The 41,723-nt window shown below is 64.0% G+C and carries 34 protein-coding genes; 18 read left to right on the top strand and 16 right to left on the bottom strand.

Annotation, left to right across the window (positions count from 1 at the left end; all coding sequences use genetic code 11):
• Positions 1 to 472: hypothetical protein (locus tag INT40_RS18505; protein WP_226831643.1), on the top strand; the 472-nt coding region annotated here is incomplete at its 5' end.
• A 114-nt stretch (positions 473 to 586) separates the two neighbouring features.
• On the opposite strand, the gene INT40_RS18500 is transcribed toward INT40_RS18505, so the two are convergent.
• Positions 587 to 2,332 carry a DEAD/DEAH box helicase gene (locus tag INT40_RS18500; RefSeq protein ID WP_193096703.1) on the bottom strand — a complete coding sequence of 582 codons (1,746 nt, stop codon included), beginning with the start codon at positions 2,330 to 2,332 and terminating at the stop codon, positions 587 to 589.
• A 373-nt stretch (positions 2,333 to 2,705) separates the two neighbouring features.
• Here INT40_RS18500 and madL point away from each other — a divergent pair, with 373 nt between their 5' ends.
• Both madL and madM read left to right on the top strand, forming a co-directional pair.
• Positions 2,706 to 3,101, top strand: a complete 396-nt coding sequence (gene madL / locus INT40_RS18495) for a malonate transporter subunit MadL (protein ID WP_193072976.1) — start codon at positions 2,706 to 2,708, stop codon at positions 3,099 to 3,101.
• Complete coding sequence (gene madM, locus INT40_RS18490) at positions 3,101 to 3,862, top strand: malonate transporter subunit MadM (protein ID WP_193096697.1); 762 nt, start codon at positions 3,101 to 3,103, stop codon at positions 3,860 to 3,862. The genes madL and madM overlap by 1 nt, the downstream gene beginning before the upstream one ends.
• Here the strand turns inward: madM and INT40_RS18485 are convergent.
• Positions 3,843 to 4,886 carry an alpha/beta hydrolase fold domain-containing protein gene (locus tag INT40_RS18485; RefSeq protein ID WP_226831641.1) on the bottom strand — a complete coding sequence of 348 codons (1,044 nt, stop codon included), beginning with the start codon at positions 4,884 to 4,886 and terminating at the stop codon, positions 3,843 to 3,845. The two genes, madM and INT40_RS18485, sit on opposite strands and share 20 nt — an antisense overlap.
• Before the next feature lie 149 nt (positions 4,887 to 5,035).
• Here INT40_RS18485 and INT40_RS18480 point away from each other — a divergent pair, with 149 nt between their 5' ends.
• Complete coding sequence (locus tag INT40_RS18480; RefSeq protein WP_193096696.1) at positions 5,036 to 5,725, top strand: peptidyl-tRNA hydrolase; 690 nt, start codon at positions 5,036 to 5,038, stop codon at positions 5,723 to 5,725.
• A gap of 7 nt (positions 5,726 to 5,732) precedes the next feature.
• Here INT40_RS18480 and INT40_RS18475 read toward each other — a convergent pair whose 3' ends face one another.
• Positions 5,733 to 5,909: a hypothetical protein gene (locus INT40_RS18475; RefSeq protein ID WP_193096695.1), complete on the bottom strand. Its 177-nt coding sequence runs from the start codon at positions 5,907 to 5,909 to the stop codon at positions 5,733 to 5,735.
• Positions 5,910 to 6,075: 166 nt separating this feature from the next.
• Between INT40_RS18475 and INT40_RS18470 the strand changes: the two genes are divergently transcribed.
• Positions 6,076 to 6,714 (top strand): hypothetical protein, encoded by a 639-nt coding sequence (locus INT40_RS18470; protein WP_193096694.1) that lies wholly within the window; start codon positions 6,076 to 6,078, stop codon positions 6,712 to 6,714.
• A gap of 3 nt (positions 6,715 to 6,717) precedes the next feature.
• Here the strand turns inward: INT40_RS18470 and INT40_RS18465 are convergent, their stop codons facing one another.
• On the bottom strand, positions 6,718 to 6,966 hold the full coding sequence (locus INT40_RS18465) for a hypothetical protein (protein ID WP_193072960.1): 249 nt from the start codon (positions 6,964 to 6,966) through the stop codon (positions 6,718 to 6,720).
• On the opposite strand from INT40_RS18465, the gene INT40_RS18460 reads away from it, so the two are divergent.
• Complete coding sequence (locus INT40_RS18460; protein ID WP_193096693.1) at positions 6,965 to 8,497, top strand: deoxyguanosinetriphosphate triphosphohydrolase family protein; 1,533 nt, start codon at positions 6,965 to 6,967, stop codon at positions 8,495 to 8,497. The genes INT40_RS18465 and INT40_RS18460 overlap by 2 nt on opposite strands.
• Before the next feature lie 145 nt (positions 8,498 to 8,642).
• On the opposite strand, the gene INT40_RS18455 is transcribed toward INT40_RS18460, so the two are convergent.
• Positions 8,643 to 10,844 carry a choice-of-anchor G family protein gene (locus INT40_RS18455; protein ID WP_193096692.1) on the bottom strand — a complete coding sequence of 734 codons (2,202 nt, stop codon included), beginning with the start codon at positions 10,842 to 10,844 and terminating at the stop codon, positions 8,643 to 8,645.
• A gap of 575 nt (positions 10,845 to 11,419) precedes the next feature.
• On the bottom strand, positions 11,420 to 14,695 hold the full coding sequence (locus INT40_RS18450) for a choice-of-anchor G family protein (RefSeq protein ID WP_193096691.1): 3,276 nt from the start codon (positions 14,693 to 14,695) through the stop codon (positions 11,420 to 11,422).
• A 732-nt stretch (positions 14,696 to 15,427) separates the two neighbouring features.
• Here INT40_RS18450 and INT40_RS18445 point away from each other — a divergent pair.
• A complete protein-coding gene (locus INT40_RS18445; protein WP_068426086.1) occupies positions 15,428 to 17,023 on the top strand; it encodes a recombinase family protein in 1,596 nt (531 codons plus the stop codon).
• A 902-nt stretch (positions 17,024 to 17,925) separates the two neighbouring features.
• On the opposite strand, the gene INT40_RS21265 is transcribed toward INT40_RS18445, so the two are convergent.
• Genes INT40_RS21265 through INT40_RS18425 form a run of 4 tightly spaced genes read right to left on the bottom strand, consistent with a single transcriptional unit; the run spans position 17,926 to position 22,122 of the window.
• Positions 17,926 to 18,858 (bottom strand): AraC family transcriptional regulator, encoded by a 933-nt coding sequence (locus INT40_RS21265; protein WP_319022023.1) that lies wholly within the window; start codon positions 18,856 to 18,858, stop codon positions 17,926 to 17,928.
• Positions 18,859 to 18,883: 25 nt separating this feature from the next.
• Entirely contained in the window at positions 18,884 to 19,642 is a 759-nt protein-coding gene (gene istB / locus INT40_RS18435) for an IS21-like element helper ATPase IstB (protein WP_209895657.1), read from the bottom strand.
• 17 nt (positions 19,643 to 19,659) lie between these two features.
• A complete protein-coding gene (gene istA, locus INT40_RS18430) occupies positions 19,660 to 21,321 on the bottom strand; it encodes an IS21 family transposase (RefSeq protein ID WP_193096700.1) in 1,662 nt (553 codons plus the stop codon).
• A gap of 30 nt (positions 21,322 to 21,351) precedes the next feature.
• Positions 21,352 to 22,122 carry a TetR/AcrR family transcriptional regulator gene (locus INT40_RS18425; protein ID WP_193096689.1) on the bottom strand — a complete coding sequence of 257 codons (771 nt, stop codon included), beginning with the start codon at positions 22,120 to 22,122 and terminating at the stop codon, positions 21,352 to 21,354.
• Positions 22,123 to 22,183: 61 nt separating this feature from the next.
• On the opposite strand from INT40_RS18425, the gene INT40_RS18420 reads away from it, so the two are divergent.
• The 3 genes from INT40_RS18420 to INT40_RS18410 are packed head-to-tail and all read left to right on the top strand — an operon-like array spanning position 22,184 to position 26,042.
• On the top strand, positions 22,184 to 22,966 hold the full coding sequence (locus INT40_RS18420; RefSeq protein WP_193096688.1) for an ABC transporter ATP-binding protein: 783 nt from the start codon (positions 22,184 to 22,186) through the stop codon (positions 22,964 to 22,966).
• On the top strand, positions 22,963 to 23,775 hold the full coding sequence (locus INT40_RS18415) for an ABC transporter permease (protein WP_084453057.1): 813 nt from the start codon (positions 22,963 to 22,965) through the stop codon (positions 23,773 to 23,775). Before INT40_RS18420 ends, INT40_RS18415 begins: the two co-directional genes overlap by 4 nt.
• Positions 23,772 to 26,042, top strand: a complete 2,271-nt coding sequence (locus tag INT40_RS18410; RefSeq protein WP_193096687.1) for an ATP-binding cassette domain-containing protein — start codon at positions 23,772 to 23,774, stop codon at positions 26,040 to 26,042. Before INT40_RS18415 ends, INT40_RS18410 begins: the two co-directional genes overlap by 4 nt.
• Before the next feature lie 321 nt (positions 26,043 to 26,363).
• Here the strand turns inward: INT40_RS18410 and INT40_RS18405 are convergent, their stop codons facing one another.
• The 3 genes from INT40_RS18405 to INT40_RS18395 are packed head-to-tail and all read right to left on the bottom strand — an operon-like array spanning position 26,364 to position 27,848.
• Positions 26,364 to 26,810, bottom strand: a complete 447-nt coding sequence (locus tag INT40_RS18405) for a protein-tyrosine phosphatase family protein (protein ID WP_193096686.1) — start codon at positions 26,808 to 26,810, stop codon at positions 26,364 to 26,366.
• A 10-nt stretch (positions 26,811 to 26,820) separates the two neighbouring features.
• Entirely contained in the window at positions 26,821 to 27,456 is a 636-nt protein-coding gene (locus INT40_RS18400; RefSeq protein WP_068426080.1) for a transcriptional regulator, read from the bottom strand.
• On the bottom strand, positions 27,453 to 27,848 hold the full coding sequence (locus tag INT40_RS18395) for a DNA-binding protein (protein ID WP_068426077.1): 396 nt from the start codon (positions 27,846 to 27,848) through the stop codon (positions 27,453 to 27,455). The genes INT40_RS18400 and INT40_RS18395 overlap by 4 nt, the downstream gene beginning before the upstream one ends.
• Before the next feature lie 59 nt (positions 27,849 to 27,907).
• Between INT40_RS18395 and INT40_RS18390 the strand changes: the two genes are divergently transcribed.
• The 5 genes from INT40_RS18390 to mobF all read left to right on the top strand — a co-directional run bounded on the left by INT40_RS18390 (position 27,908) and on the right by mobF (position 35,178).
• Complete coding sequence (locus INT40_RS18390; protein WP_068426148.1) at positions 27,908 to 29,068, top strand: PEP/pyruvate-binding domain-containing protein; 1,161 nt, start codon at positions 27,908 to 27,910, stop codon at positions 29,066 to 29,068.
• Between the two features lie 64 nt (positions 29,069 to 29,132).
• Positions 29,133 to 29,735, top strand: coding sequence for a histidine phosphatase family protein (locus tag INT40_RS18385; RefSeq protein WP_068426074.1), 603 nt, complete (start codon positions 29,133 to 29,135; stop codon positions 29,733 to 29,735).
• A 29-nt stretch (positions 29,736 to 29,764) separates the two neighbouring features.
• Entirely contained in the window at positions 29,765 to 30,739 is a 975-nt protein-coding gene (locus tag INT40_RS18380; protein WP_068426071.1) for an ATP-binding cassette domain-containing protein, read from the top strand.
• Entirely contained in the window at positions 30,736 to 31,539 is an 804-nt protein-coding gene (locus INT40_RS18375) for an ABC transporter permease (RefSeq protein WP_193096685.1), read from the top strand. The genes INT40_RS18380 and INT40_RS18375 overlap by 4 nt, the downstream gene beginning before the upstream one ends.
• 165 nt (positions 31,540 to 31,704) lie before the next feature.
• Positions 31,705 to 35,178: a MobF family relaxase gene (mobF, locus tag INT40_RS18370; protein ID WP_193096684.1), complete on the top strand. Its 3,474-nt coding sequence runs from the start codon at positions 31,705 to 31,707 to the stop codon at positions 35,176 to 35,178.
• A gap of 7 nt (positions 35,179 to 35,185) precedes the next feature.
• Here the strand turns inward: mobF and INT40_RS18365 are convergent, their stop codons facing one another.
• Positions 35,186 to 35,782, bottom strand: coding sequence for a class I SAM-dependent methyltransferase (locus tag INT40_RS18365; protein WP_193096683.1), 597 nt, complete (start codon positions 35,780 to 35,782; stop codon positions 35,186 to 35,188).
• 154 nt (positions 35,783 to 35,936) lie between these two features.
• Between INT40_RS18365 and lhgO the strand changes: the two genes are divergently transcribed.
• On the top strand, positions 35,937 to 37,049 hold the full coding sequence (gene lhgO, locus INT40_RS18360) for an L-2-hydroxyglutarate oxidase (protein ID WP_193096699.1): 1,113 nt from the start codon (positions 35,937 to 35,939) through the stop codon (positions 37,047 to 37,049).
• Between the two features lie 97 nt (positions 37,050 to 37,146).
• On the opposite strand, the gene INT40_RS18355 is transcribed toward lhgO, so the two are convergent.
• Positions 37,147 to 37,671, bottom strand: a complete 525-nt coding sequence (locus INT40_RS18355) for a Dps family protein (RefSeq protein WP_101575021.1) — start codon at positions 37,669 to 37,671, stop codon at positions 37,147 to 37,149.
• 1,030 nt (positions 37,672 to 38,701) lie between these two features.
• Here INT40_RS18355 and INT40_RS18350 point away from each other — a divergent pair.
• Positions 38,702 to 40,375: a nucleobase:cation symporter-2 family protein gene (locus INT40_RS18350; protein ID WP_193096682.1), complete on the top strand. Its 1,674-nt coding sequence runs from the start codon at positions 38,702 to 38,704 to the stop codon at positions 40,373 to 40,375.
• Positions 40,376 to 40,835: 460 nt separating this feature from the next.
• Here INT40_RS18350 and INT40_RS18345 read toward each other — a convergent pair whose 3' ends face one another.
• A complete protein-coding gene (locus INT40_RS18345) occupies positions 40,836 to 41,342 on the bottom strand; it encodes a hypothetical protein (RefSeq protein ID WP_193073063.1) in 507 nt (168 codons plus the stop codon).
• Positions 41,343 to 41,414: 72 nt separating this feature from the next.
• Here INT40_RS18345 and INT40_RS18340 point away from each other — a divergent pair, with 72 nt between their 5' ends.
• Entirely contained in the window at positions 41,415 to 41,582 is a 168-nt protein-coding gene (locus INT40_RS18340; RefSeq protein WP_101575019.1) for a glutamate-cysteine ligase family protein, read from the top strand.
• The last annotated feature ends 141 nt before the right edge of the window (positions 41,583 to 41,723 follow it).

Genomic DNA, 41,723 nt, shown 5'->3' with positions numbered 1-41,723 from the left:
CAGAGAACCAATTAGCTATCGCATAGCCGCTGGACTGCTAACAGGGGCCCAATCACAGGAGCTCATCGAGAATTCGCATCTGAAGTCCATTGACTACTACGAGGTTTCGGCGCGACGATTCGAAGCGGAGTCACCCGCAGAGGAAAGTGGAAACGTGTCAATCGATCTCGCGGTGAGATCAGACGAAAGCGAATTCGGAGTTCGCTTGACTGGTACCGCGGATTTCCCGCTCGGTCAGGCCACGGTCAGCGTGGCCGGTGAATACGAGGCAGAGGACGGATTCGTTGTGGACGAACGGACTGTTCGACACTTCGCCAACGAGGTTGGGGCGATGACAGTGCTGCCCTATCTGCGTGAAGGCGTGGCCACCATTACGGCGAAGGTGTTTGGCTCGCCCGTGCACCTTCCGATCATCCCTCGGGGCGAAGTCACCATCGACCTCGAGGACCCCGATAGTCGCGAATCTGACTGAACCCCGCCTGATTCACCCGAACTTCGAGTACTGCGCGCTGTCGTTACAGACGACGAACGGCCTTGCCCTATCTACTAGGGCAAGGCCGTCATCTGTTGTTCTAGAGCGAGTTACTCAGGAGTTGGATGAGTAGACCGCGCGTGAGCCCCCGGATGCCGCTTGGCCACGGTTGCGATTGCGGGTCTCAGGGCTCGTGCCCCGATTCTCTGCCGCGCGACGGTTCCCGCCGCCGGTGCGAGTGCTTTCATTGCGGCGGCTGCCACGAGTGCTCTCGGAAGAACGGCCGCCACGAGTGCTCTCGCTGCGACGTCCGCCCTGGGCGTTTTCGGAAGAGCGACCACCACGGGGGCTCTGGCCGTTGCGTGTGCTCTGACCGCCCTGGCTGCGCTGTCCGCTGCGAGTGCTCTGTCCGCCACGGGTGCCTTCTCCGCCGCGACTGCTACTCTGACCATTCGATCGTGAGCGGCCTTCCTGGCTGCGTCCGCCGCTGCCGCTGCCCGACTGGTTCGCACGACTCGACTCGCCGCTGCGGCCGCTTCTGCCACTGCGACCTCCGCGACGACGCCCGGATGAGCGCTGACCGCCCTGCGGCTGCTCCGCCTTCTGCTTCTCTGCTGCGGCCTGGATTGCGATCTGTGGATCGACGAAGTCAGCTGCTTCACCCACCAGATCGGTCACAGCGGGGGAGTCAGAGGTGACCTTCTGCGGGCTGACCTTGATGTCGGCCTTGCGCAGAAGCGTCTGAGTGTCTCGGCGCTGTTCTGGCAACATGATGGTCACGACCTCGCCCGAGCTGCCGGCACGTGCCGTACGACCGGAACGGTGCAGGTAGGCCTTGTGCTCGGTCGGAGGATCCACGTGGACGACGAGTTCAACGGAATCGACGTGCACGCCGCGGGCAGCGACGTCCGTGGCCACGAGGACCTTGACGTCACCTTCGCTGAAGGCCGCGAGGTTGCGGTCTCGTGCGCCCTGGGACAGGTTGCCGTGCAGGTCGACGGCGGGAATTCCCTGGGCGGTGAGCTGACGGGCGAAGCGCTTGGCCCGGTGCTTGGTGCGCGTGAACATGATGCGACGTCCGGTGCCGGAAGCGAGCCGGTGAACCAGCTCGTTCTTGTTGTCATCGGGGACCTCGAACACGTGGTGCGTCATGTCGGAGACATGCGAGTTGGGGTCATCGACGGAGTGGAGCACCTCATTGTGAAGGAAGCGGCGCACCAACTTGTTCACATCGTTGTCCAGGGTGGCGGAGAAGAACATGCGCTGCCCGTTGGCCGGTGTCTTCTCAAGGATGCGGGTGACGGCGGGCAGGAAGCCCAGGTCCGCCATGTGATCGGCCTCGTCGAGGACGGTGACTTCGATCTGGTCCAAGGAGACCAGGCCCTGCTGGAGCAGGTCTTCGAGTCGGCCCGGGCAGGCGACGACGATATCGACTCCTGCATTCAGGGCGACTTCCTGACGCTTCTGCTTCACGCCGCCGAAGATGGTCGTGGTAGTCATGCCGTAGACGCGAGCCAGCGGATCGACCACGTTCGTGATCTGGGTGGCGAGCTCACGTGTGGGAGCCAAGATCAGGCCTCGAGGAGAGCGACCGCGTCGCGAGGCAGATGCTTCAGGGTCGGCCAGGCGCGTGACCATGGGGATTGCGAAGGCGAGAGTCTTGCCGGAGCCGGTCTTTCCGCGGCCCAGCACGTCGCGACCAGCGAGTGTGTCCGGAAGAGTGTCTTGCTGAATGGGGAAGGCGTTGGCCTTGCCCTCTGCACGCAGGCTTTCGGCCAGAACATCGGGAACGCCGAGTTCGGTGAAAGTCACTGGTGCGGTGTCTGTATGGGTGGAGCTGGAGTTCTGTGAGGGAGCTATGGGATTGGCCCTTCGACGTGCCGGAGGACGCACTGGCACCACAGAGTGGAGACAGGAGCCGCTTCCGGTCAAGGTGGGGGAACGCCGTTTGGCGTTCTCGTTCGCCGAGAGAAAACGGCTTCAGAATCATGCGACCGGAATTCTTCACGGCTGCAGAGACGAGGCGTCCTGACGACGCAGGGAACCCAGGATTCGGGTTCGCAGGTATTACCAGGATACATGTTGTCGAGCCTACGGCCGCATCGGCGGGTTTCAAGAGCACCTGCGCACCGGTGGTTCAGCAGGTGATGTGACCCTGCTGGCCTCGTCGTATAGGCTTTGCGAGGTTTGCGGCCGGAACGGCGCGGCACCTAGTCGAAGAGTGGGGTTGAAAGTGATTATTCTGGGCGTAGCCCTGTTGTCGGGCAGCCTGCTGATCGGGACATGGATCGGCACCCTTCTGGGTGATCTGCTCGGAGTCGATGCGAATGTCGGCGGCGTCGGCATCGCCATGCTTCTGCTCATCCTGTCTACGAACCTCCTTGTTCGCAAAGGCCGGCTCAAGCCCGAGACATCCTCGGGGATCTCGTTCTGGTCGGGGATGTACATCCCCATCGTCGTGGCGATGGCTGCCACGCAGAACGTCGTCGGTGCAGTCACGGCAGGACCCGTCGCCCTCGTGGCCGGCATCGCCGCCGTGATCGCCAGCTTCGCCCTGGTGCCGGTGCTCGCCCGTGTGAAGACGCCGGGCATCGACGAGCCCGTCGAAGAGTTCGCCGAGGTGAAGTGATGGATTCCCTGCTCGCCACGCTGAAGGACAATGACCTCGTCGTTGCCTTCGCCCTTGTCGGACTTGTCATGGTCGTGGCCATCCTCATCTCCAAGGTGCTCACCCGCGGGAAGTTCCAGGCTTCTGCGATCGCCATCATCCTCGGCCTCGTCCTCGCCTACATCGGAGGTGTCGCCACCGGCGGTGAGAACGGTCTGGCCGACCTCAGTCTCTTCTCCGGGGTCGGACTCATGGGTGGCGGAATGCTCATCAACCTAGCGATTGTGGCCACCGGCTTCGGTGCCAGCTTCGATGAGATGAAGAAGTCGGGGCTGGGCGGAATCATCGCGCTTGTGCTCGGCGTTGTCCTGTCCTTCGTCATCGGTGCCGTGATCGCCTGGTTCTTCGGCTACCGCGACCCCGTTGACCTGACGACCATCGGCGCAGGCACGGCCACCTACATCGTGGGACCCGTCACCGGTGCAGCGCTTGGAGCCGGCAGCGGAGTGAGTGCCCTCAGCGTCGGTGCGGGACTGGTGAAATCGGTTCTGACCATGGTCGCCACGCCCTTCGTAGCCAAGTTCATCGGTCTGAACAATCCTCGTTCGGCCATCGTCTTCGGTGGCCTGCTCGGCACCACCAGCGGAGTCACCGCTGGTTTGGCCGCGACCGACAAGCGCCTGGTTCCTTACGGTGCCATGACCTCGACGTTCTACACCGGACTCGGCCTGCTCATGGCACCCTCGGTGCTGTTCTTCGCCGTCAAGGCTCTCGTAGGCTGAGCCGGTCGGCGGCGAATCGTGCGGCCTTAGTCAGCACGTCCGAGGTGTCGTCGAGGGTGCGGCCGAAATGCAGAAATGAATGCAGCACCTGCGAGTACTCCTCGTAGGCGACGTCATTGCCCGCTCGACGCAGTCGCGTTGCCAGGGCGCGACTGTCATCACGCAGCGGATCCAGTCCGGCCGCGACGACGAAGACCGGCGGCAGTCCTGAAAGTTCAGCGTCGAGGTGGTGGTACAGGGGTGACTTCGCGTCCTTGGCAGAAGCGAAGTACTCGGACATTATGCTGCCGAGGTCGTCGGTGCCCATGCCGTCCCAGCTGCCGCCGAAATTCCGACGGCTGGCCGAATCGGTGAGTCCGTGGCCCCCATAGAACGACATCAGTGCCTTCACAGAGGAGAAGCTTTCAGGCTCTGCCCCAATGTCCTCGGGAACATCGCGCAGCAATAGCGCTGAACCTATCGTGAGCATGGCACCTGCCGAGTCCCCGGCAATCGCGAGCCGAGTGCCATCCAACCCAAAGTCCTTGCCGTTGCGAACAAGGTGATCGATGACACCGGCACTCTCATGAATCGCCTGTGGGAACTTCACTTCGGGGGAGAGCGAATAGTCGACGCCGACAACGGCTGCCCCGCTGGAGTCGGCGAGGACGCGCAAGATTCGATCGTGGGTGTCGAGGTCACCAACGGTGAACCCGCCACCGTGGAGAAACACGATTACCGGCAGGACCGCCTCGGCGCTGGGATAGTGGATCCGAACAGGCACGTCGACTCCGGCCGCGAGAATCGTGCTGTCGACGGTGCGGGCCATCGTCGGACCACCCACGTTCCAGTGGGAACGCTCGGCTCGGTACTCCGCCCGGGACTCAATGAAGCGGGTAGGTGTTGCCGATGTGTGCGTGATCGCACGCAGGGCATCCTCCCCGGCTCGGCGGCAAGCGTCGGCGCGCGTGGCTTGGACTGCGAGCACGGCCTTCATCTGGGCAGACATCGCATCGACGATGTCCGAGGGGATCGTGGCCAGCATGGCCGCTGTAAGGTCGACGGCAGGGGTTGTACGTGAAATGGTCAGTGCCTTTCGTCGACAGAATCTCGCAGGTCCAGGCTACTCGGCGACGGCCCGGGCCGGATGGCCGTCTTGCCGGGAGGTGAGCAGACCTCGTTAGGATTGGCACCATGACCGAGCACATGCGCCGACACGATTCCGACCACGAGATTCCGTGGTCCCTGCCGATCGTGGTCCGGCGCTCGAAGACGAACATCGCCCGCCACATCGATGTCCTCGAAACCGCTGCCCGAGCCGTCGTGACCTTCCTCGACGATCCGCGTTCACAGCCTGAAGGGCAGTGGCATGAAGCAGTCGAATACTGGCGTGACGGGGCGATCCGCAAGGTCGTCCGCCGAGGTGATGGGCAGAAGCTCGAGGACGCACGAGCCATGGGGTGCGTGGACGTGACCTTTGGAGGCACGGACGATTTCGGGCCAGCCGAAGCCCTCGTTTTCCCACCCGGGCCGGTCGAACCGTTGCCGAAAGAGCTGAAGAAGCTTCAGGTGGGTGGCACCGAGTTCCCCGACGAAGGTCACACCTCGATCCCCGCCGCCGAGGCGGTCGTGACGGTCGAGCTCTCACCACTGGTGACGCTGACGACGGGGAAGGCTGCAGCTCAGTGCGGACATGGGGCACAGCTAGCCTACGAGCAGATGCCCGCTGAGGTTCGCGATCGGTGGCGAGCATCCGGTTTCAGCCTGCGCGTGGTGACTCCGACGAAGGCCGAGTGGGCAACAGCTCATCGGCCTGTGAGCGTCGTCGACGCGGGCTTCACCGAGGTGGACGGTCCCACCGAGACTGTTCGCGCCTGGTGGTGAGGGGCGGCTACTCCGCTGCTTCCTCTTTCTCGTCGTCGCAGAGGGGACGGGTCTTTGTGCCGTTTCCGAATTCGTCGAGGATGATCATGTGCTTGACCATCTCACCGGCCTCTTCATCCCAGACGTCGATGATGTCGCCCGGGTGCGTGCCGGGCTGATAGAAATCTTCGTTGACTCCAGTCACTGAACTCACCTCCTACTATGCTCATGACGCTACGCCACTGTGATGCAAGTCTCAAGGCTTTTCGGGGCGAACATCGGCCCCGGTCAGCCGCTATTATTGTCCAGGGTCGGTCGGCTGGGGGTCACTCAGCCGAGGCCCGCGGGGATGAGAGGATCGTGGTGCCCGGGTGACGTTCAAAGGCCAGATCGTCTGCATGTTCTACCCCGGGGCAATTCTCTTCATCCTCTGCGGAATGTTGCTCGACAATCTGCCCGGTCTCGCGATGGGCGTGGGCATGCTCGGAGCGTTCCTGTTCATCGCGTGGCCGATCTTCACGATCGTCGTCCACGTTCGACACGAACGCAGGCTCAAAAGGTATCTGAAGGCGCTTGAGTCCGAGGCCGTGAGCATCACCGAGGCCCGCGACCCCTTGCACACCTTCGTCGCCAGCGTCGAGAGTTTCATCCTCACCATTGGCCTGCCGGTGCTCTTCCTCGGCGGGCTCGGAATCTTCTGCCTGGTCACTGCCGATGACGACCCTGGCAAAGAGAGCTTCAAAGCCTTCGCCTGCGTCGGGTCGTTGGGCCTCCTCGGCGCCTATCTGCTCTTCCTTCTGTTCGGACGCAGCCAACGGACGCTGAGAATTGCCGGTGTGGCGCTCGCCGTCTTCGGTCTCGCCGGAGTATTCGCCGTCGCCTCGGTGCTGGGCAGCGAGGGCATCACCAATGTGGGCGACGTTGTCATGGCCGTCGCCAGCGTGGTCATGACCGTGCTGGGAATCTGGCTGGCGATCACCGGGCGAAACACCTTCAAGCGCGAGGACTGAAATTCACACGGTGGTGCGTGTTTTGTGCTCCTGTTCGAGCCAGTAGCAGAGTTCAGGCTTGGCCACGGCCAGACCGTTCGGTGCCCAGAGCACCTTCTCCTCGGTGCCGTCGTCCAGGGTGCGCTTGCCCACTCCCAGGCCCGCAGCTGCCTGACGGTCAGCTTCCTGGGTGGTGATGACCATTTCGATGAACACGTTCGTGTTCTGCTTCACCGCGTCGGGTTCGCGATTCTGTAGGCTGGGGGCCATCATGACGGAGAGATTGAAACTTCACAACGACGGTGGACGGACCCGTGACGTCGCCGAGGCGGGTCAACCTGGCGAGGACGAGTTCCGTGTCGATATCGAACGGATCCGATTCTCTCCCTTCTTCTCACGGCTGGCCGCCGTCACCCAGGTCATCCCGCAGGCCGGTTCGGGCACGGTCATCCACAACCGGCTGACCCATTCGCTCAAGGTCTCGGCCGTGGCCAGGTCGATCGCCATCAACTTGAACAACTCCGATGAGCGCACCCGTTCGCTGCTGTCCGAGTTGGGTGGGTGCGATCCGGTGGTGGTCCAGGCTGCCGCCGCAGCCCACGATCTGGGCCACCCTCCGTTCGGCCACCTCGGCGAGAAGGAACTCGACCGGGTGGCACGCACCGTGCTGCACCTGCCCGATGGGTTCGAGGGCAATGCCCAGACCTTCCGCATCCTCACCGCGCTCGACAGCTGTGATGCCACGGCACGTGGGCTCAACCTCACCCGGGCGGTCAAGGCCGCGGTGCTGAAATACCCGTGGGCGCGCAGCGACTGGACGACGCAGCAGAGACTGAGTTCAGCCGAGATGCCCCGAGGTGTCGGTGATGAAACCTCGCAGGGAGCGATGAAGTTCTCCGCGTACATGCCCGAGATCGCGGAGATGCACGATGCGCTGTCTGCGTTCCCGCGGATCGTGGCGCATCAGCAGACGCTTGAGTGTGCGGTGATGGATGTCGCCGATGACGTGGCCTACGCGGTGCATGATCTTGACGATTTCTACCGCTCCAACGTTCTTCAGTACACGAGTGTGTCGGCGGAGTTGAGCCGGTGGCTCAGCGACTGTCGCGAGCTCGGCGCACTTCACGACACGGAGTTGGATCGGCGCCGGCCAGGCCACGCTCTGGAGTCGATGTGGCGCCACATTCAGGCCAAGGACCCGTGGATTGCCGACGAGGACGCGTTCCGGCAGTCCGTCCAGCGCATCAACCGGGATCTGGTCGAGGGCTTGTTGGCTGTTCCCTATGACGGGGGACTTGAAGCTGATCGGGCTGTCACCGCCTTCACGCGCAGGTGGATCGACCGGCTCAAGGCCTCCATCGTCGTCGATTCCCAACCGCATGTGCGCAGTGGGCATGTGCGCCTGTCCGATGCCACCTGGCATGACGTGGTGGTGCTGAAGTTTGTTCATTCGAGGTTCGTTCTTGAACGCTCCGACTTGGCCGTCTACCAGCGTGGGCAGACCCGGATCATCGCATCCCTGGTCGAAGGGTTCCACGAATGGCTGCGCGATCCCGACGAGGCGACCCGGATTCCGCGGCGCCTGCTCGATTCCGTGGAGGCGGCCACACAGGAATACCAGGAGCTCTACGACAGGGACCCGGACAGCCTCGGTGAGGAAGGTGCCACCGCGATCATCCGGCTGGGACGGGCGCGTGCGGTCGTGGACTACATTGCCTCCTTCACCGATGCGCAGGCCATGTCCGTCAATGCCTTGATCACCGGTTCCTCGGACGAGCCGTGGGAGGCTGGACGCGGGCTGTAAGCACGTAAGGCTGTGTCTGCGTGAGGGCAGATGCTCTGAGGGCCGATCCCAGCTTTCAGACAGACGAAAGGCGGGGTCGGAGTTGAGGACTCCGGCCCCGCCTTTCGAGCGGTTACAACCGTTCAGACGGTCACGAGACTAGGTCTCAGAGGCCTGCACGGTGACGGCGCGTCAGGTAGATCGCGACTCCACCACCGGCGATGAGCAGAGCGGCGAGCCCACCCATTGCCATGGTGCCGTTGGCACCGGTGCGGGGCAGATCGCTGCCGTCAGCAGCAGCCGATGAGTTTGCATCGTTGCTGGCGTTGGCATCATTGTTGGCATTCGCATTGTTGGCAGCATTCGCCGAGGCGTTGGCCTCGTCGTTGTTGTCAGCAGCAGCATTGGCGTCATCCGTGGCAGCAGCGGAGTCATCCGCGTCTGCTGTGGCAGCAGCCGAGTTGTCTGCATCCGCCGTCGCCGAGGCGTTGGCATCGTTTGTTGCCGAAGCCGAATCATCTGCGTCCGCCGAAGCGTTCACATCAGTGTTGGCAGCAGCCGAGTCATCAGCATCTGCGGTGGCAGCTGCCGAGTCATCTGCGTCGGCCGTGGTCGAAGCGGAGTCGTCTGCGTCAGCCGAATCCGAATCATCGGCATCGGCGGAAGCGGAGTCATCAGCGTCTGCATCATCGGCTGGTGCCTCATCGGCATCTGTCGCGCGGACCGAGGAGGAAGCCAGGTTGATGTCAGCAAGTGCTCCTGCAGCCTGGGGAGCTGGTGCACCTGCGGCGGGTGCAGCTACTCCTGGCAGCAGTTCGAGGCTGACGGCGTTGACGGTGAAGCCGTCCTCTTCAGCGCCCTTGACGTTGCTGTCTTCGGCTGGATCGCGCTTCGTGGGCTGCTCATTGATCGTCAGGTCGACGATCTTGTTGAGGCCCTCGAAGACAGGGTCGAGACCGGAGAGGATCGGGTCGACGATGTCGGTGAGTCCGCCGGAGACCGAGTCGGCTGTGGAGTCGAGGACTCCGCCGATGATCGGTTCGGTGACAGCCAGGAGCTGCTTCAGCAACGGTTCGGTGATCGTGTTGAGCAGGGTGCCGATGTCGATTCCGGCGAGCTTGAGGTCTGTTGTGATCTTCGGGTCGCCTTCGCCGCTGCCGGCGAGCTGTCCGAGGGTCGTGTCGATGTCGACCTTGCCATCGGCTGCGGGGATACCCGCTGCTGTGGCCTTGGCCGGCAGGGAGACCTCCACACGGACGTCGTTGAGCGCGTCCTTGACGGTGTCGTTGAACTTGCCGGAGAGTGCGCCGAGGGCATCGGCAACGGCGTCGGTGATCTTTCCGATGGTCTCGGAGGTCAGCACCTGAGTGTTGGGATCGAGGCCGTTGAGGTCCTCACCGTTTTCACCCTTGACCACCTTGGCGAGGTCGATCTTGATGTCGCCGCTCTTGAGGTCGATCGAGACGATTCCAGCCTCGTCTTCGAGCTTCTTGTTGACGAGGTTCTCAACGACGCCATTGAGAGCGTCCTTGGTTTCGATGTTGACGGTGGTGTCGTCGCCGCCGAGGCTGATGTCGGCGACGCCTGCGTCGAGGTCGATGCCGGCCTTGCCCAGTTTGTCGGCGAGGCCTTCCTTGGCGATGGCATCTTCGAGAGTGCCGCCGGCTCCGTCGAAAATCTTGTTGAGGGAGTCGGAGAGTCCGCCAACTGCTGGGCTGGAGACGGTCATGACGCCATCGGCCACGACGTATTCCGAGGAGGGATCCTCGGAGCCGTTTGCCTCAGCCGTGGACGCTACTGCGCCCAGGGACAGCGAGAGCTCGTCAACGATGCTGTCGGTGACTCCGTCGAGGCCAGCCTGGCCAAGCACCTGAGTGAGGTCGACCTCGGCATTGCCAAAGTCGCCGTTGTTGACGTCGTCGACGTTGAGGGCGCCATCCTTGCCGACTGCGCCGGCACTGGCCTTGGCACTGTCAGCGGACGGCGCATTGCCGTAGGCGTTGAGCGCTCCTGCCTCGCCGAGCTTGAGGAGGCCTTCGCCGCCGGGCTGGCTGATGACTGGCAGTGAGACTCCGTCGCCCAGATCCAGATCAATGGCGTTCAGTGCTTCAGCATTGAGGGGAGTTTTGGCTTCCTTCGGGTTACTGGGGAAGCTGCTGTATGCGCCAGCGGCATCGACGAGCTGCTCGTCGAGGATGTCCGACTGGACCAGCTGGCCCAGAGCCTCAGCATCTTCGTTCGGATCCTGCTTGATGGCTGCGGCGCCGGGCGCTGTGACCATAACCGTGAGACCCAGTGCGGTGGCTGCGGCTACGCCACCGACCGCAACCTTACGTACGGGCGGCTGCCCGTTACGGAGCTTCTTCATACTTCTCCACTTCCATTTGTGAGGATCGGCCGACGGTAATTGCGTACAAGGTGCCATGATGATTTCCGGCCGAACGAACTTCACCCTACAAGATCATTGGAGAATAATGGAAAAGTAATGTGAAGTATAACGGAAATGTAACACGGGCTTCCTGACCTCGGTCGATGGTGAACAAAATGAACAAAAAGCGAACCGTCCGTGAGCCTCGGTGGCTGTGATGTCCTGTACTGGCACCGTCGTGGCCCGGCGATCCAGTGAAGTGCCTCCGCCTGGCCCTGTAGGCACAGGGGCCCCTGCATCTCAACATGCGAGAGTCAAAGTGGACGCACGAAGTCGCAGGCGCGAGGCAAAAGGGGCTGTCGCGGTTCGTAATATGAAGAAATTGTCACAAGGCGCGTGTCGGTAATTACCAGCGAGTAATGCCTGCGCGTTCAGGCTGGGAACATATCTCACCCGTTGCTATCGGTGGCGAGGACCAGTGGCAGGTCCGAGATGAATGGAAAACGGCGGGGCCGGAGCTTTCGCTCCGACCCCGCCGTTCAGACGCTCAGCTCAGTGGCTGAGTCTCCTGTGTATCAGTGCATACCTGCCGAGGCACGGTAGCGGCGAGTCGCGAAGACTGCTGCTGCGCCACCTGCGATGAGCAGCGCTGCGAAGCCGACCATGGTCAGAGCGCCGTCGGCGCCTGTCCGTGGGAGGTCTCCACCGTTGCTGCTGCCCGAGGCGTTCGTGCTCGCACCGGCACTGGCTGAGGCTGCCTGATCGGAATCCGCCGAAGCGGATGCCTTGTCAGCATCGTCGTCCGATGAAGCATTGGCTTCTGCACCATCAGCATTTGCCGATGCCGCACCTTCAGGGTCAGCGTCAGCGTTGGCTCCTGCTGCTGCCGAGGCTTCTGCTGAAGAGTCAGCATTGGCTGCGGCCGAAGCTGCTGCTGCCGGATCGGCGTCAGCGGCTGCGGTGGTGTCAGCGTTAGCAGAATCCTCATCGGTTGCATCGGCTGCGGCGGTGGCTGCCGCCTGTGCCGAAGCGTTGGTTTCCTTGGTCGCGTCGGTCGAGGCTTCCGAGGAGGCTTCTTCGTTGGCGGCGGAATTCGCGGCTGCTTCAGCGTTTTCGTCAGCTGCTGCCGATGCGGTGTTGCTTGCATCTTCGTCAGCTGCTGCCTGAGCGGCTGCCTGTGCCGATGGGTCACCATCGTCATCTGCAGAAGCAGAGGCAGAAGCGGATGCCGAGGCGTTCACATCGGCGGTCGTGTCATCGCTGGCGTCTGCGACTGTCGAGTCGTCAGCATTCGCAGCAGCCGAGGCCGATGCTTCGCTGGACGAATCTGCTGTCGCTGCAACGCTTGCGGATGCGGCCGGGTTGGCATCCGCCGCGGCCGAGTTGTCAGCGTTGGTGGAGTCCGAGTTGTCCGCGTTGGCGGCTGCGTTGGCGGCCTGCTGTGCCGAAGCGTTGGTTTCCGTGGTCGCGTCGGTCGAAGTCTCCGAGGAGGCTTCTTCGTTGGCGGCGGATTCTGCGGCTGCTTCAGCGTTTTCGTCAGCTGCTGCCGATGCGGTGTTGTTTGCATCTTCGTCAGCTGCTGCCTGAGCGGCTGCCTGTGCGACGGCATTGTTGTTGTCGTCAGCGTCGGCAGAAGCCGAGGCCGAAGCGGCAGCATTCACATTCGCATCAGCATCGTCTGCAGCTGCTGCATCTGGATCTGCTGCGGCGTCCGGGTCGGCTGCTGCGTCTGGATCTGCTGCTGCGTCCGGGTCGGCTGCTGCGTCAGGATCTGCTGCTGCATCTGGGTCTGCTGCGGCGTCAGGATCTGCCGCTGCGTCGGCACTTGCTGCTGCTTCAGCTGAAGCCTCGTTCGAGGAGTCAGCTGTCGAGGCTGCTTCAGAGGCCGCAGCTGGATCAGCATCGGCGGCAGCGGATGCTTCTGCATTCGTGTCGTCGGTGTTGTCAGCCTGTGCTGCCGCCTGTGACGCAGCTGTCGATGATGCGTTCTCATCCGACGTCGAATCAGCGGACGCTTCCGAAGACGCGTCTTCGGTCGCTGCAGCTTCTGCGGCTGCTTCAGCATTCGCCTCGGCTGCTGCCGACGTCGTCGCGGTTGCGTCGTCGTTGGCTGCGGCCTCTGAGGCGGCCTGTGCGGCTGGGTTGGAATCGTCATCTGCGTCTGCCGAGGCAGCGGCGGATGCTGCTGCATTGGTGTTCGCATCGTCGTCGCCTGGTTCTTCAGGCGCCTCGTCGGTGGCGCGGACCGAGGAAGAGGCCAGATTGATGTCGATCGCATTAGCAGCCGGGAGTAGTTCCAGGCTGACTGCGTTGACAGTGAAACCGGGACCGTTGTTGCCCTTGACCTGGCTCTCCTGAGCAGGATCCTTCAGCGTCGGCTGCTCGTTGATCGTCAGATCGACGACCTGGTTGAGCGCTCCGAATACGGGATCGAGTGTGTCCAGCAGAGGATCGACGATTCCGGTGACGGCGCCCGAGAGCTGATCTGCGGTGGAGTTGATAATTCCTCCGATAAGCGGCTTCGTGACTCCAAGCAATGAGCTAATCAAGGGCGAAGTGATTGCGTTGATAATCTGGCCCGCATCGATGGAGGTACCAAGAACCGAGATCTTGAGGTCCGTGGTGATCGTTGGCTTCGACGAATCGGAACCAGCTAGTTGACCAAGAGTCGCATCAACATTGACCTCACCATTAACCGTTTGTCCTAGCAGAGAAACGCTGGCCGGCAGTTTGATTTCAAGATGTACGTTGTCTAGAGCACCGGTCAACGTGGAGTTGATCTTTCCACTAAGTGCGCCCAACGCGTCAGCAACTGCGGTCGTGATCTTGGAAATGGTCGCCGAGGTCAGTACCTGCGTGTTCGGATCGAGACCGTTAAGGTCCTCCCCGCTTCCCCCTTCGACGATCTTGGCGAGATCAATCTTGATGTCGCCGCTAGCAAGGTCGATCGAGACGATGCCCGATTTGTCCTCGAGCTTCTCGTTGACGACGTTCTCGACAACGCTGTTGAGTGCTTCGCCGACATCGACCGAGACCTTGGTGTCGTCGCCTCCAACTTTGATAGCCGCAGCCAACAAGTCGACGTTTACGCCCACCGAAGCCAGTTTCGTCAAGAGGCCATCATCGGAGCCAATGACCTCATCGAGTGTCTTCCCCGTTCCATCGACGAGAGTGTCGAGTGCGCCGGAGATATCGCCTACAGCTGGGCTGGAGACTGTCAGAATGCCGTCGGCAACAACGTATTCGGAGTTGTCTGTTTCACCGTCGGTGTCAGCCGTCGAAGCGATCGCTCCGAGTTCGAGGCTGAGTTCATCGACGATCTGGTCGGTGATGCCGTCGAGTCCGAGCTGACCAAGCACACCTGTGAGATCAACCTTGGCATTGCCGAACTCACCGTTGTTGATGTCGTCAAGGTTGAGAGCACCGTCAGAGCCGACGGCGCCCGCACTGGCCTTGGCCTCGTTGTATGCCGGGGCATGACCGTAGGAGTTGAGGGCTCCGGCATTGCCGAGATCCAGCAGGCCGTCTCCGCCTTCTTCGCCGATCAGGGGGATTCCCAATCCGGGCAGTTCAAGGCCGAGCGTCTGCAGCAATTCGAGGTTGAGAGGCGTGGAATCCGCCTCTTCACTCGAAGGTGAGCTGCTGTATGCAGACAGCGCTTCGACGGCTTCAGCGCTGAGCAGTGAGGCGTCGATGAGCTGGCCATAGGCCTCGGCGTCTTCGTTGGGGTTCTGTTCTTCGGCAGCACCCGGTGACGTTGTCATCAGGGTGAGCCCTATCGCTGTGGCGGCAGCAACGCTGCCCACAGCTATTTTGCGACCGGTCGTGCGCCGGCCTCGGAGCATCTTCATGGTTCTCCACTCGTTCGGAACTTGAACATCCGCTGGATGGAAACAGGCAGTCTCCTGGCAGATCCCTCACAACACTACGGAGTAACGAAAAAGTAATCACGAAAGTACTAGTAAAGTTACAATCTCGTTATACTTACGGAATGGTAGCTTGTTGAGAGATCGCGGTGTTTCTGTAGTCCAGAATGTCTCCTGTCCGAGCCGACATCCAGCTTTGGGGAGATGGGCGTTCGGGGGCGGGTGCTCTTGGTGTCGCTTAAAGATCATATTGCTCCAGGTCAGACGCGCTAGGTTGCAGATGGAGTAGCTGCGGGTGATTCCCTCCTGGCAGGGATATCGGCAAGTGCTAATTCTCGTGAAAACAGAGGATCGCGGTCATTGCGTGGTAACTAAAGATGGGCAACGAAGTATTTCGATCATGTCGAACTTGTTGTGATCGACACCGGACTGCGATGCACCTCTACGAAATGCGGCCATTTCTTGACCGAGTAGGACCGCCGCCGGCTGACAGAACGCTGGTAGCCGACTGATTGCTCAGTGCGCATGGCCGAAATAGGGTCACAGTAGCCGCAACAGCAGACGAAGAGGTTGAAGTGTGAGCGTGAAGAAGCGTTTCGCCGTGATCGGCGCGGGAATCATCGGCTCCGCCGTAGCTCGTGGGCTGGTACGTAGAAACGAGGGTGCCGTGGGGTCGTAAACGTACCTACGTCTTGACAGACGAAAGAGGTACCCGCGATGACTCCCGTGACCCCGGCCCGCATGACCGCACCGACCACCAGCCCGGACACCGCCGCGCAGCGAACACGGGCGGTGCTCTACGTCCGCATCAGTGACGACCCCGAGGGGCTGGAAAAGGGTGTGGAGCGGCAGGAGGCCGACTGCCGCGCCTACGCCGAATCCCTCGGCTACGAGGTCGTCGAGGTGTTCCGTGAAAACGACACCTCGGCGTTCAAGCAGCGCACCATCACCCTGCCCACCGGGGAAAAGGTGCGGCGTGTGGTGCGGCCCCGGTTCCGTGCCCTGCTGGGATTCCTGGCCCGTGGTGGTGCGGAGGCGATGATCGCCTACGACCTCGACCGGGCCGTGCGCGACCCCCGTGACCTGGAAGACCTCATCGACGCGAAAGTGCTCTATGGGTTCCGGGTGCTCTCCACCACCGGGAGCCTGCGCCTGGACAATGACTCCGACATTGCGATGGCTCGTGTGCTGGTGGCGATGGCGAACAAATCCAGCGCCGACACCGCGAGACGTGTGGCGCGGGCATCGAAGCAGCAGGCCCTCGACGGCAAATGGCACGGCGGCCGCGCCCCCTACGGCTACCGGATGGGCGACTCGACCCTGTACGTCATCCCCGAGCACGCCGCCCTCATCCGCGAGGCCGCTGACCGGGTGCTCGCGGGCGAGAGCCTGTACCTCATCACGCGGACATGGAACGAGCGCGGCGAACGCACCGGCAACGGAGTGGAGTGGTCAGAGAAAGCCCTCGCTCAGGTGCTGCGTAACCCGGCGCTGAAAGGCGTGCGCATCTACCGTCCGATCCTGCCGGATGGTCGCTCAGCGGAGGTGCCGGAGGTCGTCACCGAGGGCAACTGGCCCGCGATCCTCGACCCCGACAGGTGGCAGGAGGTCGTGGACGTGCTCGACGCCCGCCGCGCCCGTCGCACGACGTGGCCGGGCACCGTGAAGCGCGTGCACGCGTTCTCAGGTCTGATTCGGTGCGCGAACTGCGGCACGGCGATGCGCAAACAGGGGCCGCAGTACATCTGCCTGAACTACCAGCGCTCCGTCTGCTCCCGCTCCATCAATGCCCAAGAGGTCACCACGTTGATCGAGGAAGCGGTGCTGTCGGTGTTCTCCCGGATCGCCCTGACCCCGGAGCAGATGCCGTCCCGCACCGCCGAGACGGACGGGGAACGCGAAGCGCTGGCCGAGGGATTCGAGTCTGACCGGGAGGCGCTGGAACGCGTCGATGACGACCACTACGACGGGATCATCGACCGGGCGACGTGGATGCGGCAGCGCTCCCGCCTGGTCGAGCGCATCCGTACCCGTCAAAACGACTACCAGCAGCGCCTGGCCCGCATCCCCATCGTCGACGTGAACCTCGACGTGAGCACCGTCGCCTCGGAGTGGGAGGGCCGCTCCGCGACGTGGCGGCACGAGGCCGCACGGCTGGTGCTCGATACGGTGCTCATCCACGCCCACCCCACCGGGGTGCTCGCCGTCGTGCCGAAGCGCAAGGGCGACACCCAGGAGACCTATCGGGCGCGGTTGCGGGAACACCGCAACGATCTACTCGCCCGCCGCGTCGAGTTCATCTGGCACGCCTGACATGCCCGGCGGCTTCGGGAGTCCGCACAAACCCCGCAGCCGCTCCCGTATGCGCGGATCGGCGATCACGGGCGGCAGCCCCTGCGCCTCGCGGCTACGCCGGGCCAGACGCGCCCCGAACGACTCGGAGGCATCGCCGGACGTCGGCGGTTCAGTGGTTATCGTAGTGGTGCGCTGTGGAGAAGTCATGGAGGACAGGTACGACCGCCCGACCACAACATCTAGTATCCGTTGCCGGGTTGAGGTACTATATGCAGACTTATCCACAGGGTGAGCGGCCAGCACGGGCCTCACAGCAGGGCGACCCACGGGGGTGCCGATTCGGCACCGCCGTGAACCGCAGTGGTCAACGCCTCGCGGTGCCGTCACCGTGGCGGCACAGGGAGAGGCGCGGATCGGTAAAACCCCAGGTCGCACGGTGGGGCCAAATTGCCACCACCGTCAGCAGTGGCGGCGGGGGCGGAAATTTTCCACCCCCGTTGGCCTGGGAACGGCTCCGCAAATTTTGCGGCACCGTGCGGCAGACCCCCGGGTCGCACGGGGTGCAAATTTTGCACCCCCGTCGTTGCAGGTCGCGGGCGCGATACGCCTGGTCGCACGGTGGGGGAAATTTTCTCCCGCCGTCACCAGCAGGCCCGGAGCGAACGGGGTCGCCGAATCAGCGACCCCGTTGACGGCCCACAACGCACGAAAGCCCAGGTCGCACGGTTCCGGCAAATTGCCGCCACCGTGCCCTACGCCTCGGCCGACGACACCCCTGGCAACTTGGTGCCGTCGCATCGGCGGAACCAGACGCGACCGACCCAAGGGTGACGGTGGTGCAAATTTTTCACGACCCTCACCGGCTACGAGCAGAGTACGGCAGCGGCCTCGTGCGGTCTGCCGTGGTGCGCTTCGCATGCTCATGGTCGCTGCCTGTTCTCGGGTCGTGACGGGCGGGTCTCACCAGGTAGGTGCGCACCGCTTCCCACAACGGTGCTCGGGAGCCCGTAGAGGCGGTACCGGCCCGGTGTGACACCGACGTGCCGGAGGAACATCTCCGTGGCCTGGGTGCGCGACCAGCCCACCCGATGCGCGGCAGCATCCACGGTCAGATTCTCCTCGCGCAGCAGTCGCGCCATCGCCTCGACCCGCAGGCTCGCGAGATAGGCGCGGGGCGTCTTGCCATAGGCGGTGCTGAACACGCGGACGAGTTGCTTCGGGCACAGATGCACCATCTCCGCGAGGTCGCGCAGCGGCCACCGGCGAGCGATGTTGCTGTGCAGCGCATCGCGCACCGTCAGCGCCTCGACCCTCACCGGAACCGCGAGGCGTCGATGACGCAGCGACCGGGGGCGGGCCTTGGCCGACTGCGCCAGCACCTCCGTCACAGGCATGGTCTTGATATGCGGGCGGAGCACCTCAGCGACCGAGAACCACAGCGTCTGTATCCTGGCGAACGACTCCGCCGGGCTCCTGACGTTGCTGAGTTCGACCAGTTCATCCAGCCACGGCGCGAGTTTCCCGAGCCGCTGCTTACCGAGGCGGAGCACCTGCACCGGCTCCGCGAACACCAACGCGGCGATGTCGTGGGCTTCGAGCCGATCGAGCAGCAGCCCGGCGTGCTGCCAATAGAACATCTCCACGGCGTAATCAGGATCGAGGTACACCGTCGTCACGGTCACCTGCCCCTCGGGTTCGGCACCGCACGGCACGTTCGCGCCGATCAAGAGCACATCACCGATGTTGGCCGGTCGCTGCCCTGGCTTCGCCGGCTTCGTCCGACACCGCTTGTCGGTGAGTTCTGACACCACTCGGGCCGGATCCACGCCGGGGATGTAGGTCTGCGTCGACACCACTGCTCGGGCGTACGACCTCCGGTCAGCTCGTCTGCTTCTTGGTGGCCTGGGCCAGACGATAAGAGTCGGTGCCGGTCTCCAGGATGGTGCCACCGAAGGTAAGCCGGTCGACGATGGCCGCGCACAACCGGGGGTCGGTGAATGTCTTGGTCCAGCCGCCGAAGGACTCGTTGGACGCGATCGCGACCGAGGCCTTCTCCTCACGCTCGGTGAGGACCTGGAAGAGGAGTTCCGCACCGCGGCGGTCGAGCTGCATGTAGCCGAGCTCGTCGATGCACAGCAGGTCGACTCGGCCGTAACGGGCGATGGTCTTGGCGAGGGTCATCTGGTCGGCTGCTTCGACGAGCTCGTTGGCGAGCTGGGTCGCCAGGGTGTATTTGACGCGGTAGCCGGCCATGGCGGCCTCGGTGCCAAGGGCGATCAGCAGGTGCGATTTCCCGGTGCCGGAGTCCCCGATCAGACACAGCGGCTGGCCCTTGTGGACCCATTCGCCCTTGGCAAGGGTGTGCACCACGGCGGGGTCGATGTTCGGGTTGGCGTCGAAGTCGAATGCCCGCAGGGACTTCTCCCGTGGGAACTTGGCCGCCCTGATCCGCCGCTCGGACCGGCGGCGGGCGCGGTCGTCGCACTCGGCGAGGAGCAGTTCGGCGAGGAACCCGCGGTAGGACATCTGCTCACGCCCGGCCCGGTCGGCGTACTCGGTGAAGGAGCCGCGGATGGTGGGCATCCTCAGCATCCGGCAGGCCTGGTCGATCGCGGCGTCAGCGGCTTCCTCGGTCATTCCACGGCGCTTGGTGGTCACGGTGCAGCTCCTTCGTTCGGGTTCTCGCGACGGTTGGGCAGCAGCTGGTCGTACTTGTCCACGCTCGGCAGTGGGCGAGTGTCGGCTGGGAGGGGTGCGCGCAGCCGGCGCTCGGTCAGCGATCGCACGGCAGTGGCCTCGCCTTCGCCGTGCGCCTCTGAGCCGACATGGGCGGTTGGGTGGTCCAGGGACGCGTCATCTGCCGTGTCCTCGTGCTTGCGTGCCTCCAACGCGACCGCGTCCGCGGTCAGCGCACCGGCACGTAGCGCGGTTGCGAGCCCGGCGACGACCTGCTCGTGGGGAAGGTGGCGATGCAGCATCAGCACCTCGATCAGGGAACGGGTGCCATCGGCGTCCCCGTGGGCCTTGCATGCCGCTGCCCACCAGGCGTCGTGCACCTGGGTGAACCGTCCCGATGCCCGTGCCTGCTCCAACGCTGTTGCTCCGGGGAGCGCGCCGGGTTTGCGGAGGAGGACCTCGAGGTAGTGGTCCAGGTCGACCCGAGTCGCGCCCTTGGTCATCAGTCGCTCGTGGCGGGCGATCTCGGTCCTGCCGTCGTAGATGATCAGGTCGCTGGCATTGAGAAGCACCCGGGCTTGGCGGCCGACCAGACGCGCGGGGACGGAGTACTTGTTCATCCTGACCGTGACCTGGGCGTACCGATCCACGCGCGGGGTAAACCACCGGCCGGTCTCGAACACCTCGACAGGTAGTGGCGCGAGCAGTGGCTGCTCGGCGACGAAGTGCTCCCCGACCGTGCGGGCCCGGGACCCGATCCGACGAGTCTCGTCTGCCAGGTCCCACTCGTCGACCAAGCTGTTGAGCTCGGAGAGGGAGTCGACCTCGGGGATGGGGACGAGGTGGTTGCGGCGGAACCAACCGATCTGGCCCTCGACGCCGCCCTTCTCGTGGGCCCCCTGGATGCCGGGTTGGCAGTAGAACGCCTCGATGCCGTAGTGCGATCGGAACGCCGTCCAGCGGTCGGCCTCGACCCGCTGACGGCTGAACCCAATCACGCTCGCGACCGCGGCCTTGAGGTTGTCGTAACGGATCTTCCCGACCGGCACCCCGCCGAGGACGCGGAAGGCGTGGGCGTGGCCTTCGAAGAAGGCTTCCTGTCCCGCAGAGGCACTGATGCGGTGCACGGCCTTGCCGGAGTAGGAGAGTCGGAGGCTGAACAGCGCGCAAGTGACAAGCTCGCCCCGCAGCTGGATGGCCACATCACCGAAGTCGACCTCTGCCTCCCTGCCCGGGAGGTGTTCTTGTGGGATGAACGTGGCTGCGGGCTCTCGACCGGCCTCGATCCGGATCTCCCGGCGTCGGGTCGCGACGTAGTCCCGCACCATCCCGTATGAGACCTCGTGGGCGTCGTGCTCGTCCAGAAGCCGATCGAAGATTCGCTTGGCGGTGTGACGCTGCTTGCGCGGAGCATCCAGATCGTCCCGCAGCCAGGAATCGATCACCCCGCGGTGTGGATCGATCCTCGATCCACGCTTCGGCTGTGGCTTGCGCGGCTCCGGCCACGCCGAGGCCTGCGCGGCAGCCACTGTCCGGTACCCCACGCCGTGCTTGCGCTGCAGGGCGCGGTTGGACATCCCGGCGCGGACATCGCGCCGGATTGCGGAGTACAGGTCGACCCTGGACCTACCCGCCGGCACGGACACGCCCGTCTTGGGTCGGGCCGGAGGTCATCGGCCATTGCCGGAGGTTGGTGTGCCGAGGCATTTTGCGATGCCGTCGAGAATCAGGCCGACACCACGCCGGTAGGCACCTTCGGGGTCGTTGGCTTTGCCGGTCTGTTCTCCGAGGGTGCGTGAGACGCGCGAGGCGGTCGGGAACCGGGTCTGGTCGCCGATCGCGGTGGTCAGGGCCGGTTCGATGTTCGACCACCAGTCGGTGTCGTGGTCTTCGCCCGGCAGCCTGGAGTCTTGGGCGGCGCGTGTGGCGCGGGCGGTTCCCTGCACCAACGAGAGCAGGGCGGTGAGGGTGTGCTCCATCTCGACGTCGGTGAGCCCGATTCCGTCCAGGGCGCGCAACTCGGTCTCGTACTTCGTTGAGGCCCCTGGTCCGGGGACTGGGCGTCCGGCGGCGAGGTCGGTGATCCAGGGATGGGCTTGGCAACTCGCCCAGTTCGCTTCGGCGATCGCGGTGACGCGTTCCCGCCAGTCCGCGCCCTCGGGGATCGTGACGGCCTCGTAGGTCACGCCCGCGACGTGATCGAGCATGAGCTCGACGAGTTCGGCCCGGCCACCGATGTGTGGATACAGCGCCATCGCGGTGACCCCTGCTTCCTCGGCCAGTCGCCGGATTGTCACGGCGTCCAGGCCCTCTCTGTCGGCGAGGTCGACTGCCAGTGCGGTGACGCTTTGGGTGCTGATCCCGCTGCGTGGGCTCACCGGCGAGTCACGCCAGAGCAGTCCGATCAGCTTGAACTCGTCTACGCCTGTGCGCTTGGCCATCTCTGTCCTCCTCGAACTATACGTTGTAGAATACACTGTAGAACGCGACGAGAGGAACAGCATGGATGTCGAGATGAGCCCACCCGGTTCGATCCGGGTCGAGGCGGTACGCAAGACCTTCCCGAAGCGGGACAAACCCGCGTTGACCCGGGTCGATCTGCGCGTCGACTCCGGCCGGGTGTGCGCACTGCTGGGAGCCAATGGTGCCGGCAAAACGACCCTGGTGCGGATTCTGACGACGCTGACGGGCAAGGACTCCGGCACTGTGAGCGTCAATGGCTGGGACGTGGACCGCGATCCTGCACGGGTACGGGCATCGATCGGCGTCGTGGGGCAGTATGCCGCCCTCGACGAGGTGCTCTCAGCCAGGGAAAACCTGGAACTGTTCGCCCGGCTGATCGGGCTCTCACGTACCGCGGCCCGGTCGCGGGCAGCCACGCTCCTGGAGCAGGCGGGCCTGGGCGAGCACGGCGGGCAGAAGGTATCCGGGTTCTCCGGTGGCATGCGACGTCGCCTGGACCTCGTGACCTCGATGATCACCCGTCCCGCCGTGCTCCTCATCGATGAGCCGACCACGGGCCTCGATCCGATCGCCCGTCGCACGATCTGGAACACGGTGCGCTCGTTGGTGGACGAGGGTACTACCGTCCTGTTGACCACGCAGTACCTGGAGGAGGCCGACGAATTGGCCGATGACGTCGTGATCCTGCGCGAGGGTTCCGTGGTCGCCACCGGCGCCCCATCGGACTTGAAAACGCTCGTGGGAGAGCCACGGATGGAACTGCGCGAACCCTCCCTCGAAGACGTCTACCTGCATCTGCATCAAGGGGGCGACGCAGCATGAGCGCCACGACGATCGAGCACCACGCTCCGGCCACGGGCAGCATTCTGCGCGAGGCCGTCATCCTGACCGGCCGCGCGATGCGGCACTGGCGGGCGCGACCGGTCACGTTCAGCATCCAACTGCTGTTCCCCGTCTTGGTCATGCTGCTCATGGGCGGCCTGCTCGGCGGGGCGATCGCCGGCACCACAGGCGACTACATCGTCTTCGTCGTGCCGGGCATTCTCGCCTTCACCGTGCTATCGGGAATCGAGACGACGATCACCGCTGTCACCGGAGACGCTGCCAAGACCGTCACCGACCGGTTCCGCACACTGCCCATCTCCCGCGGTTCGGTGCTGCTGGGACGGGTCTTCGCTGACATGCTCACTGCCGCCGTGGAACTCGCGGTCGTCACCACCGCAGGACTGCTGCTCGGCTGGCGTCCCGAAGGGGGCCTCGCCGATGTTGTGCTCGCCTACGTCCTGCTGCTGTGGCTGAGGTTCGGACTGCTGTGGGTCGGCGTCTGGATCGGGTTGAAGGCAGGCACACCAGAGGCGGCCACGACCGCCCAGCTTGCGATCTGGCCGGTGGCGTTCCTCTCGACTGTGTTCGTCGATCCGCGCACGATGCCGGCCTGGCTCGGAGTCGTCGCCGAATGGAACCCCCTGTCGGCGACCGCATCCGCGGCGCGTGAACTGTTCTCGGGCACCGACCTCACCGGGGTTACCTTCGTCGCCGACCACGCTGTGCTCTTCGCCATTGGCTGGCCGCTCGCGCTGACACTGGCGTTCGTGCCCCTCGCTATTCGCGCCTACCGGAGGCTGTCATGACGACCACGACCCACGATGTGATCCGCGTGCGCGGAGCCCGCCAGAACTCACTCCAAGACATCGACGTCGACGTCCCCAAGCATCAGCTCGTTGTCGTCACCGGCGTCTCCGGCTCAGGCAAGTCCTCGCTGGTGTTCGACACTATCGCCGCCGAGTCGGCGCGCCAGCTCAACGAGACGTTCTCGGCGTTTGCCCAAGGCCGGCTGCCCAGCTACGCCCACCCCGACGTCGACCTGTTGGAAAACCTCTCGGCCGTCATCGTGGTCGACCAGCAGCGCCTCTCCGGCGGACCACGCTCCACGGTCGGGACCATCAGCGACATCGGCGCACGTCTCCGGCTGCTGTTCTCCCGCATCGGTGAGCCGGCCGCCGGCTATTCCAACGCCTACAGCTTCAACGACCCCGCGGGCATGTGCCCGAACTGCCAGGGGCTCGGCGTCGCAGCCTCGGTCGTGGAATCCGAGCTCGTCGACGACGACCGATCCCTCAACGAGGGCGCGATCACCTTCCCCAAGTTCAACCCGGGCACCTGGCTGTGGAAGGCCTACGCCAAGGCCGGGTTCTTCGACCCGGACATGAAGATCCGTGACTACACCTCCGAGGAACGCGAGCTGTTCCTCCATGCACCAGCCGGGGAACACACCCTGCCAGCTGGGATGGATGCGGTCGGCACCGCCTACGAAGGCCTCGTCACCCGATTCAACCGGATCTACCTCCAACGCGAACCCGACTCGTTCAAAGGCAAGCAGCGAGAGGCGTTCGAGCGGATCGTGTCGCGTGGCCCTTGCCCCGAATGCCACGGCTCCCGACTCGCCGCGCCCGCCCGAGCCAGTCTCATCAACGGCAAGTCGATCGCCGACCTCAACGCGATGCAGATCAGCGACCTCGCCGAGCGCGTCGCCGAGGTTGACGGTGTCGGCGTGGCACCGCTGGTCGCGAACCTGCGCGTCCACCTGGAACGGATGATGACCCTCGGTCTCGGTTACCTCAGCCTCGACCGGGCCACGTCCACCCTCTCGGGAGGTGAGGCCCAACGGATCAAGATGGTCCGCCATCTCGGCAGCGCCTTGGCCGACATGCTCTACGTGTTCGACGAACCCACCGTGGGCCTGCATCCCCGCGACGTCGCCGCGCTCGGAAAGATGCTCGAAGCTCTGCGTGACCGCGGCAATACCGTGCTCGTGGTCGAGCACGATCCGGACATCATGGCCATCGCCGACCACATCATCGACCTCGGACCCGCCGCCGGAACCTCCGGCGGCCAGATCGTCTACCAAGGCGACTACGACGGCCTCACCCAGGCCGACACCCCTACCGGGCACGGACTCCGCGAGCACCGGCGCGCGACCCGGACGCGGCGTGAACCCGACGGCTGGATCAGCATCGACGATGCCACCACCAACAACCTCCAGGACGTCTCCACCCGCGTCCCGCGCGGCGTGATGACCGCAGTGACCGGAGTCGCCGGATCGGGCAAGTCCAGCCTGATCCTCGGCAACCTCCCCGCCGTCGAGCCCGACGCGATCGTCATCGACCAACGCCCCATCCGGGGATCGCGCCGCTCCAACCCAGCCACCTACACCGGCCTGCTCAACCTGATCCGTGATGTGTTTGCCAAGACCACCGGAGCACCTGCCGGGCTGTTCACCCCCAACTCCACCGGAGGATGCCCGGCCTGTGAGGGCAACGGCATCATCTACACCGACCTCGCCTTCATGGAAGGCGTGATCACCCGCTGCGAAGTTTGCGAAGGACGACGGTTCACCCCACAAGCCCAAGAACATCACGTCGCCGGCAAGACCATCGCCGACGTGTTCGAGATGAGCGTTACCGACGCGCTGGACTACTTCACCCAGCCCGCCATCAGGCTCATCCTGTCCCGGCTCCACGACGTCGGCCTCGACTACCTCACCCTCGGACAGACCCTCACCAGCCTCTCCGGCGGCGAACGTCAGCGACTCAAACTCGCCACCGAACTCGGAACCCCCGGCCGCACGATCATCCTGGACGAGCCGACCACGGGACTGCACATCGCCGATATCTCACGGCTCATCGGGCTGCTCGACCGGCTCATCGACGCCGGATCGACGCTCATCGTGATTGAGCACAACCTCGACATCATCGCCGCCGCCGACTGGATCATCGACATCGGCCCCGAAGCCGGACACGAGGGCGGACAAGTCGTCTTCGAGGGCACACCAGACCAGATGATCACGGACGGCGGGACCCACACGGCCGAACACCTACGAGCTCACGCGAAAAACTGACACGGTAAGGCCAGCCGCACTGCCTGGCTCCGGCCTGTCCTCACCACCGATTCACCGACGTCCAAGACAGACGATCTGGAGCCGGTCCACAGCTCGAGATCAAGCGGTGTCAACTCTGGCCGACACCCTCCCAAGCCATAGCCGGGTGGTGCTGGCTCTGGGCGACAAGCGGTGTCGGATGAGACCCCCGTAGCCACTGCCCGAACTCACCGCTGAGGATCGCGGAGCCGTCACGAACGACGATGAGTTTGACACAGCTGAAGACAGTCGCTTCTCTCAGGCTGCGCATGGTGTGAGTGCTTGCAAGCAAAGGAGTAGTGATTATGTTCTCAATTGCGAGGAGACGTTGCTGATCCAGCGTCGTTGGTGCGGGGTTTCCACCGCTTGCGGATGGTAGTGCTTTCTGACCCAGTCCACGGCGTCATTGGCGGGTATCCCACTGATGGTGGCGAGCACGGCCAAGGCCGTTCCCGTTCGGCCCATGCCGCCGTCGCAGGCGATCTCGACCCGTTCGATTGCGGCTCGTTCGTACGCCTCATGAATTGCTGCGACGGCGTCAGCCGTGGAGGTTGGCAGGGAGAAATCCTGCCATAGAACCCAGCGGTGTGGCCAGCGATCGATACGCGGGGCGCGTCCGAGGAGATAGAAACCGAACTGAGGATCGAGCCCGTTGGGAAGCGACGCGAGCAGGCCACGCCCTCGCACGCGGCGGCCATCGGGGAACTCAACTACGCCGTCACCGGTTTCCCATGTCGCGATCGCGTTCATGTCGCGGTGCCTATGCTTCATGTCGTCGGTCGATGCCGAGGGTTGCGATGAGGTCTTCGTGGAGTTGGAACCAGACCCGGTGGCAGGAGTCCACGTCGGTCTTGTCGATCCAGTCAAGTTCCCCGCTCTTGGCCCTGCGTAACGCCGACTCGTACCGCGCGACGTAGCCGTCGAACCTTGCGAGAACGGCAGATAGATTCTCGATCAAAGGAGCAAGTTCTCTGCCGAGGGACGTGAGTTCTTCGAGAACCCGCCCATCCCATGCGCGATCGAAATGATCATTGGGAGCGAACCGATCCGCTTCGGTCGGCTTGATCTGCCAGTCAGTGACGGCTCGCAACAAACGAGCGTTGAGTGGGAGGAAGACGCGATAAACGGCTGCCACTACGTCGTCGGGGTCGGCACTCACGCGCTCTGCCATGAGTTGGCGCTCGTTCTCCGCTTTGCCTGAGTCTGTGAGCGACCAGCCGTCGAGATCGGCGAACGCGACGTGCTGCACCCATCCAGCATGTTCCGCGACGCTCAACAGGCGCAGCGCGTCGGCGTGACTCGTTCCTGCACGCTCGGCGACCGTCTCGCTGTCGGCGAACCCCACGAGGCGCACGGCGTGCAGCACGAGGAGTTCCGCTGCGGACTGATGGGTCATACTCGCTTGTCCTGCCTGGCACTGAGACGGTTGACGTACTGCTGGCAGGCCTGTGGGGAGCGGAACCCCATCGCCTCGGCGATCTGCGCCCACGTCAGCCCCTCGTTGCGAGCTGCGAAGAGCAGACCGACCTCCACGCCCTCGACCTCTGCGCGAGCGGCCGGGAGCAACGAGAGCACTCCCAGGAGTTCATCCGGAGTCAGCTCGGATGAGCGCCACAGTGCGTACTGCGTCAGTTCGACTGCTGAGGGCGGCGTCGGTTCAGGTCGCCACGGCCGCGGCTCCAACTGGTCTGCACCTTTGTCGAGAAGCATGCCTTGGGCGTTGCGCTCACGCTCGGCCTGCGCATGGTCGGAAGTACCGGGGCCTTCGAGGTCGTGCTTGCGTTCCATACCACCCATCCTGCTACGATCAACATAATGTTGTCAATGTTTCGTTGATTGGTGGTGTGATGCTGACGACGCTCTCTGAGGCGACCCGGACGGACGCTGGCGGGAAAGCGGCGACGCTCGGTGCGCTGCTGCGCGCGGGGCTGCCGGTACCCGATGGGTTCGTCCTGCCGAGCGGCATCCAGCAGACAGGCACCGAGGTCGAGTGCGCGTTGCGCGATGCGGTTGCTCGTGGACTGGAGCGGATGGGCGACCCGGTGGTGGCCGTGAGGTCGTCGGCGACGAACGAGGACAGTGCAGAGGCGTCGGCCGCGGGCCAGTACGAGAGCGTCATCGGTGTGCGCGGCGCAGAGGATGTGTGTCAGGCGATCGCGACCTGCTGGGCTTCGGCCCGCGCCACGCGAGTGGGCGACTACTGGGCTCGCTCGGGTGACGGGTCGCCGCAGGCTTCGGGCATGTCAGTGCTCGTGCAGCCGGTCATCGAGGCCGATGTCTCGGGGGTTATGTTCACCCCTCAGCGCGCCGGTGGGCCGACGCGGATCGAAGCGTGCTGGGGACTGGGTCTGCCAGTCGTGGGCGGTACGGTCGGCCCCGACGCCTACGAGGTCGCCCCGGACGGGATCGTCGGCTTCTCGGCGGGAAGCAAGCAGACCCGCGTCGACCTGGATCACGAGCGCGGCGGTGTCGTGACCAGTGCCGTCACTCCGGGCAAGCAATCTGCACGCACGCTCGACGATACCGCGGTCACGGCGCTGGCCGACCTGGGAGGTCGGATCGCGGCTGCGCTTGGCGGGCCACAAGACGTCGAATGGGCGGTTGCTGACGGCACTGTCTGGATTCTTCAAGCACGTCCGATCACCGCTGCGCTTCCGGCCCGCAATGTTCGTGATTTGTCCGATCAGGCCGGGGTGCTGAGCGGTACTCCCGGTTCTCACGGAACCGTCACCGCGGCGGCTCGGGTGGTGCTCGGCCCATCGGATTTCTCGACTGTCCGTGCCGGTGACATCGTGGTCTGCCCGTACACCGATCCCGCCTGGACGCCGCTGTTCACCGTCGCTGCCGGGGTCGTCACCGAGACCGGCGGCGCGCTCTCGCACGCCGCGATCATCGCCCGCGAGTACGGCATCCCTGCCGTACTCGGCATCGACGGCGCCACTACCCATATCGAGAACGGTGACCGAATCACACTCGACGGAGCAGCCGGAACTGTGACCGTTCTTTGACCCCAACCCCTACCCCCGACTGAAAGGAGAGCGGGAGCATCGTCATGATCCTCCCGACCCGCTCATGGCAACCAGGTATCTCTACATTGCCCGGCACGGTGACGCCGACGCGTTCGGCAACCTCACCGACACCGGGCGCGAACAAGCCCGCCTGCTCGGTCAGCGATTGGCGCATCTTCCTATCGACGCCGTGTACCACTCGCCTTTGCCGCGAGCTGCCGATAGCGCCCAGCAACTCAACATCTTCCTCACCGGTACTGCGCCCGTCAGCGAAGCACCCGAGTTGATCGACCACGTGCCTTACGTGCCCACGCCAGAGGAGACTCCACCGTCATGGGTGCCGTTCTTCGACGGCTACGACACCGACGAGGCCGAGGCCGGGCACAAGATCGCGCAGAGCCTCACCGCGAGGTTCGCCACCCCTCCCGAGGGCGACGACGATACGCATGAAGTGCTCATCACCCATGCCTACCCAATCGCGTGGCTCATCCGTCATGCCCTGGACGCACCCGCGGTGCGATGGCTCGGCCTCAGCAGCGCCAACGCCGCCCTGACCGTGATCGAGAACCGGCCCGCACTGCCGCCGAGCATCACCATGTTCAACGACATGAGCCACCTTCGCCCCGAACTGCAATGGACGGGTTTCCCCACAGCATTGCGCCCCTGAACGCGGCGAGAAAGACAAAGGAGATTCGAGTGAGTGACTACGTGATCGAGGCCGAGGGACTGGTGAAACGGTACGGCAAGCACACTGCGCTGGACGGCGTAGATCTGCGTGCCCGCCCTGGAACCGTGCTCGGCGTCCTCGGCCCGAACGGGGCCGGGAAAACAACCGCGATCCGCATCCTGGCGACCCTGACCGGCCTCGATGCCGGAACCGCAAGAGTCGGCGGCATGGACGTAACCCGCGACGCGGCCAAGGTGCGACGGATCATCGGCTTGACCGGCCAGTACGCGACGCTGGACGAAGAACTCACCGGTGTAGGCAACCTAATCCTGATCGGACGCCTGCTCGATCTGCGCAAACCCGAGGCCGCCCGCCGAGCAGACGCGCTATTGGAGCGTTTCGGCCTGACCGAAGCCGCGAAGAAGCCCGTAGCCACCTACTCCGGCGGAATGCGCCGACGGCTCGATCTGGCGGCAAGCCTGGTCGGTAATCCTCGCATCGTGTTCCTCGATGAACCCTCGGTCGGGCTCGATCCTGGCAAACGCGAAGAACTGTGGCGGATCATCCGCGAACTCACCACAGATGGCGTCAGCGTTCTCCTGACGACGCAGTACCTCGAAGAAGCCGACGCGCTGGCCGACGAGATCAGCGTGATCGACCACGGGCGCGTGATCGCTCATGGCACCCCACCCGAACTCAAGCAGATCGTCGGCGGGCAGGCCATCGCCACCCGCCCTAAGAATCCCGCCGACGCGGAGAAAGCCGCTGCCATCCTCGCCGCCGTCTCCGGCCACCCGGTCGAGCACGCCGCCCAACACGAGCTAATCGCGCCAGTGGACAGTGACCGGGCGATGTTCGACATCGCCCGCCGCTTCGAAGAGGAGAGCATCGAGGTTGCCGAGTTCGCGTTACGACTCCCCAGCCTCGACGAAGTGTTCTTCACCCTGACCGGCGCACCCGCCGCCAGCGGCAAGACCGACGAGGCCGAAAGGAGCCACGCATGAGCACCATCACCATCACCGACACCAGCGCCGAGCGACGCCCCGCAGGGCTACTTCGGCACAGCCTGATCCTGGCCCGCCGCAGCCTGGCCAAGTCTGCCAGGAACCCCGGAGGTCTCGTCAACGGAGTCGTCACACCGGCGATCTTCCTGTTGCTGTTCGTCTACCTTTTCGGCGGCTCGGTCGCAGGCTCCACCGACGACTATCTGCTCTACCTGTTCCCCGGAATCGTGGTCATGGGCGCAGGACTCTCCGGGATGCTCTCCAGCGGGCTGAGCATCAACATCGACATGAAGAAAGGCGTTTTCGACCGATTCCGCAGCCTGCCCATCGGACGATCAGCACCACTGCTCGGGTCGATCATGGCCGACATGGTGCGCTACGTCATCGTCATCGCGTTGCTGTTCGGTATCGGCTACCTCATGGGCTTCCGCGTCCAGACCGACGCCGGTTCAGCCCTGACAGCAGTCGCGCTCGTGCTCGCGTTCGGGTTCTGCCTGAGCTGGGTGACCGTGTTCCTCGGCGTGCTGGTCAAAGACGAGGGCGCAGTCATGGCGTTCGCGTTCATCGTCTTCATACCGCTCATGCTCGGCTCCAGTCTCGCGGCCCCCATCGACACGCTCCCCGAATGGCTCCAAGCCTGGGCGAACGTCAACCCCGTTACCCACGCAATGGACGCCGCCCGAGCACTACTGGCCGGAGCACCGACAGGCAACTCGATCATGCAGACCATCATTTGGTCGGCTGGAATCTTGATCGTATTCTGCCCCTTGGCCATCGCTGCCTACAACCGTAAACGCTGATATTCGCGCGTCACCTCACCCTGCTGCGCAGCGCCTCGCACCCCGCCGCCCCGCCAACAGCCATCCGGCCGACCGATCACGTCAGAATCGTCACCCCTCTTCAACTGCTTGATGCACGGATGCCACCGTTGGTGGGGCGTGCGCACCTCCCTCATGAGACGACTCATGAGGGAGGCCCAGATGAAAGGCGGCGTGCTCCTGTTCCGCGGCAACGGTGCCGCCGCCCGCCGCTACGTCGAGGCCGACCGCTCGCGGGCTGACGAGTACTACCTCGGCGCAGACAACGCGGTAGCCGAGTACGCCGTGCTCGACCGCGCGGGCGAGGTCACTGCCGCCCGGTCGCTGTCGGCGGACGAGTACGAGGCATGGGTGGACTGGGTCAACCCGGTCACGGGCGAGCAGATGGGCACCCCGCGCAAGCCGGGCGAGGGCAGCAAGGGGTCGCCGTTGTTCGCGGAGATGACGATCAACGCCCCCAAGTCGCTGTCGGTCGCCGCCGCCCTCTACCCCGAAGTCTCGGCGGCGCTGGACGCCGCGCAGCAGGACGCCCTGGCCGAGATTCGCCGTTGGTTGGGTCAGCACTCGGTGACGAGGGCGGGGCCGAGGGATGCGCGGGAGGTCGTGCCCATCGAGCAGATGCAGGTGGTCGGCATCTCGCATAAGACCTCGCGTGCGGGTGATCCGCACCGGCATATCCATATGCAGATCGGCACGCGCATCTGGGCGGCCGGGAAGTGGCGAGCCTTGGACACCGCTGCACTGTTCAAGCAGCAAGGCGCGATACGAGCCCTCGGCACGGCGGTGATCGCCGCACACCCGCAGCTCGCCCAGACGCTCGCGGAGCACGGCCTGACCCTCGACCCCGTATCGGGTGAGGTGACGGAGTTGCAGCCGTTCAACGGCGTCATGTCGAAGCGGTCAGCACAGATCAAGAAGAACCTTGACCGACTCGAAGCCGAATGGGAAGCCGCGCATCCCGGCGAAGAACTCGGCCCGGTGATGACGGCCAGGTTGCAGGGCATCGCGTGGGCGCACCAGAGGCCCGGCAAGAAGCCCGCCGACCTGAAGAACGAGCAGTGGTGGCGGCAGGAACTCACCGATGCCGGCTACGACCCCGAGCACCTTGAACGCAGGGCCGTGCAACCCTCGGCATCGCTGGATGACCTCGCCGTGCAGGAGGTCGCCAGTCGTGCGCTTGACCGTTGCGCCGCCAGTGCATCGGCGTGGACGCGACACACCGTGCAGGAGCACGTCACCCGCATCACCACCGAGGCGGGCGTGCAGGCGGCACCGGCACAGTTGCGAGAGTTCATCGCGGTTGCGACCGATCTTGCGACCGACGATTGCTTCTCGATCCTGCCACCAGGCTCGGCGATGCCGGAGCATGTCGCTCACCTGACGAGCGTGGGCGTGGTCGCCGCCGAGACCGCGCTACGCGACCAACTCACCGCCAGCACCCCAGAGCAAGAGCCGCAACCCGCTGACGTGACCGAAGCCGCGCACGCGGCGGGGTTGGATGCCGGGCAGACGGCAGCGGCGGCTGCCGTCGCCTCGACCGATCCGCTCGTGATCGTCGAGGGAGCAGCAGGCAGCGGGAAGACCACCATGCTCCGCACCGCCATTGAGGTCGCCGCCGAACAGGGCAGGGCCTCGTGGGTGGTTGCGCCGACGAAACGGGCGGCACAGATCGCCCACGACGAACTCGAAGTGCCCGCGACCTCGGTTGCGGCGCTGGTGTACGCGCACGGGTGGCGATGGAACGACGATGGCGTTTGGACTCGCCTGAACCCCGGCGACACTGACCCGATGACCGGCGGCGTCTACACCGGCCCGCCGCGAGAGGCCCGCCTGTCGCGGGGTGAGCGGGTGGTTGTGGACGAGGCTGGGATGCTCGACCAAGACACCGCCCATGCGCTGCTGACCGTCACTGCCGAGGCCGGTGCGACGGTCGCGCTGGTCGGCGACCGGGCGCAGTTGCCCGCAGTCGGCAGGGGCGGCGTGCTCGACATGGCCGCGCAGATCAGGGGCCGCACCTACGACATGAGCGAACTCCACAGGTTCACCGATCCCGAGTACGCGGCCCTCACCTTGGCGATGCGCGACCGGGCGAACCCTGGCGAGGTGTTCGACCGGCTCGCCGCCATGAACCTCGTGACCCTGCATGCCGACAATGAGCAGGCTCACGAGCACATCACCGAGACCGCCCGCCAGGGTGAGGCGATCACGGTGGCGACCAACGACGAGGCCGCCGCCCTGAACGAGCGCATCCGCGCCGGGAGGGTCGAGGCGGGCGAGGTCAACGACACCGTGACGGCTACCGGCAGCGACGGGCTGAGCATCGGAGCCGGTGACCTCATCCAGACGCGCAAGAACGACAGCGAGGTGGGGGTGGCGAACCGGCAGCAGTGGATCGTCCAGCACGTCGAGAACGACGGCACCGTCTATGCCCGTGAGGTCGGCAGCGGGCGCAAGAACCCCCGCACCGTCGAACTCCCGGCGGAGTATGTGGGAGAGCACGCGCACCTGTCCTACGCCGCGACTGCCTACGGCGTCCAAGGCGCAACCGTGGGCGGCTCTCACACGACGCTCAGCGAGGCGACGAGCGCGGCAGGCGTCTACGTCGGCATGACCCGAGGCCGCGAGACGAACCGGCTCCACGTTGTGGCCGAGGACATCGCGGATGCGCGGGCGCAGTTCATCGAAGCGATGGAACGCGACCCGGCAGACCGGGGCCTCGACCACGCCACCGCCCAAGCCGCCGAAGCCGTGCGCGGCCTCATCGCAGACGGCCCCGTGCAACTGGTCACCGAAGAACTCGCCCGCCTCGACCACGAGACCGAGCGTGCAGAACGGGCGGCGGAACGGTGGGAGCAGATCGCCGCGAGGTTCGACGCCCAACGCGCTACCCACCAGGCCGAGGACGACGAGAGCGCCGCTGTGCTCTGCAAGGCCGAGGACGCCGCCGAGCAGGTGCGTGCCGAGGTCACCGGGCCGCTAACCGTGCAGGCGAAGACTGATGGTGCCAACTACCTCGATGCCGTCGCAGACGAGGCCACCGCCAGTGGTCGCCTCGCCACGGTGGGCAGGTTCGGCAAGCGCAAGGCCCGCACCGAGCACCAGGCCGCGACCGAACGCACCCAGACGCTGCGCGGCCACGTCAGCGGCGAGTGGGGCACCACACCGGCGAACCCTGATCGTCTCCCCGAGTGGGCGGGCAAGGTCGCTGCGAACCGCGCCGAGAGTGACCCCCGCGTGACCGACGCCGTGGAGACTGTCGAAGCCGTCACCGCTGACCGGGATGCGATGCGGAAGCGGCACCGGCAGGAGCGCACGGCGTTGCTCGTCAGCGAGTACGGGGCCGAGCACGCCCAGGCCGCGCGGTACGGGATGCGCCGCACCACCAACCCCGAGCGTCAAGCGCACGACGCCAAGAACCGGGCCGCGCTGCTGCGCTCAGAGGCCGATGAACTCCGCGCCCTCCCCATCAACGACGCCGCTCGTCTGATCGAGGCTAAGCACGCCGAACAAGAGCAAGCGCGGGAACGTACGGCACAGCGCGAACCGCAACTCCACGACCCGTTCCAGCGCGCCCCCCGCCGCACCGACCCGACCCGACCCGGGCCAGCACGCGGCCTCTGAACAGAGGTCAGAGCGGCTTGCGCCAGATCAGCGCGTACCGCCACAGCAGCAGTTGCTTCCACTGCACCCCCGGCAGCACTCGCTCAGCCGTTCGCCGGACGGTCACGTAATCATGCGGTGGCGGCCAGACCGTCGGTGCCGTGTGCTCCCAGAACTCGTACTTCCGCGCCATCCACCGATGCTGCACCGCCCCGGCCAGGTGCAGCAGCATGTCCTTGGGGCGGCTCGTCCGTGCCACTCCAACCACTGCGAGCACACCACCAGGCGAGGTCAGGTCAGCCAGCCGCGATAGCGCCGCATCCAAGTCAGGCAGGTGATGCAGCGTCGCGACAGAAGCAACGACATCGAATGTCCGGTCGAACTCGTATGTCATCGCGTCGCCACGCACCCAGGTGACCTCGTCACTATGCTGTCGTGCCTCTTCCAGCCCCGCCGAATCGAGGTCGATGCCCGTCACCTCTGGCACTGCCCCTCGCAGTTCTACCGAGAGCAGCCCGTTGCCGCACCCCACATCCAGCGCAGACCGGGCACCGGCGGGCACAGCGTCGAGAATCAGCCAGTGATAGTGGATGTTGTGGTTCCACCGCCTCGCTGAACTCTCCATCCCTCCACGCTACGATGTCCGGCTGACAGCCACCCCGCACGACCCGCACGATCACCGTTTCGCGAGCACGACCGACACGATAGACTAGGAAACGCACAAAACCGCAGATCAGGATGCAACTACTTTTGCGCCCCTACAGCGTGCCGACGTCACTCTGTATGAGAAGGAGAACCATCCCGCTGCGCACCAGACTGGCCACAATTCTGGAGTCGTTCATGCCGGTCTTTATTACGAGCCCGGAAGTCTCAAGGCTCGGCTCTGCCGGCGAGGTGTCTCTCTGCTGCGCGACTTCGCCCATGAACACAACGTCGCCTTCGAAGAATGCGGAAAGGTCGTCGTCGCGACCAATGACGTCGAAGTAAAGCGCCTGGGCGGAATCCACGATCGGGCGCGGGCGAACGGAGTCCCTGACGTTGAACTGCTCAATCGATACGGTCTGGCCCAGGTAGAACCGAACGCTCAAGGTGTGGCAGCGCTGCACTCACCTCACACGGGCATCATCGACTACCGAGGTTTGACCGAGGCTCTCGTCGCCGACTTCCGTAAAAGCGGTGGCCGAGTTCGGTTCTCCACGGCAGTGAAGAAAGTCGAGCAGCGAAATGGTGTCGCGGACAATACCGCGATCGTCCATGCGAACGTCGACTCACAGGAGTATGACCAGGTCATCGCTTGTGCTGGACTGCAAGCGGACCGACTGGCCGCACGTTCGGGCGAGGACAGGAATCCGTCCGTGGTGCCATTCTTCGGCCAGTACTTCATCCTCGAGCCGCGTTTCAATGATGTCGTCAACGGCCTCATCTACCCGGTCCCCGACCCGAAGTACCCATTCCTCGGCGTTCACGTGACCCGCCGCATCGACGGCGGTCTGATGATCGGGCCCAACGCTTTTCTCTCATTTTCCAGAGAAGGCTACAAGGGACTCGGCCTCAATGTGCCCGACTCCCTCGCAGTAGCGACGGATCCGGGTTTCTGGAGATTCGCTGCCGGCAACATGGCCACGGCCGCCCGCGAGATCGCAGGTGTGCTTTCGATTGAGAAGTTCGTCGCCGAGGCGGCCCGCTACGTTCCAGCACTCGACGGAGCCGACGGTCACCGAGCCACCCGTGGAATTCGAGCTCAGGCGATGAACCGGGACGGAACCCTGGTCGATGACTTCGTCATTGATCGTGCGGGAGCCACCATGTTCGTCCGGAATGCACCCTCGCCCGGGGCCACCACGGCGCTGGCGATTGCCGAACATCTCATCGACACTGCTGCTCTTTCCTGACGCGGTTGTCGGGAGAGAGTGGTGCCCGAACATTGAGACGCCCCACCTGCTGGGTGAGCAGATGGGGCTGAGAGCCTAGCCAGTTCAAACTACCGGCCTATTGTGGTGTACGAGTCTCTGCACTGATGAACCATGCTTGCTGCTCGAGTTGCGCCATGTACTCGTGGAAGAGGTCCGCTGTCGTCGGGTCGGTCGAGTCGACCTCATCGTGACAATTTCTCATCGTTGCGACCGTCGTCTCAACGGTCTTAACCATGTGGTCGATGGCGTCATGAGTGGTGATCTCACCCTCGGGGAATTGGGGCAGACGCGTCTGCTCGGCTACGACAGCCGGCCGACCGTCAGGCGAAGCGTGGAGAGCACGCATTCTCTCGGCCATGGTGTCGCTCCCGGCACGGGCGATGCTCACCACCTCGTCGAGATTGAGATGGAGATCGCGGAAGTTCGGGCCGACGATATTCCAGTGCGCTTGTTTGGCGGTAAGGCTCAGGGCGATGAAATCGACCAGCACACTCTGCAGATTCTTTGTCAGATCAGCGGGAGCGACGAAACCCTGTTCAGCGTTTTCTCTCTGCGTCTTCTCTGATCCGTGGGGTTCGGGAACATTGACTGTTTTTGCCATGAACTTGCTCCAATCTCTCCGGATCCCGGAGTAGATGACCACCATAACGCTCTAAGTGGACATCCGTAAGCCCTCCTAGACCACCCCTGAACCCCCTGGACGGATCAGGGGTGAAAGGAGCGACCATTAAGTAGGAGGGCAGGTTGCTCTCGCTTTCCGCGACATGTCAGGAGGCGGCAGATGCAGTCAGGAATCTGGGACCACCGCGGGCGACGGGCAGAGACATTTTCGAAACCCCTTCGTCACATCGGATAAAGACTTTCTGCACGAACATTGCCGCGGTACGGTGTGCTCGTTTTCCGAACGAAGCGGCGTTTCGACGTCGACTCACCGTGTTCAGGGGGCCGTTCACAGTTGTGCGTATGCGCACATAATGGGAGGTACCCAGTGAAGGACAAGATGAGACTCACAAGCCTGATACTCGGCGGCTGCATGCTGGACAGAACAAAGAAGTTGGGGTTAGCGCTGACAATTGCTTCTCCCGTAGCTGGGTCAACGGCGGTGAGCAACCGTGACAAGCTGGCTGGCGGTCTCAGAGGGCCTGCGGATTCGTCTCCTGAACTCAACAGCCTCCAAGAGAAGATCACTGGCCGCCTGACTCCGGCAGAAATATAGCCAAAGCGATGGCGGCTGAAGTTGTTGACCAGTTGAGCAGCAAGCTCCAGGGTCACACTGACAAGATGAAGTCGACCCTCGACGACGCGGCAGAAGACTTGGATCCCGGTTCGGAAGAACCCGAGGAGGCCGACGGGGGAAAGCGCCGATGCATGCTTGTACCGATGTTATGTGGGTGACGCACCTCACGTGCGCATCCTGCTGCCCCGAAATAGACACCGGGAAAAGCGAATTCAAGATGTGCGCAAGATCACGAAGCGGAGTTGCTGCTCTTACCAGTTTCACCTAGCATTTTACTATAAGGAAATATACTTCCACATTGTGGAAGTATTGAAACCGATCCAACGCCTGCAGGCGACCATCCGGGCACGAGGCTCGAGGTTCTACCTCAGGAAAATACTCAACGGAGAGATAAATGTCGGTATCACAGCAATCACCCCAGAATCGAGGCGCACAGGAGCGCCAGCCGGACACGACCCGCCCAGAGGACGAGAAACTCCCAGTCGGCACCTCGTTCGCATACGGCCTTCAGCACATTTTGACCATGTACGGCGGCATCATCGCCGTCCCCCTCATCATCGGCAGGGCCGCCGGCCTCGACGGCAGCGGAATCAGCGTGCTCATCGCATCATGTCTCTTTATGGGCGGACTGGCCACCATCCTGCAGTCATTGGGCGTCCCCTTCTTCGGCTCGAAGCTGCCGCTGGTCCAAGGCGTGTCCTTCGCCGGCGTCGCCACCATGACGTCGATCCTCGCCGGAGGTGATGGACTCCCGGAAGTCTTCGGTGCCGTCCTCGTCTCCTCGGTCATCGGCCTCCTCGTCGCACCAGCCTTCGCCCTCATCGTGAAATTCTTCCCACCAGTCGTCACGGGTACGGTCATCACGACGATCGGACTGTCCCTCATGCCGGTCGCCGCCGGATGGGCGATGGGCGGAAACGCCGATGCAGCCGACTATGGCAGTGTCCGCAATATCCTTATTGCCGTCGGCACCCTCGCCATCGTCCTCGTCCTCAGCCGAATCCCAGTGGCAGCGATCTCCCGTCTTTCGATCCTCTTGGCGATCGTCCTGGGAACAATCATCTGTGCCATCTTCGGCTGGGTGGACTTCTCGAACGTCCTCGACAACGGCTTCTTCGCGTTCCCACAGCCCTTCGCCTTCGGTCTGCCCACCTTCTCTGTGCCAGCGATCGTCTCGATGTTCATCGTCACCATCGTCATCTTCGCAGAGACCACCGCAGACATCATTGCCGTAGGCGAGATCGTCGACTCCAAGGTCGATTCCAAGCGGATCGCCTCCGGCCTGCGCGCGGACATGCTCTCATCGGCAGTGTCACCGATCTTCAACTCCTTCACCCAGTCAGCCTTCGCCCAGAACGTCGGGCTCGTAGCGATCACCGGAGTCAAATCCCGGTACGTCGTCACCGCCGGTGGCGCCATCCTCGTCGCACTTGGGCTGCTGCCCGTCATGGGTGGAGTCGTCGCCGCGATTCCCTCCCCTGTTCTCGGCGGTGCGGGCATCGTCCTCTTCGGCACCGTCGCAGCCTCGGGCATCCGCACCCTGTCCAAGGTCGAATATGAGGGCAACCTCAACATGATCCTCGTCGCAGTGGCCCTGGCATTCGGCATCATCCCGATCGTCGAACCAGACTTCTACAATGACTTCCCATCATGGGTCGGCATTATCCTCCACTCGGGAATCTCCTCGGCCACACTCATGGCTGTGCTGCTCAACCTGGTCTTCAATCACATCGGTGTCAAGGGCAAGGACCGCACCGATCGCTCGGTGTTCGTCGCGGGCACCGGTCGAGTCATCCGCAAGGACGAGCTTGAGCGCCTTATCAACCATGAAGCGCTTCTTGCCGAGGGCGACACCGTTAAGGACGGGAAGATCGTCGACTGCAACGGTGAGGAGGTCCCCGTCGTCACAGAGCATCAGCACGAGAAGGTCGTGGAGGCGATCAGCAACGGAGACGCGCAAACCCATGAAGACGTCCAACGTGTGATCCGCGAGACCGAGGTCGAGACCGAGGCTAAGGCCGGGGCTGAGGCTGACACCGGATCGCTGACCCGGAAACACATGGATTGAGCCGCTGGCAGAGGGTACATACTCCCGCTTCACCGGCAGCTCTCAGCTCTGACAGACGCTTCGTTGTCATTCGCGCTGGCCCGGCAGTTCTCTGAAGCACGGAGGAATTCCCGGGTATGTCCGCTGAGTATGGGCCAGGCTGCGCCTGGCCCATACTGTGTCAGAGAATGTGGCTTTCCCAACATATCCGTGGGTCAACCACCGCCCAGGCGGGCGGGGTTGTGACCTCCGAGGTTGAGTCAGCGCCAACGGGATCAATGCCTCCGGCGCCGGGAACCCGAGACGCCACCCGAGTCAGCAATCGGACCTTCGTATTCAATGACTTGATCCGACCATTCAATACCCCGTTCCAGGTCGCAGCGAGAATCCAACCCTTGCGCCATGCCCCTCAAGTTACACGCGGGTTGGTGACCGAGCTCGGGTGCGAGTCAATAATCTCGCTGCGGCATTCGGGTCTTCTTCAGTCTTCCCACTCTGTGCAGGCCATCGTTCCGTTCAACACCGCGGTTCCCACCTTGGTCTCGTCGAATGACACGCTTTTGTCTCCATAGTCGATGCCATTCGGTCCGTTCGTCTTGTACGGCCGACCGTGCCCGGTCTTGACCATCACGAACTTCGTCTTTTCGGCTTTGACCAGTGGGAGCTCATCGTTCGTCTTGCCGATTATGTGGTCGATATTGCCCGGACTCCCGGAGCAGTACACATCTGTCGGTTCAATAGTGACTTCGTCAGAATCGGTGCTCAGCGTCAGTTTCGACTTTTTTGGATCTTTTGAGGTCTCGGAGTCCGACGATGACTCGGCCGGGCTCTCTGTCTGTTCTGTCTCCGAAGTCGCGGACTCCTCTGTCGGGACCGGACTCTGAGTCTGTGAGGCCTCGGCTTCGGAGGTGGACTGATCGGTGTCGTCGTTCGAGGAGCCGGCGCATCCGCTCAGGGCGAGGAGGCCGATGACTGCAATGGTAGACATAGATTTCAAATGCATACTTTATAGTGTCGATCTACGGTTGCAGGGCGATGACTAAATGCGGGTCCAGTCGACGTGGCGTTGAGCACACCTCACGGTCCTTTGCCACTGAGAACGGTACTTGCGCTCAACGGTCTTCGCAGATGGATTTTCGTACTGACGGCTCTGAGCGCCAATTCACCTGTATGGCACGGCTCCGACAGCGGTTTCGCAGGCTGGCGCTCGATACAGTATCGCCGATGAATTGTCTGCGGCCTTCCTCCCCACTTTCAGAACGCCGGCGATCAATTGGCATCCCGCGATACGTAGTCTGCTGAGCCCAAAGAAGTCTAGGGCGTGTCTCCTTTATTGACGATTCCAGGACTGACACGGTGGGTTGGTGAC

This window comes from Brevibacterium sp. FME17, from assembly GCF_014897515.1.
Lineage (GTDB): Bacteria > Actinomycetota > Actinomycetes > Actinomycetales > Brevibacteriaceae > Brevibacterium.
This window is presented reverse-complemented; position numbering and strand designations above follow the sequence as displayed.

Excerpts from the sequence above, each read along its gene's own strand:
- INT40_RS18425 (WP_193096689.1), bottom strand. The coding sequence starts at position 22,122 with ATGGCCAAGCGCACAGGCGTAGACGAGTTCAAGCTGATCGGACTGCTC.
- INT40_RS18385 (WP_068426074.1), top strand. The coding sequence starts at position 29,133 with ATGGCAACCAGGTATCTCTACATTGCCCGGCACGGTGACGCCGACGCG.
- INT40_RS18350 (WP_193096682.1), top strand. The coding sequence starts at position 38,702 with ATGTCGGTATCACAGCAATCACCCCAGAATCGAGGCGCACAGGAGCGC.
- INT40_RS18400 (WP_068426080.1), bottom strand. The coding sequence starts at position 27,456 with ATGACCCATCAGTCCGCAGCGGAACTCCTCGTGCTGCACGCCGTGCGC.
- istB (WP_209895657.1), bottom strand. The coding sequence starts at position 19,642 with ATGACCGAGGAAGCCGCTGACGCCGCGATCGACCAGGCCTGCCGGATG.
- INT40_RS18480 (WP_193096696.1), top strand. The coding sequence starts at position 5,036 with ATGACCGAGCACATGCGCCGACACGATTCCGACCACGAGATTCCGTGG.
- INT40_RS18455 (WP_193096692.1), bottom strand. The coding sequence starts at position 10,844 with ATGAAGAAGCTCCGTAACGGGCAGCCGCCCGTACGTAAGGTTGCGGTC.
- INT40_RS18445 (WP_068426086.1), top strand. The coding sequence starts at position 15,428 with ATGACTCCCGTGACCCCGGCCCGCATGACCGCACCGACCACCAGCCCG.
- INT40_RS18395 (WP_068426077.1), bottom strand. The coding sequence starts at position 27,848 with ATGGAACGCAAGCACGACCTCGAAGGCCCCGGTACTTCCGACCATGCG.
- INT40_RS18465 (WP_193072960.1), bottom strand. The coding sequence starts at position 6,966 with ATGATGGCCCCCAGCCTACAGAATCGCGAACCCGACGCGGTGAAGCAG.
- INT40_RS18405 (WP_193096686.1), bottom strand. The coding sequence starts at position 26,810 with ATGAACGCGATCGCGACATGGGAAACCGGTGACGGCGTAGTTGAGTTC.
- INT40_RS18355 (WP_101575021.1), bottom strand. The coding sequence starts at position 37,671 with ATGGCAAAAACAGTCAATGTTCCCGAACCCCACGGATCAGAGAAGACG.
- INT40_RS18365 (WP_193096683.1), bottom strand. The coding sequence starts at position 35,782 with ATGGAGAGTTCAGCGAGGCGGTGGAACCACAACATCCACTATCACTGG.
- INT40_RS18390 (WP_068426148.1), top strand. The coding sequence starts at position 27,908 with ATGCTGACGACGCTCTCTGAGGCGACCCGGACGGACGCTGGCGGGAAA.
- mobF (WP_193096684.1), top strand. The coding sequence starts at position 31,705 with ATGAGGGAGGCCCAGATGAAAGGCGGCGTGCTCCTGTTCCGCGGCAAC.
- INT40_RS18460 (WP_193096693.1), top strand. The coding sequence starts at position 6,965 with ATGACGGAGAGATTGAAACTTCACAACGACGGTGGACGGACCCGTGAC.
- INT40_RS18375 (WP_193096685.1), top strand. The coding sequence starts at position 30,736 with ATGAGCACCATCACCATCACCGACACCAGCGCCGAGCGACGCCCCGCA.
- INT40_RS18485 (WP_226831641.1), bottom strand. The coding sequence starts at position 4,886 with ATGCTGGCCACGATCCCCTCGGACATCGTCGATGCGATGTCTGCCCAG.
- INT40_RS18450 (WP_193096691.1), bottom strand. The coding sequence starts at position 14,695 with ATGAAGATGCTCCGAGGCCGGCGCACGACCGGTCGCAAAATAGCTGTG.
- INT40_RS18345 (WP_193073063.1), bottom strand. The coding sequence starts at position 41,342 with ATGTCTACCATTGCAGTCATCGGCCTCCTCGCCCTGAGCGGATGCGCC.
- INT40_RS18420 (WP_193096688.1), top strand. The coding sequence starts at position 22,184 with ATGGATGTCGAGATGAGCCCACCCGGTTCGATCCGGGTCGAGGCGGTA.
- madM (WP_193096697.1), top strand. The coding sequence starts at position 3,101 with ATGGATTCCCTGCTCGCCACGCTGAAGGACAATGACCTCGTCGTTGCC.
- INT40_RS18410 (WP_193096687.1), top strand. The coding sequence starts at position 23,772 with ATGACGACCACGACCCACGATGTGATCCGCGTGCGCGGAGCCCGCCAG.
- INT40_RS18415 (WP_084453057.1), top strand. The coding sequence starts at position 22,963 with ATGAGCGCCACGACGATCGAGCACCACGCTCCGGCCACGGGCAGCATT.